General features: G+C 57.9%; 57 protein-coding genes, 1 other RNA gene and 1 pseudogene (2 of these 59 running past the window's edge). 39 read left to right on the top strand and 20 right to left on the bottom strand.

Annotation, left to right across the window (positions count from 1 at the left end):
• On the top strand, positions 1-910 hold the 3' portion of the coding sequence (locus SO058_RS04615) for a sensor histidine kinase (protein ID WP_320841824.1). 746 nt of this gene lie to the left of the window's left edge; the window shows 910 of its 1,656 coding nt (coding positions 747-1,656); the start codon falls outside the window, past its left edge; it ends in the stop codon at positions 908-910.
• Between the two features lie 12 nt (positions 911-922).
• Here SO058_RS04615 and SO058_RS04610 read toward each other — a convergent pair whose 3' ends face one another.
• Complete coding sequence (locus SO058_RS04610; protein ID WP_320841823.1) at positions 923-1,111, bottom strand: hypothetical protein; 189 nt, start codon at positions 1,109-1,111, stop codon at positions 923-925.
• A gap of 95 nt (positions 1,112-1,206) precedes the next feature.
• Between SO058_RS04610 and SO058_RS04605 the strand changes: the two genes are divergently transcribed.
• Complete coding sequence (locus SO058_RS04605) at positions 1,207-1,395, top strand: hypothetical protein (RefSeq protein ID WP_320841822.1); 189 nt, start codon at positions 1,207-1,209, stop codon at positions 1,393-1,395.
• Between the two features lie 445 nt (positions 1,396-1,840).
• Here the strand turns inward: SO058_RS04605 and nspC are convergent, their stop codons facing one another.
• Genes nspC through speD form a run of 5 tightly spaced genes read right to left on the bottom strand, consistent with a single transcriptional unit; the run spans position 1,841 to position 7,334 of the window.
• Entirely contained in the window at positions 1,841-2,971 is a 1,131-nt protein-coding gene (gene nspC, locus SO058_RS04600) for a carboxynorspermidine decarboxylase (protein WP_320841821.1), read from the bottom strand.
• A 1-nt stretch (position 2,972) separates the two neighbouring features.
• Positions 2,973-4,232: a saccharopine dehydrogenase family protein gene (locus SO058_RS04595; RefSeq protein ID WP_320841820.1), complete on the bottom strand. Its 1,260-nt coding sequence runs from the start codon at positions 4,230-4,232 to the stop codon at positions 2,973-2,975.
• Positions 4,233-5,093, bottom strand: coding sequence for a polyamine aminopropyltransferase (speE, locus tag SO058_RS04590; RefSeq protein ID WP_320841819.1), 861 nt, complete (start codon positions 5,091-5,093; stop codon positions 4,233-4,235). It abuts the gene before it with no gap.
• The gene (locus SO058_RS04585) at positions 5,084-6,544 is read right to left on the bottom strand and encodes an aminotransferase class I/II-fold pyridoxal phosphate-dependent enzyme (RefSeq protein WP_320841818.1); all 1,461 of its coding nucleotides are present in this window, start codon (positions 6,542-6,544) and stop codon (positions 5,084-5,086) included. The genes speE and SO058_RS04585 overlap by 10 nt, the downstream gene beginning before the upstream one ends.
• A 16-nt stretch (positions 6,545-6,560) precedes the next feature.
• Positions 6,561-7,334: an adenosylmethionine decarboxylase gene (speD, locus tag SO058_RS04580; RefSeq protein WP_320841817.1), complete on the bottom strand. Its 774-nt coding sequence runs from the start codon at positions 7,332-7,334 to the stop codon at positions 6,561-6,563.
• A 554-nt stretch (positions 7,335-7,888) separates the two neighbouring features.
• Here speD and SO058_RS04575 point away from each other — a divergent pair.
• Together SO058_RS04575 and aroF are read left to right on the top strand one after the other, a co-directional pair.
• The gene (locus SO058_RS04575) at positions 7,889-8,569 is read left to right on the top strand and encodes a peptidoglycan recognition protein family protein (RefSeq protein WP_320841816.1); all 681 of its coding nucleotides are present in this window, start codon (positions 7,889-7,891) and stop codon (positions 8,567-8,569) included.
• Between the two features lie 135 nt (positions 8,570-8,704).
• Positions 8,705-9,721: a 3-deoxy-7-phosphoheptulonate synthase gene (aroF, locus tag SO058_RS04570; protein WP_320841815.1), complete on the top strand. Its 1,017-nt coding sequence runs from the start codon at positions 8,705-8,707 to the stop codon at positions 9,719-9,721.
• A gap of 42 nt (positions 9,722-9,763) precedes the next feature.
• On the opposite strand, the gene SO058_RS04565 is transcribed toward aroF, so the two are convergent.
• The gene (locus SO058_RS04565; RefSeq protein ID WP_320841814.1) at positions 9,764-10,885 is read right to left on the bottom strand and encodes a DUF362 domain-containing protein; all 1,122 of its coding nucleotides are present in this window, start codon (positions 10,883-10,885) and stop codon (positions 9,764-9,766) included.
• A gap of 70 nt (positions 10,886-10,955) precedes the next feature.
• Entirely contained in the window at positions 10,956-11,159 is a 204-nt protein-coding gene (locus SO058_RS04560; protein ID WP_320841813.1) for a helix-turn-helix domain-containing protein, read from the bottom strand.
• Between the two features lie 90 nt (positions 11,160-11,249).
• Here SO058_RS04560 and SO058_RS04555 point away from each other — a divergent pair, with 90 nt between their 5' ends.
• Positions 11,250-11,426 (top strand): hypothetical protein, encoded by a 177-nt coding sequence (locus SO058_RS04555; protein WP_320841812.1) that lies wholly within the window; start codon positions 11,250-11,252, stop codon positions 11,424-11,426.
• Here the strand turns inward: SO058_RS04555 and SO058_RS04550 are convergent.
• Entirely contained in the window at positions 11,407-12,243 is an 837-nt protein-coding gene (locus SO058_RS04550) for a polysaccharide deacetylase family protein (RefSeq protein WP_320841811.1), read from the bottom strand. The two genes, SO058_RS04555 and SO058_RS04550, sit on opposite strands and share 20 nt — an antisense overlap.
• Before the next feature lie 121 nt (positions 12,244-12,364).
• On the opposite strand from SO058_RS04550, the gene SO058_RS04545 reads away from it, so the two are divergent.
• Positions 12,365-14,194, top strand: a complete 1,830-nt coding sequence (locus tag SO058_RS04545; RefSeq protein ID WP_320841810.1) for a copper amine oxidase N-terminal domain-containing protein — start codon at positions 12,365-12,367, stop codon at positions 14,192-14,194.
• Positions 14,195-14,244: 50 nt separating this feature from the next.
• Here SO058_RS04545 and SO058_RS04540 read toward each other — a convergent pair whose 3' ends face one another.
• Positions 14,245-14,577 (bottom strand): hypothetical protein, encoded by a 333-nt coding sequence (locus SO058_RS04540; protein WP_320841809.1) that lies wholly within the window; start codon positions 14,575-14,577, stop codon positions 14,245-14,247.
• Positions 14,578-14,777: 200 nt separating this feature from the next.
• Here SO058_RS04540 and SO058_RS04535 point away from each other — a divergent pair, with 200 nt between their 5' ends.
• From SO058_RS04535 to SO058_RS04505, 7 genes are all read left to right on the top strand, one after another.
• Positions 14,778-17,261 (top strand): transglycosylase domain-containing protein, encoded by a 2,484-nt coding sequence (locus SO058_RS04535; RefSeq protein WP_320841808.1) that lies wholly within the window; start codon positions 14,778-14,780, stop codon positions 17,259-17,261.
• An 82-nt stretch (positions 17,262-17,343) separates the two neighbouring features.
• Positions 17,344-17,611, top strand: an RNA gene (ffs, locus tag SO058_RS04530) — signal recognition particle sRNA large type.
• A 90-nt stretch (positions 17,612-17,701) separates the two neighbouring features.
• On the top strand, positions 17,702-19,339 hold the full coding sequence (gene dnaX, locus SO058_RS04525) for a DNA polymerase III subunit gamma/tau (RefSeq protein ID WP_320841807.1): 1,638 nt from the start codon (positions 17,702-17,704) through the stop codon (positions 19,337-19,339).
• A gap of 14 nt (positions 19,340-19,353) precedes the next feature.
• The gene (locus SO058_RS04520; RefSeq protein WP_320841806.1) at positions 19,354-19,716 is read left to right on the top strand and encodes a YbaB/EbfC family nucleoid-associated protein; all 363 of its coding nucleotides are present in this window, start codon (positions 19,354-19,356) and stop codon (positions 19,714-19,716) included.
• Positions 19,716-20,315 carry a recombination mediator RecR gene (gene recR, locus SO058_RS04515; RefSeq protein ID WP_320841805.1) on the top strand — a complete coding sequence of 200 codons (600 nt, stop codon included), beginning with the start codon at positions 19,716-19,718 and terminating at the stop codon, positions 20,313-20,315. The genes SO058_RS04520 and recR overlap by 1 nt, the downstream gene beginning before the upstream one ends.
• Positions 20,316-20,503: 188 nt before the next feature.
• Positions 20,504-22,099, top strand: coding sequence for a peptide chain release factor 3 (locus SO058_RS04510; RefSeq protein ID WP_320841804.1), 1,596 nt, complete (start codon positions 20,504-20,506; stop codon positions 22,097-22,099).
• The gene (locus tag SO058_RS04505) at positions 22,096-22,860 is read left to right on the top strand and encodes an EFR1 family ferrodoxin (RefSeq protein WP_320841803.1); all 765 of its coding nucleotides are present in this window, start codon (positions 22,096-22,098) and stop codon (positions 22,858-22,860) included. Before SO058_RS04510 ends, SO058_RS04505 begins: the two co-directional genes overlap by 4 nt.
• 40 nt (positions 22,861-22,900) lie before the next feature.
• On the opposite strand, the gene SO058_RS04500 is transcribed toward SO058_RS04505, so the two are convergent.
• Positions 22,901-23,512 (bottom strand): hypothetical protein, encoded by a 612-nt coding sequence (locus SO058_RS04500; protein ID WP_320841802.1) that lies wholly within the window; start codon positions 23,510-23,512, stop codon positions 22,901-22,903.
• Between the two features lie 139 nt (positions 23,513-23,651).
• On the opposite strand from SO058_RS04500, the gene SO058_RS04495 reads away from it, so the two are divergent.
• The 5 genes from SO058_RS04495 (at position 23,652) to SO058_RS04475 (ending at position 27,189) form a co-directional block, all read left to right on the top strand.
• Positions 23,652-24,041 carry a GntR family transcriptional regulator gene (locus SO058_RS04495; RefSeq protein WP_320841801.1) on the top strand — a complete coding sequence of 130 codons (390 nt, stop codon included), beginning with the start codon at positions 23,652-23,654 and terminating at the stop codon, positions 24,039-24,041.
• Positions 24,022-24,732, top strand: coding sequence for an ABC transporter ATP-binding protein (locus tag SO058_RS04490; protein ID WP_320841800.1), 711 nt, complete (start codon positions 24,022-24,024; stop codon positions 24,730-24,732). Before SO058_RS04495 ends, SO058_RS04490 begins: the two co-directional genes overlap by 20 nt.
• Entirely contained in the window at positions 24,726-25,532 is an 807-nt protein-coding gene (locus SO058_RS04485) for a hypothetical protein (RefSeq protein WP_320841799.1), read from the top strand. Before SO058_RS04490 ends, SO058_RS04485 begins: the two co-directional genes overlap by 7 nt.
• Before the next feature lie 115 nt (positions 25,533-25,647).
• Entirely contained in the window at positions 25,648-26,292 is a 645-nt protein-coding gene (locus tag SO058_RS04480; protein WP_320841798.1) for a putative ABC transporter permease, read from the top strand.
• 63 nt (positions 26,293-26,355) lie between these two features.
• Complete coding sequence (locus SO058_RS04475; RefSeq protein ID WP_320841797.1) at positions 26,356-27,189, top strand: zinc ribbon domain-containing protein; 834 nt, start codon at positions 26,356-26,358, stop codon at positions 27,187-27,189.
• A gap of 37 nt (positions 27,190-27,226) precedes the next feature.
• On the opposite strand, the gene SO058_RS04470 is transcribed toward SO058_RS04475, so the two are convergent.
• From SO058_RS04470 to SO058_RS04455, 4 genes are read right to left on the bottom strand one after another with little or no spacing between them, the layout of a single operon-like run.
• Entirely contained in the window at positions 27,227-27,886 is a 660-nt protein-coding gene (locus SO058_RS04470) for a YczE/YyaS/YitT family protein (protein WP_320841796.1), read from the bottom strand.
• A gap of 1 nt (position 27,887) precedes the next feature.
• Positions 27,888-28,925, bottom strand: coding sequence for a threonine aldolase family protein (locus SO058_RS04465; RefSeq protein ID WP_320841795.1), 1,038 nt, complete (start codon positions 28,923-28,925; stop codon positions 27,888-27,890).
• A gap of 13 nt (positions 28,926-28,938) precedes the next feature.
• A complete protein-coding gene (locus SO058_RS04460) occupies positions 28,939-29,709 on the bottom strand; it encodes a GNAT family N-acetyltransferase (RefSeq protein WP_320841794.1) in 771 nt (256 codons plus the stop codon).
• Positions 29,710-29,720: 11 nt separating this feature from the next.
• A complete protein-coding gene (locus SO058_RS04455) occupies positions 29,721-30,413 on the bottom strand; it encodes a helix-turn-helix transcriptional regulator (RefSeq protein WP_320841793.1) in 693 nt (230 codons plus the stop codon).
• Between the two features lie 284 nt (positions 30,414-30,697).
• Between SO058_RS04455 and SO058_RS04450 the strand changes: the two genes are divergently transcribed.
• From SO058_RS04450 to SO058_RS04435, 4 genes are all read left to right on the top strand, one after another.
• Positions 30,698-31,078 carry a RidA family protein gene (locus tag SO058_RS04450; protein ID WP_320841792.1) on the top strand — a complete coding sequence of 127 codons (381 nt, stop codon included), beginning with the start codon at positions 30,698-30,700 and terminating at the stop codon, positions 31,076-31,078.
• A 134-nt stretch (positions 31,079-31,212) separates the two neighbouring features.
• Complete coding sequence (locus SO058_RS04445) at positions 31,213-32,850, top strand: tryptophanase (protein ID WP_320841791.1); 1,638 nt, start codon at positions 31,213-31,215, stop codon at positions 32,848-32,850.
• Positions 32,851-33,013: 163 nt separating this feature from the next.
• Positions 33,014-34,417, top strand: a complete 1,404-nt coding sequence (locus SO058_RS04440) for a sodium-dependent transporter (protein ID WP_320841790.1) — start codon at positions 33,014-33,016, stop codon at positions 34,415-34,417.
• A gap of 107 nt (positions 34,418-34,524) precedes the next feature.
• Positions 34,525-35,004, top strand: coding sequence for a phosphate-starvation-inducible PsiE family protein (locus SO058_RS04435; protein ID WP_320841789.1), 480 nt, complete (start codon positions 34,525-34,527; stop codon positions 35,002-35,004).
• A gap of 74 nt (positions 35,005-35,078) precedes the next feature.
• On the opposite strand, the gene SO058_RS04430 is transcribed toward SO058_RS04435, so the two are convergent.
• On the bottom strand, positions 35,079-35,864 hold the full coding sequence (locus tag SO058_RS04430) for an HAD-IIA family hydrolase (protein WP_320841788.1): 786 nt from the start codon (positions 35,862-35,864) through the stop codon (positions 35,079-35,081).
• 176 nt (positions 35,865-36,040) lie between these two features.
• On the opposite strand from SO058_RS04430, the gene SO058_RS04425 reads away from it, so the two are divergent.
• From SO058_RS04425 to SO058_RS04415, 3 genes are read left to right on the top strand one after another with little or no spacing between them, the layout of a single operon-like run.
• Positions 36,041-36,988 carry an alpha/beta hydrolase gene (locus SO058_RS04425; protein WP_320841787.1) on the top strand — a complete coding sequence of 316 codons (948 nt, stop codon included), beginning with the start codon at positions 36,041-36,043 and terminating at the stop codon, positions 36,986-36,988.
• On the top strand, positions 36,973-38,268 hold the full coding sequence (locus SO058_RS04420) for a hypothetical protein (protein ID WP_320841786.1): 1,296 nt from the start codon (positions 36,973-36,975) through the stop codon (positions 38,266-38,268). Before SO058_RS04425 ends, SO058_RS04420 begins: the two co-directional genes overlap by 16 nt.
• Positions 38,241-38,906 carry a DUF6320 domain-containing protein gene (locus SO058_RS04415; RefSeq protein ID WP_320841785.1) on the top strand — a complete coding sequence of 222 codons (666 nt, stop codon included), beginning with the start codon at positions 38,241-38,243 and terminating at the stop codon, positions 38,904-38,906. Before SO058_RS04420 ends, SO058_RS04415 begins: the two co-directional genes overlap by 28 nt.
• A 43-nt stretch (positions 38,907-38,949) precedes the next feature.
• Here the strand turns inward: SO058_RS04415 and SO058_RS04410 are convergent, their stop codons facing one another.
• The 3 genes from SO058_RS04410 to SO058_RS04400 all read right to left on the bottom strand — a co-directional run bounded on the left by SO058_RS04410 (position 38,950) and on the right by SO058_RS04400 (position 41,195).
• On the bottom strand, positions 38,950-40,014 hold the full coding sequence (locus SO058_RS04410) for a Gfo/Idh/MocA family protein (RefSeq protein WP_320841784.1): 1,065 nt from the start codon (positions 40,012-40,014) through the stop codon (positions 38,950-38,952).
• Positions 40,015-40,101: 87 nt separating this feature from the next.
• Complete coding sequence (locus tag SO058_RS04405; protein ID WP_320841783.1) at positions 40,102-40,287, bottom strand: hypothetical protein; 186 nt, start codon at positions 40,285-40,287, stop codon at positions 40,102-40,104.
• A 68-nt stretch (positions 40,288-40,355) separates the two neighbouring features.
• On the bottom strand, positions 40,356-41,195 hold the full coding sequence (locus SO058_RS04400) for an AraC family transcriptional regulator (RefSeq protein WP_320841782.1): 840 nt from the start codon (positions 41,193-41,195) through the stop codon (positions 40,356-40,358).
• 363 nt (positions 41,196-41,558) lie between these two features.
• Here SO058_RS04400 and SO058_RS04395 point away from each other — a divergent pair, with 363 nt between their 5' ends.
• From SO058_RS04395 to SO058_RS04340, 12 genes are all read left to right on the top strand, one after another.
• Complete coding sequence (locus tag SO058_RS04395; RefSeq protein ID WP_320841781.1) at positions 41,559-42,575, top strand: Gfo/Idh/MocA family protein; 1,017 nt, start codon at positions 41,559-41,561, stop codon at positions 42,573-42,575.
• 13 nt (positions 42,576-42,588) lie between these two features.
• Positions 42,589-43,587, top strand: coding sequence for a 5-dehydro-2-deoxygluconokinase (gene iolC / locus SO058_RS04390; protein ID WP_320841780.1), 999 nt, complete (start codon positions 42,589-42,591; stop codon positions 43,585-43,587).
• A 15-nt stretch (positions 43,588-43,602) separates the two neighbouring features.
• On the top strand, positions 43,603-44,478 hold the full coding sequence (locus SO058_RS04385; RefSeq protein WP_320841779.1) for a class II fructose-bisphosphate aldolase: 876 nt from the start codon (positions 43,603-43,605) through the stop codon (positions 44,476-44,478).
• A gap of 16 nt (positions 44,479-44,494) precedes the next feature.
• Positions 44,495-46,357, top strand: coding sequence for a 3D-(3,5/4)-trihydroxycyclohexane-1,2-dione acylhydrolase (decyclizing) (gene iolD / locus SO058_RS04380; RefSeq protein ID WP_320841778.1), 1,863 nt, complete (start codon positions 44,495-44,497; stop codon positions 46,355-46,357).
• 17 nt (positions 46,358-46,374) lie between these two features.
• The gene (iolE, locus tag SO058_RS04375) at positions 46,375-47,274 is read left to right on the top strand and encodes a myo-inosose-2 dehydratase (protein ID WP_320841777.1); all 900 of its coding nucleotides are present in this window, start codon (positions 46,375-46,377) and stop codon (positions 47,272-47,274) included.
• 30 nt (positions 47,275-47,304) lie between these two features.
• Complete coding sequence (locus SO058_RS04370; protein ID WP_320841776.1) at positions 47,305-48,108, top strand: 5-deoxy-glucuronate isomerase; 804 nt, start codon at positions 47,305-47,307, stop codon at positions 48,106-48,108.
• A 27-nt stretch (positions 48,109-48,135) separates the two neighbouring features.
• Positions 48,136-48,906 carry a 5-deoxy-glucuronate isomerase gene (locus SO058_RS04365; protein ID WP_320841775.1) on the top strand — a complete coding sequence of 257 codons (771 nt, stop codon included), beginning with the start codon at positions 48,136-48,138 and terminating at the stop codon, positions 48,904-48,906.
• Between the two features lie 23 nt (positions 48,907-48,929).
• A complete protein-coding gene (locus SO058_RS04360; protein ID WP_320841774.1) occupies positions 48,930-50,048 on the top strand; it encodes a glycerol dehydrogenase in 1,119 nt (372 codons plus the stop codon).
• Between the two features lie 367 nt (positions 50,049-50,415).
• Positions 50,416-51,432: a sugar ABC transporter substrate-binding protein gene (locus SO058_RS04355; RefSeq protein ID WP_320841773.1), complete on the top strand. Its 1,017-nt coding sequence runs from the start codon at positions 50,416-50,418 to the stop codon at positions 51,430-51,432.
• Positions 51,433-51,547: 115 nt separating this feature from the next.
• Positions 51,548-53,059, top strand: coding sequence for a sugar ABC transporter ATP-binding protein (locus SO058_RS04350; RefSeq protein ID WP_320841772.1), 1,512 nt, complete (start codon positions 51,548-51,550; stop codon positions 53,057-53,059).
• Positions 53,049-54,056: an ABC transporter permease gene (locus SO058_RS04345; RefSeq protein WP_320841771.1), complete on the top strand. Its 1,008-nt coding sequence runs from the start codon at positions 53,049-53,051 to the stop codon at positions 54,054-54,056. The genes SO058_RS04350 and SO058_RS04345 overlap by 11 nt, the downstream gene beginning before the upstream one ends.
• 183 nt (positions 54,057-54,239) lie before the next feature.
• Positions 54,240-55,013: a DeoR/GlpR family DNA-binding transcription regulator gene (locus tag SO058_RS04340; RefSeq protein ID WP_320841770.1), complete on the top strand. Its 774-nt coding sequence runs from the start codon at positions 54,240-54,242 to the stop codon at positions 55,011-55,013.
• Positions 55,014-55,054: 41 nt separating this feature from the next.
• On the opposite strand, the pseudogene SO058_RS04335 reads toward SO058_RS04340, so the two are convergent.
• Positions 55,055-55,168, bottom strand: a pseudogene (locus tag SO058_RS04335) (AbrB/MazE/SpoVT family DNA-binding domain-containing protein); the annotation flags it as partial.
• A 494-nt stretch (positions 55,169-55,662) separates the two neighbouring features.
• On the opposite strand from SO058_RS04335, the gene SO058_RS04330 reads away from it, so the two are divergent.
• Complete coding sequence (locus SO058_RS04330) at positions 55,663-56,163, top strand: TRAP transporter small permease (RefSeq protein ID WP_320841769.1); 501 nt, start codon at positions 55,663-55,665, stop codon at positions 56,161-56,163.
• 3 nt (positions 56,164-56,166) lie between these two features.
• Positions 56,167-56,258 carry the start of a TRAP transporter large permease gene (locus tag SO058_RS04325; protein WP_320841768.1) on the top strand. The gene runs 1,204 nt beyond the window's last position, so the window shows 92 of its 1,296 coding nt (coding positions 1-92); it begins with the start codon at positions 56,167-56,169; the stop codon falls past the right edge of the window.

Below are 56,258 nucleotides of genomic sequence, written 5' to 3'. Positions count from 1 at the left end.
TTGCAACCGTACGGCGCGCGCGCTGTTCGGAGAGGCGGGCGGCAGTTATCTGGCGCTGTGCCGCGAAACGGACTACGTGCGCGTGGCCGAGGCCGCGCTCGCGGGCGAGAGCGCGTCCGGGCGGCTGGAGAAAAATGGGCGCGTTTACGCGCTTACGGCGAGCCCGGTGCGGAGCGAGCGGCAGGCACACGCGGCGGTGCTGTTCTCGGTCGATGTGACCGAGCGGGAGCAGGCCGAAAAACAGCGGCGTGAATTTTCAGCAAACGTGTCGCACGAGCTCAAAACGCCGCTGACTTCTATCATGGGCTACGCCGAGATCATTGAAAACGGCGTGGCAAAGCCGGGCGACGTGTCGCGCTTTGCGGGCAATATCCGCACCGAGGCGGGGCGGCTGCTCGGGCTGATCGAGGATATTTTGCGCCTGTCACGGCTCGATGAAGCGGCGGCGCAGGAGCCGTTTGAGCCGGTCGATCTGCGTGCGGTCTGTGAAAGCGTATGCGCAAGGCTTGGGCAGAAAGCGGAGGGGCAGGCGGTGCGCCTATGCCTGACGGGGGAGGCGGTCTCTGTCCCCGGCGTGCGCGCGGTAATCGGGCAGATGGCGTTCAATCTGGCGGACAACGCGATCGCGTATAACAAACCGGGCGGCAGCGTGACGCTGTGGACGGGCACGCTGGACGGTGCGCCGGCGCTTCGCGTGTCTGATACGGGCATCGGCATTGCGCCGGCCGATCAGGCGCGGGTGTTCGAGCGGTTTTACCGCGTGGACAAGAGCCGTTCCAAGCTGACGGGCGGCACCGGGCTGGGGCTTTCGATCGTAAAGCACGGCGCACAGATGCATGGCGCGGTGGTCGAGCTGAAGAGCCAAGAGGGCGAGGGGACAGAAGTCACGATACGCTTCCCGAAAGCATAAAAAAAGACCGATTCATTTGGAATCGGTCTTTTTTGACTGTGCGGAGCGGTAGCCTGTGCGCCGGTGCTTTAGGCCGACGACGATGCGGCGGGATTCTCCGCAGCCCTCGCATAAGTCGGGCAAAAAGGACAGCTTGACATCCTTTCGGGTGTAGTTGCGCTCTTCGATTTGGTTAAAGCATTCGAGACAAAATTCTGCCATTCTTATCACCTCTGTGATATAAATTGTGATACTAATTGAACCATATAATTAGCATACAATATACATTACTCTTTTTCAAGAGGGGATGTATAGAAATGTCGAATTTTATTCCAAAGCCATATGGAAGTCAGCAAATCTCTATCAGATTGGCAAATAGCCTCTTAGAAGAGGTGGAAACTGCTGCTTCCCAGTATAATCTCAACAGAAATGCGTTTATTAACCGATGCATCGAGTTTGCCCTTGCCCACATGCCAAAGCCGGAGCAAGAAAAAGACCAGCCGTAAGGCTGGCCTTTTTCTTTGAGATACGCGCGCCTGCCCGGCGCGGGGCCAAAAGGAGTAAGACACCTACGGTTTCTTACCCCTCTTGGAACTCCCGATCTTCCCTTCGTGGAATTTCGCTTTCTGCGCCGCGCGTTTTCTTTCCGCAGTACCTTCTTATCCCGGAGAAAAGCGGGGAACGGGGTGCAGATGGCGACTCGACTCTGTCCAAGGGGCCGCCGTGCTGGCCCGAGGCTCTCGCCAGCACGGCGGCCCCTGGAATTGAGCCAAGTCGTTCATACGCCCGTTTCCCCGCAATTTTCCAAGGCTGCAAGGTACTGCGTGAGATTTGGGCGCGGCCAGAGCGTAAAAAACGGGCATAGGGGGGAGCGGTTTCCAAAGTATCGCGGGGGGACGGAGTCCCCCCATTATACTTTGGCGCAGTGCGGCCGCGCAGGCCGCGAATCCCTTACGACAACCGGTTTTTAAAATCCTCATACCCAAACGTGCGGACAATCTCATCCGTCCCATCCGCACGCCGGAGGGCGATGTTTGGCAGCGGCACGCCGTTAAAGGTATTGGTCTTGACCATCGTATACAGCGCCATGTCTTCAAAGGTCACCTGATCGCCCGGGCGAAGCATATTGTCGAACGAATATTCGCCGATCACGTCGCCCGCGAGGCACGACCGTCCGGTGAGCGTGTAGGTGAACGCCTTTTTATGCCCCTCGGCCGCGCGGAATACGGGCGGACGGTAAGGCACTTCGAGCACGTCGGGCATGTGGCAGGGCGCGGCGGTGTCCAAAATCGCGATATGCGCGTGGTTCTTCATCACTTCCAGCACGGTCGACACCAGATAGCCTGCGTTCAGCACCACGGCTTCGCCCGGCTCGAGATAAACCTCCACGCCGTATTTTCCGCGCAGATACTTGACGCATTCGACCAGCACTTCCACATCGTAATCGTCGCGCGTGATGTGGTGGCCGCCGCCGAGGTTGAGCCATTTCATGTCTTTCAGGTATTTGCCGAAGCGGTTTTCAAACGCCGCGACCGTGCGCACCAGATCGTCCGAATTCTGTTCGCAGAGCGTGTGGAAATGCAGCCCCTCGATGCCGTCGAGCAGCTCGGGCTGGAAGTTGGCGATTGTGATGCCGAGGCGCGAAGTCGGCCCGCAGGGGTCGTACATCGCGTGCTCTTTGGGCTGTGTCGAGCATTCGGGGTTGACGCGCAGTCCGCAGCTTTTGCCCGCCGCGCGCGCAAGATTGCCGTAAATCTTCCACTGGTTAAAGGAATTGAACACGATATGGTCGGCATATTGCAAAATCTCGTCGAACTCATCGGGCGCGTAGGCGGGGGAATACACATGCGTCTCGCCCGGGAAGTGCTCGCTCGCAAGCCGCGCCTCAAACAGGCCTGAGGCGGTCGAGCCGTCCAGATATTCCGCCAGAAGCGGATATAGGGAAAACATCGAAAACGCCTTTTGCGCGAGCAAAATCTTCGCGCCCGAGCGGCGCGCCACATCGTGCAGCACGGCGAGGTTCTGCACGATCTTGTTTTCATCGATGAGATAGCAGGGGGTAGGAAGCTCGGTAAATCTCATATCAGTCCACCAAAACCGGGTTTTCGACGACCTGCCATGGCAGACCGTATTTGTTCAGCATGTCCATATACGGATCGGGGTCGAACTCCTCGACCGTATACACGCCGGGCTTCTTCCACTTGCCGGTGAGCAGCATGGCCGCGCCGATCATGGCGGGCACGCCCGTGGTGTAAGAGATGGCCTGCGAGCCGACCTCGCGGTAGCACTCCTCGTGGTCGCAGACGTTGTAAATATAGGCGGTCTTTTCCTTGCCGTCCTTGCGGCCGGTGAAAATACAGCCGATGTTGGTCTTGCCTTTTGTCCTGGGGCCAAGCGTCGCCGGGTCGGGCAGCAGGGCTTTGAGGAACTGGATGGGCACGATCTGCCTGCCCTCAAACTCGATCGGCGTGGTGGACAGCAGGCCGATGTTCTCAAAGCACTTCATGTGCGTCAGGTACGACTGGCCAAACGTCATGAAAAAGCGGATGCGTTTGACGTTCGGAATGTTTTTGGCGAGCGATTCGATTTCCTCGTGATGCAGCAGGTACATATCTTTCTGGCCGACCTGCGCGAAATCGTATTCGCGCTTGATGCTCATTGCCGGGATCTCGACCCAATGCCCGTTTTCCCAATAGGAGCCGGGCGCGGACACCTCGCGCAGGTTGATTTCGGGGTTGAAGTTGGTGGCGAACGGGTAGCCGTGGTCGCCGCCGTTGCAGTCGAGGATGTCGATGGTGTCGATCTCGTCGAACAGGTGCTTCTGGGCGTAGGCGCAGAACGCCTGCGTCACGCCCGGGTCGAAGCCCGAGCCGAGAAGCGCGGTCAGACCGGCCTTTTCAAACTTTTCTTTGTACGCCCACTGCCAAGAATAGTCGAAATAAGCCGAAAAGCCCTCATCCTTGCAGCGTTTTTCATAAATTTTGCGCCATTCCGGTTCGTCCGTGTCCTCGGGCTCGTAGTTGGCGGTGTCCATATAGTTGACGCCGCATTTGAGGCAAGCCTCCATAATGGTCAGATCCTGATAGGGCAGGGCGATGTTCATGACAACGTCGGGCTTGTATTCATCAATGAGCGCGCAGAGCTCGTCCACGTTGTCCGCATCGACCTTAGCGGTCTGGATATGGGTCGGCGTGGTGCCGGAAAGCTTTTCCGCGAGCGCGTCGCATTTCGATTTGGTGCGCGAGGCGATCAGAATGTCCTCAAACACATCGCTGAGCTGGCAGCACTTATGGATGGCGACCGAGGCGACGCCGCCGCAGCCAATGATCAGGGCTTTTCCCATTTAGGTTTCCTCCACTTTCTCTAAAAGTTTCTGCACATAGTTGGGCAGGTAAAACGCGCCCTTATGCAGATTTGTGTTATAATACTTCGTCTCAAGGCCGAGGCTGTTCCACCAGCTTGCGTCCAGATCGTGCACGGGATGTACGCCGCGCGAGGAGAAGCCGAACAGCCAATGGCCGGACGGATAGGTCGGGATGTGCGCCTGGAACAGGCGCGAAAGCTCAAACGAATGCACGATGTTCTTGTGCGCGCGCTGGCAGGCGAGCGCGTCGCCCTTGTAAAACGGGCTTTCGTGCTGATTGACCAGAACGCCGTCCGGTTTGAGGGCTTTATAACAGTTTCCATAAAACTCCATGGTAAACAGTCCCTCGCCCGGGCCGAACGGGTCGGTCGAATCGATGATGATGAGGTCGTATTCATTGTCGCAGCGGCGGATGTATTTTAAACCGTCCTGAAACAAAAGATGCACGCGCGGGTCGGTCAGCGCGCAGGAGACCGAAGGCAGGTATTTCTGGCAGACCCTGACAACGCACTCGTCGATCTCGACCAGATCGATATGCTCGATGTGCCGGTAGCGGGTGAGCTCGCGCACGCAGCCGCCATCGCCCCCGCCGATGACAAGCACTTTTTTGATGCGATCGCCCATGACGGCAAGCGGCACGTGCACCATCATTTCGTGATAAATAAACTCATCGCGCTCGGTCAGCATCATGTAGCCGTCGAGCGTCAGAAAACGGCCGAATTCCTCACACTCGAACACGTCGATGCGCTGGAAGTCGCTTTGCCCGGTGTAAAGCTGGCGGTCGACCGCGATCTGCAGGCCGACGGTCGGGGTGTGCATTTCGGTAAAGGTCAGGTGCATGGACTTACCACTCCTTTAATGACCTGCAGGTTGTTGACGTCGGGGTCTTCGGTGCCTGTGAGCAGGCAGTTTTTCTCTTTTGCATAGCGGATATAGTCGAGAATTTCCTTTGTGATGCGCTCACCGGGCGCGAGAATGGGGATGCCGGGCGGATAACACATGACAAATTCGGCGCAGATGCGGCCGACCGTGTTTTCGAGCGGGAGGGACTGCTTTTCCGCATAAAAAGCCTCCTGCGGGCCGGTGACGACCTGCGGCGAAATGTATTCCTGCCGCATGAGCTCGGCCTTGTCGCGCTTATAGCGGCGGCGGATGTCGGAAAGCGCGGCGACCAGCCGTTCGAGATCGCGCTCGCGGTCGCCCACGGAAACATAGGCGAGCAGGTTGCCAAGGTCGCCGAACTCGGTCTGGATATCGTAAAAATCGCGCAGGATATCATATACCTCGATGCCGGCGAGACCGACGTCCAGCGTGTTGACGGCCAGCTTTGTCACGTCAAAGTCGAAGACGGTGTCCCCGTTTATAAGTTCTCTGGAATAGGCGTAGTAATCGCCGAGCTGGTTGATTTCCTCGCGGGCGTATTCGGTCAGCGCGCTCACCTTGCGGAAAATCTCTTTGCCCCGCAAAGCGAGATTTTTGCGCGAAATGTCGAGGCTGACCATCAAAAGGTAAGACCCGCTTGTCGTCTGCGTCAGGTTAATGAACTGACGCACATGGTCGGGGTTCACCGACTGTCCGCACAAAAGGAAGCTTGACTGCGTCAGCGAGCCGCCCGATTTGTGCATGGAAACGCTTGCAAGGTCGGCCCCTGCGGCCATAGCGGACACGGGCAGGTCTTCCCCAAAATAGAAATGCGTGCCGTGCGCCTCGTCGGCCAGCACCTTCATGCCTTTGGCGTGCGCCAGCCGGACGATTTCGCGGATGTCCGAGCAAATGCCGTAATACGTCGGGTTGTTGACAAGCACGGCTTTGGCGCCCGGGTGCTTTTCGATCGCCTTTTTCACGTCTTTCACCGACATGCCGAGCGATATGCCGAGCCGTTCGTTCATCTGCGGGTTGACATAAACGGGGATCGCACCGGTGAGCACCAAGGCGTTGATAACCGAGCGGTGGACGTTTCGCGGCAGGATGATCTCGTCCCCGCGGCCGACGACGGATAAAATCATCGACTGCACCGACGAGGTTGTGCCGCCGACCATGAGAAACGCGTGCTTTGCGCCGAACGCTTCGGCGGCGAGCTCCTCAGCCTCCCGGATGACGCTTGACGGATGGCACAGATTGTCGAGCGGTTTCATGGAATTCACATCGACCGTCATGCACTGTTCGCCGAGAAAGCGCGTCAGCTCGGGGTTGCCGCGCCCGCGCTTGTGCCCGGGCACATCAAACGGCACGATGCGCATAGACTTAAATTGTTCGAGCGCCTCCATGATGGGCGCGCGGGACTGATCCATCAAAGCAGGATTCCTTTCAATAGATATTCTTTCCCGAGAAAATCTCGATCATCTCGCGCCGCAGGTCGGAATGGATCTTCAGGCGCGTTTTGGGCGGCAGCTCATAGATGTCGGTGTTGAACAGGTAGTTTTGCAGATCGACCTCTTTGAGCAGCATTTTGGTGTGAAACAAATTGGCCTGATAGACGTTGATGTCGATCGCGTCGTACCGCTCGAGCGTATGGGGGTCGATAAAGTCCTGGATGGACGTCATATGGTGATCCATAAACAGCTTTTGCCCCTCGATGTCGCGCGTGAACCCGCGCACGCGGTAGTCCATCGTGATGATATCGGAATCGAACGAGCCGATCAGGTAATCGAGCGTCGAGAGCGGCGTGATTTCGCCGCAGGTCGCCACGTCGATATCGACGCGGAACGTTGCAAGGCAGGTGTCCGGATGGTATTCCGGGTAGGTGTGGACCGTGACATGGCTTTTATCCAGATGCGCGACGATCGTATCCGGCTCTAAAGCGGCCTGCGCCGGGCGCATGTGCTCCTCGGCGATCAGGAACGTGACCGAAGCGCCCTGCGGGTCATAGTCCTGCTTGGAAATGTGCAGCACATGCGCGCCGATCATTTCGGTGACGCGCTCCATGATGCCGGTCAGGCGTTCGGAGTTATACTGCTCGTCGATATAGGCGATGTAATCGCGCTGTTCGCGCTCAGTCTTGGCGTAGCATACGTCGTAAATATTAAAGGATAGCGCTTTGGTCAGGTTATTGAACCCATAGAGTTTGAGCTTGTTCTGCATCGCCCGGGCTCCTTTCAAAATAAAAAATCCCCAAGTAACGGATGCCGCGAAAACGACATCTTACTTGAGGAAAAAGCAATCCTACACGGCCGCCGGCCGCCCACAGCGGGCGGGAAAAGACGGTTTTTTATTGGTAGAGGAAGAGTCTATATAGCAAGAATCTACTTTTACTACTCTTATTGATTGTTTCACAAGTGTGATGTGCGGTCGGGCACACGGCTTTTTAGGCAGCCAACTTATAAAATTTGCGCGTCTGGCGCAATCAATAAGGCAACAAAGTTGCCAGTTCGGCATTTGACCCGGCTGTCCGTATGGCCTTGGCTCCCCGGATGGACGGGGGCGGTCAAAGAATTCTGCTGGTTAAAGGCGCTTGCCTCTCCATGTACCGTTTATTATAGCGCAGGCTTCGGCGGAATGCAAGGATTTGTTACACGTTTTACGGCCGATCGCCGCGGTTTTTCCATGGACACAAAAAGTTTACAGCCGAAAAAATTGAAAAATCTGTCGATTTGATGTAAAATAAAAAATACTATGGGGACAGGGAGCGGACGCAATTGAGAATATTGGGGTTTTACAGCGGCACGCGCGGCAAGGGCAAAAAACCGAATTACCGCCCGGTGATCCTGCTTTTGATCGTCGCGCTGGCGTTTGCCGCGGGCATGCTGGTGCGCGGCTGGATGACGCCGGACATCCGGCAGGACGCGAACATCGATTATATCGGCAGCGTGCCGGTTTATGAGGATTATATCGCCGAGGGCTCCAAAGCGCGCCCGGGCATCCAGCGCGAGATCAAATACTTAGTCATCCACGAGACCGACAACTTCTCCGCCGGGGCGGATGCCAAGGCGCACAATTCCTACATCCATCAGGCGGAGACCGAGGAATCGTGGCACTACACGGTGGACGACAAGCAGATCTACCACCACCTGCCCGACAACGAGGCCGGCTATCACGCGGGCGACGGCATGAAGAAAAACACCGGCAATATGAACGGCATCGGCATTGAGATGTGCGTTAACGAGGACGGCAACTACGAGCAGACGCTTATCAACGCGCAGAAGCTGTGCGCGCGCCTGCTGGTCGAATACGATTTAAAGCCCAAGGCGCTGCGCAAGCACGAGGATTTTTCGGGCAAGGTCTGCCCGGCGAAGCTGATCGCGGACGGCCGCTGGGACGAGTTCTGCGCGGGCGTTGAATCGCAGTACAAGGAGCTAAAAGCGGCTCAAAAGAGTTAGCGATGTACAACTGGATATAGAAACCGTATGTTTCACGGGGTGATTTTGTGGGAAATCACCCCTTTTCTTTTGCCAAAAACCGTGTTATACTCTTAACATCTGTGAATTTTAGCTGATAAAGGAGTAAAAACCGCTATGATCGTAGTTCTCAAGCAGAATCCGGAAAAAATGCGTGTCGAACGCTTGATCCGGCACTTTGAAGATATGGGTCTTAAAATCAACTATTCCGAGGGTGCGAACACCACCATCCTCGGCCTGATGGGCGACACCTCGAGCATCGACGAGCACGACGTGCTGGCCTATGACGTGGTCGAGCGCGTCCAGCGCGTGACTGAACCGTTTAAGGCGGTCAACCGCAAGTTCCATCCGGACGATTCCATCATCGAGGTCGCGGGCCGCAAGATCGGCGCGGGCTATTTTAACGTGATGGCCGGGCCGTGCTCGGTCGAGAGCGAGGCGCAGATCGTCGAGGTGGCGGAGTCGGTCAAGAAGGCGGGCGCGTCGTTCCTGCGCGGCGGGGCGTTCAAGCCGCGCACCTCGCCGTATTCGTTCCAAGGGCTGGAGGCCGAGGGGCTTCGGCTGCTGCTCGAAGCCAAGCGGCAGACCGGCCTGCCTATCGTCACCGAGATCATGAGCGAGAAGCACCTCGACCTGTTCGCGGATGTGGACATCATCCAGCTCGGCGCGCGCAACATGCAGAATTTCATGCTGCTCAAGGAACTGGGGCATTCGGACAAGCCCATCCTTTTAAAGCGCGGCCTTTCCGCTACGATGGATGAGTTCCTCATGGCGGCGGAATACATTTTCGCGGGCGGCAACCACAATGTCATCCTGTGCGAGCGCGGCATCCGCACATTTGAGACCATGATCCGCAACAATCTGGATATCACGGCGATCCCGCTGGTCAAGAAGCTGTCGCATCTGCCCATCATCATCGACCCCAGCCACGCTGCCGGCCGGCGCGATATGGTGCAGCCGCTTTCGCGCGCCGCCATCGCCGCGGGGGCGGACGGCCTCATCATCGAGGCGCACAACAACCCGCGCTGCGCTTTGTGCGACGGCGCGCAGTCGCTCGACCTGCCCATGTTCGACGACATCATGGCGGATATTCGCCGCCGCGCCGAATTTGAGGGGCGCGAGCTGATATCCTGAATGCAAAAAAAGAGAGGCAAACGCCTCTCTTTTTCTTTTGCCTTAAATTTTCACCAGTTCATACTGCCGCGTGCCGAGGCCAAGCTTTTCGCCGTGCGCAAGCGCGGACTGCCAGTTGGTGTCCGGATGAACGGCGTGGAAATGGTCGTGCGCGTCGTCGATATGGTGGCGCTCATGCGCGTCGCACAGCAGGCTTGCCGGGTTTATAGGCGCGGCGTTGACCGCGTCCGCGCACGCTTGGTCGAGCGCGATGGGGTCAAACGAAGCAAACATGCCGATATTGGGCACGATGGGCACGTCGTTTTCGGCGTGGCAGTCGCAGTTGGGTGACACGTCGAGCACGAGCGAGATGTGGAAGCACGGCCTGCCGTCCACCACCGCCTTGGTGTATTCCGCAATTTTGCGGTTCAAAACATCCACCGATTCATCGAACGCGCAGGCGACCGAGTCGGTCGGACAGACGCCGATGCAGCGGCCGCAGCCGACGCATTTGGCATGGTCGATGGCCGCTTTTTTGTCCGTAATGGTGATGGCGCTGTGCGCACAGATTCTTTGGCACATGCCGCAGCCGATGCAGGTGTCCTGTTCGACCTGCGGTTTGCCCGCGTTGTGCTGCTCCATTTTGCCCGCACGCGAGCCGCAGCCCATGCCGATATTCTTGAGCGCGCCGCCGAAGCCGGCCTGCTCGTGCCCCTTAAAATGGGTGAGCGAGATGAACACATCCGCGTCCATGATGGCTTGGCCGATCTTGGCTTCCTTCACGTATTCGCCGCCCTGCACGGGCACATAGGCCTCATCCGTGCCCTTGAGTCCGTCCGCAATGATGACATGGCAGCCGGTGGAAAAGGGAGAAAAGCCGTTTAAGTAAGCGGAATCGAGGTGGTCGAGCGCGTTTTTGCGGCCGCCGACGTAGAGCGTGTTGCAATCGGTGAGGAACGGCTTGCCGCCGCGCTCTTTTATGAAATCCGCTACCGTTTTCGCCCAGTTGGGGCGCAGGAACGCGAGGTTGCCGGGCTCGCCGAAGTGGATTTTAATGGCGGCAAACTTTTTATCGAAGTCAATTTTGTCCATGCCCGCGGCTTTGAGCAGGCGGGTGAGTTTTTGCTGCAAATTCTCGGTATACGTGGTGCGGAAATCCGCGAAATAGACTTTGGAACGCTCCATGTAGATCATCCTTTCCTATGCTATATAGTATAACAACAAAAACGCATCGAAACAACTGTTTCGATGCGTTTTATTTGGTGTCGGTGCGACCGAGAAGATAATCGACGCTGGTTTGGTAGAAATCGGCCAGTTTGCACAAAACATCGGGCGGAACCATGCGCTCACCGCTCTCATAATACGCATAAACGCGTTGAGAAACGCCGACTACTGCGCCAATTTGCTTTTGTGTAAAGTCGTTATCTTCGCGCAAAGCGCGAATACGAGGATAAATCATTTTTATCACCATGTCCTCAGTATATCTAGAACGAAATATTCTATTGCGTTTTTGAATATATTGTTCTAAAATATCCGGGAGGTGATAAAAATGTCGGAACAACAATTTGATTTTAAAAGTGCATATAACAACTTATATCGGCAGGTCACGGATGTGATTGCCCGTGCCGAGCTGGAGGGAGGGCAAGCGGACGCGCTGTTCCTTATCTCGCTGCTGGACGACGCCTTGCAGGATTCTTTCGCCTTGCTTACCCCGCAAGATCGTTGAGCGACCCGAACGTATAGCCCATGTCCTCCCATTTGGTGAGCAGCTCATCCAAAATGCGGGCGTTGGTCTCGCTGGTCGAGTGCAAGAGCACGATCGCGCCGTTGTGGATGCGCGGCAGCAGCTTTGCATACGCCTGCTCGTCGCTCGGCTGGTTGTCGGTATACCAATCCACGTACGCGAGCGACCAGAACACCGTCGTATACCCCAGCTCCTGCGCCTGTTTCAAATTTTCCTCGGAAAACTTGCCCTGCGGCGGACGGTAAAACTTCGGCAGCTCCTGCCCGGTAAGCTCCTTGAATTTGTCCGCTAGGCCGTTCAGTTCCTGCTCGAAAGCCGCTTGGTCCGCAATTTTGGACATATCCGGGTGGTGCATCGTGTGGTTGCCGACCGTATGCCCCTCCTCCACCATGCGCTTGACTAAATCGGGCGCGGTGTCAATATAATTGCCCACAAGGAAAAAGCATGCGGGCGCGTTATGTTTTTTGAGCGCGTCGAGGATGGCGGGCGTGTTGCCGTTTTCAAAGCCCGCGTCAAAGGTGATGTAGATTTTGGGCTTGCTCGTGTCGCCCACATAATACGCGTTCCACTGCTTGAGCGTATCGGCGGACACGTTGCCCACAGGGGGCTGCCCCTCAGTCTGGAACGATAAGCCCCAATCGCTCACCGCGGTTGGGATGGCCTCCTCCGCGTCTGCCACAGCCTGCGCGGTGTCGTCCCCGCCGCCGGGCAGACGCGTGAGCAGCACGGCGAGCAGCACGCACACGCCGGCAGCCGCCGCAATGCGGTAAATTGTGTCTCGGGTGATGGTGATAAACATAATGAACGCCCCCTCGGTAACAAGCTATGTGAAAAGACCGGTTGATATGCGTGATTTCGCGTGACAACCGCATTTCGCAATGGTATGATGAAATTACCAAAATAAAAGGAGGGGAATCGGGATGAAACGATTGCTTTCTCTGCTGCTTGCGGCGGCGATGCTGTGCGGGGCGCTGCCCGCCGCGCTTGCGGCGGACTTGGAACCGCCGCTGTATGAGCAGATGGATTATGAATCATCCGACGCGATGATGGACGAGATGTTTGATTACGGCCGTGTCGATTATGATTGGGTGGTTGAGCATTACCGCCAGCGTTATGCGGAGATTCAGGCGGATCCGGCAGTGGCGCTGGATTACTATGGTTATTCCAGCCTTGAAGAGTTGGACGCGATGGTCGATTACGGCTATTGGGAAAGCCGCGAGGGCTTTTACCGTCAAATGGCGGTGTGGATGGTGCAGGAGGATCAGTGGAGCTTTGTCCCGCCCCTTTCGGTCACGTATAACGGCGAAAAGATCGCGTTCCCGGACGCGCAGCCCGTGCAGACCGGAGGGCGCACCATGGTGCCGCTTCGCGCGGCCGCGGAGGCCATGGGCGCACAGGTCGGCTACCAGAGCGGCAGCGTGACCGTGGAAACGCAGGACGCGCATCTCCGCTTTACGCTCGGGGAAAAGGAGCTGTATTGGTCGGGCGCGGAAGAGGAGAAACCCGAGGGGTTTGTTCAAACCGAGGACGGCGAAGCCTATTGCCGCCTGATGGATGTTACCCCCTATGAAAAGGACGGCCGCACCTATATTTCGGCGCGCTATCTGGCGGAAGCTTTTGGTTTGACCGTCAAATGGGACGAATATAACCAGATCGTCGACCTATACGACCGCGCGGGACTGGTCGCCGATATTGACGGACGGTTTACCATTTTAAACCGCTGGTACGCCGCACAGCCCAAACACGACCCCGCGGAAACACTGCGCACCGTGGTGAATATCTCGATGCTGTATACCGAGCTGAACTCGATCGACGGCAACGTGAGCTATCCCATGAAGGGCAAATTGAGCGTGACCACCGAGGATGGCGGCTTTGAGGCCGATATCCAGCTTGATTTGTATGCGCTCGTGCGCAAGACGTTTGACCAATTGGGTATGCTTATGGGCGATACGGCGGAGATCGCCGCAGCCATCGAGCGGCTGAAGCCTGATTTGGAAAACGCTTCGTGCGATCTGATTTATAATGTCTCGGAAGACGTGCTGTATTTTCGCTGCCCGCTGCTGCTGCGCGTAATGCGCGAGGTGGACGCGGAATCGCTCACCGAGAGCGACCCGAACATATGGGTCAAGGTGCCCAATGCGTTCGGCGGCGAAGCGCCTGATTTGGAGGGACAGTTCCGGATGCAGAGCCTGGGCGCCGCGGGCACTGTGGGCGCGACGCTCGTAGCAGACGCAGAGCACGGCTACGGTATGTACGGTTGGCGCACCAATATCTGGAAAGAGGCCAACCGGGCGGCGGACTACAATGAAAAACGGCTGGGCGACAGCCTCTTTACCCAGTCGGGCGACCGCTATACGATGCGGTTTGATGTGCGCGCCAACGCCGAGGGCAGCGACGAGGAGCAACTGCTTGCGGATGCCGGCGTGGCCTACCGGAAAGGGGAGCTGATGCTAAACGTTTCAAGCGGCGCGTTTGAGGGCTCCTATGAGCAGCGCGAACAGGGCTATTCGCTCTTCAGCTCGCGCGATACGCTGAAAAGCTACACGTTTTCGGGCAATGCCGACAAAATGAAGATCACCGCTGTCGAGCACCTGAAAAACACCAGCATCACCGAATGGACAATCGGGCTTGAAAAACGAAAAGGCGAGGCGTCGCCCGCGACAGAGCCGCCGAAAAACAGCAAGATCGTCGATTACGATAAGCTTTTCGGCATCGAGGAAGAGCCGGTGGACGACTGTACCGGCCCTTGATGGGAAAAATAGAAAAGGGGGAACGGAATTTCCGTTCCCCCTTTTGCCGTTTATGACCCATAATCCTCAAGCAGCTTTGCAAGCGCTTCCGCATCGGGCAGCGAAACGCCCTGCCGGAGCGCATCGCGGTCTGCTTCGGGCAGTGTGCGGGTATCGATTGTCGTGCGGATGACCGGCTCGCCCGCGCGGTAGACGATCAGGCGGTCGTTCTCGCTGACCGCGGTATACGGCACGGCGGCTGTTTCCACCATGACGGGCGCGGGAGTAAACCACGTGCGTACCGCAAACACTAGGAACAGCAAAGCGACCAGACAGGCCGCCGCCGCAACGCGCTGGCGCCGCTTTGCGCGCTGCATGGCAAGCAGATAGAAGCCCTGTATCATAGAAAAACATCCTTTGTTGTGCGTTTTATGTGAGTATTCCCGCACTTTTTGGATTTATTCACCAGAAAACAGAAAAATTGTTTGGAATTTCGTATACCCTGTGTTATAATATCACCGTATGCTGGGAACAAATCGGGCGTGAATTGCGTCCGACTTCGAAAAGGCCCGTGGTTTTGCCGCTGGGCAAGGAGGAAACCGAATTGGCAACTGGCAAGAGAAAATCGCATGGCATCGGACGCGGCATCGCGCGCGTTTTGCTGACGCTTTTGCTGATCGGCGTGCTTTGCGCGTGCTTCTGCGGCATCGCGTTCGCCTATTATGTACATGCCTATATTAATCCGTCCATTGAAGACGACATTGCCTCGATGAGCACAGGCATGGGTCTGGATCTCAACTCATTCATCTACGCGGTGGACGAAAACGGACAGGAAACGCTTTATGAAACGATCAAGGGCCTCGAGGATCGCATTTGGGTGGATGGGGACAGTATCCCCAAAAACCTGAAAAACGCCATCGTTGCGATTGAGGATGAACGATTCTACCAGCATAAAGGCGTAGACTGGAAGCGAACATTCGGCGCGGCGCTCGAATGGGTCGGCAGCGGCGGCAGCTACGGCGGCTCGACCATCACGCAGCAGCTTATCAAAAACATGACCAACGACGATGATTATTCGGTCAAGCGCAAGGTGACGGAAATTTTCCGCGCGCTGGCGCTGGAAAACAAGATCGATGATAAAGAACACATTCTGGAAATGTATCTGAACACGATCTACCTTGGCCGCAACAAATACGGCGTCAAGACCGCTTCGGCAACTTATTTCGGCAAGGACGTGTCCGAACTGGATCTTGCGGAATGCGCGGTTTTGGCGGGCATCACGAACAACCCGTCGCTTTATGACCCTTACACCTATCCGGAAAAGATCAAAAAGCGCCAGGAGACCATTTTGGGCAAGATGCTCGAACTGGGCATGATCTCCCAGGCCGACCACGACGCGGCGGTCGCGGAAGAGCTCAATTACCGCTCGGTCGAGTTGTATAACAACGACCTGACCGACCCGTACTCCTATTTCACCGACGCGGTTATCAAGGACGTCATTCAGGACCTCATGGATCAAAAGGGCTATTCCGAGCTGGTGGCGGAGAACATGGTAAACTCCGGCGGCCTCAAGATTTATGCGACGATCGACACCCGCATCCAGCAGATCATGGATGAGGAGTATAAAAACAACGAAAACTTCCCCGACATGGAGCGCGACGGCCTGCTGCCGCAGAGCGCCATGGTCATCACCGATAAACAGGGCAACATCAAGGGCATTGTCGGCGGACGCGGCGAAAAGGAAGGCAAGCGCACGTTCTCCCGCGCGACCGACGCGCGCCGCCAGCCAGGTTCTTCGATCAAGCCGATCTCGACCTATGGTCCCGCGATGGACGCGGGCATCATTGTGCCGACCTCAACGGCCTATGACAAACCGCTCAAGGAAGTGAACGGCAAGCCGTGGCCGCGAAACGACTCAGGCAAATATACCGGCGGCGCGATGGTGATTAAAAACGCGCTGGCGCATTCGATCAATACGATCGCGGTGCAGGTTATGAACATGCTGACGCCGCAGGCCTCCTATGATTTCATGACACAGCGCCTCGGCATCAAGCTCGTCGGCAACCGCACTAATGCGGACGGCTCGGTTTCGAGCGATATCGATCTCGCGCCTCTCGCGCTCGGCGGCCTGACCGACGGCGTGACGGTTCGCGAGATGGCGGGCGCGTTCTCCTCGTTCATCAACGACGGTGTGTTTGCTCAGACGCGCACCTATACCAAGGTGCTCGATTCTGAGGGCAATGTGGTGCTGGAAAACAATCCGCGCGACGACCTCGGCTTCCGTAACGTGCGCACGGCCTACTACATGCTCGAATGCATGCAGGGCACGACCTCGTTCGGTACCGCCACGGGCGCGACGATTTCCGGCGTGCAGACGGCAGGCAAGACCGGTACGACCAGCGCAAACTATGACCGCTGGTTCTGCGGCCTGACGCCGAAGTATTCCGGCGCGGTATGGTTCGGCTTTGACCAGCAGTATACACTGACCGGTCTGTGGGGCAACCCGGCGGCCAACATGTGGACCAAGATCATGCGCCGTGTGCACGAGGGCGATTCCAATTTGGTGTTTGATTCACATCCGCAAGATTTTGAGACCGCGAGCTACTGTATGGACAGCGGCCTTGCGCCGTCGGGCGCGTGCCGCGCGGCGGGACGCGTAGCGACCGGGCGCTTCTACAAGGGCCAGGCGCCGACTGAGATTTGTAAGCACAAGGGCTATAAGACCTACGACCTTGGCCAAAAGAACGGCATTGACGTGCCGAACGAAGAGGAAGAAGCCAAGAAGAAGGAAGAGGAAGAGCGCAAGAAGAAGGAAGAAGAGGAAAAGAAGAAGCAGGAAGAGAAGGATAAGGCCAACGATCCCTCGGTCGACCCCGAAACCGGACTGCCTGTCACGCCGCCGAACCAGGGCGGTAATCAAGGCGGCACCCCGGGCGGCGAGTCCGGCGGCAGCCAAGGCGGCAATTCGGGCGGAGAAACCGGCGGAGATCCGGGCGGGGAGTCCGGAGGGAATACTGGCGGAGAATCCGGAGGCAATGGAGGCGGCGGAGATACTGCGCCGCCATCACCGGATGATCCCGAGGCATAAATTCCGGTATTCCAGCACAAAATTCTCCCATCCGGCATTTCTCTGGATGGGAGAGTATATACCCAGTCAGCGCCGCACAAGGCCGCACACATCGGGGCGGCAGCGGTGCCTTGTAACCCGCAATCCGCTATAGCGGGGATGATACGGGCGAGGAGGGACGGCGTTTCGATGCGGCGTCTGCCCACAGAGCGATGACAGACCGGTACTGCGCAACGGAGGACTGCGAACCATGTCAGGCGGGGAACCGAGCAGCATTAAGCAGAAACCATCGTGTGCCGCAGAGCTGCCGATCTGGAGCTCGACGCGCGGAAAGGCAATCGGAGCGGCGCTTTCGAATCGCCCGTGTGCGGTCTTGTGGAGCGCTGACAGGGTATGAAAAAAACGCTTGGAGGCGGGCATGCGCCCGCCTCTTTTGGAATTTTTATGAAGGGGTGGAGGCAGTGTATCAGGCGTTATACCGGAAATGGCGGCCGCTGCAATTTGCCGATGTGATCGGCCAGCAGCATATCACGGATACGCTGCGCGCGCAGCTCAAATCGGGAAGGCTCAGCCACGCGTATCTGTTTACCGGCACGCGCGGCACGGGCAAGACCACCTGCGCCAAAATACTCGCACGCGCGGTCAACTGCGAGCGCCCGGTGGACGGCGACCCCTGCAATGAATGCCCGTCATGCCGCGGCATTCTGGACGGCTCGGTGCTCGACGTGACCGAGATCGACGCGGCCTCGAACAACGGCGTGGACAATATCCGTGACCTGCGCGACGAGACACGCTACACGCCCGCGCAGGTGAAAAAGCGCGTGTTCATCATCGACGAGGTGCACATGCTGTCCACGGGCGCGTTCAACGCGCTGCTGAAAACGCTGGAGGAGCCGCCCGAGCACGTGCTGTTCATTCTGGCGACGACCGAGATCCATAAAGTGCCCGCGACCATCCTGTCGCGCTGCCAGCGGTTTGATTTCCGCCGCATCGGCGCCGAGGATATCGCCCGGCGGCTGCTCGATATCGCGGCCAAAGAGAATATCACGCTTTCCGAGGGCGCGGCACGGCTGATTGCGCGCCTGGCGGACGGGGCAATGCGCGACGCGCTCTCCATGCTTGACCGCGCGGCGGCTTCGGGCGCGGTTGATGAGGAAACGGTGACGGCCGCGCTCGGCATCATGGGGCAGGACGACGCGGTGCGGCTTGCCGGATATTTCAAAGAAAACGATTTGTCGGCGGCCATCGCGCTGCTGGACGAATATTACCGTGCGGGGCGCGACCTTGCCGCGGTGTACGATCAGCTTTTGGGGCTGATCCGCGACGCGCTGCTGGTCAAGACTAGTAAAACCGATGTGAGCGCGCTCATTTCGCCCGCCTATACGGTGAAAACGCTGCAAAAACTGTGCGACGGCCTTGCGGCCGCGACGCTGATCGCGTGGAGTCGTGTCATCGGGCAGGCGCTCGATCGGATGCGGAATGCCTCCAACCGCCGTGTGGAGGCGGAGTTGTGCGCGGTACGGCTGTGCACGCTGTCGGAGGACAGCTATGATACGCTTGGCGGCCGCGTGGAAGCGCTGGAGGAAAAGCTGAAGCATGGCGTGCCGGCCGCGCCGGCAGCCCCCATACAAGCCGTGCCGGCCGGGGTGGCAAAGCCGGCGGATAATGAGGACCGTCCGCCCCTGCCGGGCGATGGCGACGCGCCGGATTGGGCGGCGGCGGAACCGGATGCCACAGCGGAAAAACGAGAAAAATCGCCGGATGTTTCATATGATGATTGGCCGCAGTGGCCGAGGCTGCTGGAAGCGCTGACCGGCAAGATCAATACGGGTGCGCACACCAACCTGAAGCTGTCCGCCAAAGGTGTGCTGGAGGACGGCGCGGTCGTCATCCTGTGCGAGGACGGCATCACGACCATGCTCGCCAAGGCGGAGCCGACCATGAAAGTCATCCGCGAGCAGGCGGCAGCGCTGATGGGCGCGCCGGTCAAGGTCAAGGTGCGCGAGACGGACGCCATGCCGGAGAAAAAAGGCCCGAGCGCAGCGGACGAACTGATGGATCGCGCGAAAGCATTTGATATTGAGATACATGAGCTTTGAGGAGGACATAAACGATGGCAAAGGGAAAGTTTAACGGATTTGGCGGCGGCATGAACATGCAGGCCATGATGAAGCAGGCACAGAAGATGCAGGAAAACATGCTGAAAGCGCAGGAGGAGATCGCGCAGATGGAGACCGAGGCTTCGGCCGGCGGCGGCGCAGTGACCGTGACCGTGACCGGAACGTCGACGGTCAAAAGTGTTGCGATCAAGCCCGAGGTCGTCGATCCGGACGATGTGGAAATGCTGCAGGATCTGGTGCTGGCAGCGGTCAATGAGGCGCTCAAGGCGGCGCAGGAGAAATCCCAGAGCCAGATGACGTCGGTCACAGGCGGCATGGGCGGTCTGGGCGGCGGCCTCGGCGGCGGATTGTTCTGATGGACTACTTCGCACCGCCGGTTGAACGGCTGATCGAAGAATTTGCCCGGCTGCCGGGGATCGGCCAGAAGACCGCGCAGCGGCTTGCGTTCCATGTGCTGACACTGCCGCGTGAGGACGCCGACCGCTTTGCCGACGCTATTCGGGACGCCAAGGCCAAGACATTCACCTGCAAACGCTGCCAGAACCTGACGGACAGCGAGCTGTGCCCGATCTGCGCGAACGCCGCGCGGGATCAGAAGACGGTCTGCGTCGTGGCCGACCCGCGCGACGTGATCGCGTTTGAGCGCACCAAGGAGTATAAGGGGCTGTATCACGTGCTGCACGGCACGCTGTCGCCCTTAAACCACATCGGGCCGGACGATATTCGCATCCGCGAGCTCATCCAGCGCGTGGCGGACGAGGACATCGAAGAGGTCATTTTGGCGACCAACCCGGATACCGAGGGCGAGGCGACCGCTATGTATATTTCACGGATATTGTCGCCCTTTGAACTCAAAATCACGCGCTTGGCGTATGGCATCCCGGTCGGCGGGCATCTGGAATTTGTCGACGAGGTGACGCTCACGCGTGCGCTTGAAGGCCGGCAGGAATTGTGACAAAAAACAGAAACAGCCGGACTTCCGTCCGGCTGCTCCCGCAATAAAAGGTAGGATAGAGAGTAGAAAGCAAGAACATGTGGGGGGATCCTTTTAACGCTTTCCACAGCCTTTACTATACCGTGGATTTGTGTCGTTCCTGTGTAGGTTTTAAGAAAATTTACCCATAGACCGGAGGAAATAAGTTCGTGTCAGACCTAAAACGAGAAATCGAGAACCGGCGCACCTTTGCGATCATTTCGCACCCGGACGCCGGCAAAACGACCATCACCGAGAAGTTTTTGCTCTATGGCGGCGCCATTCAGGAGGCCGGCATGGTCAAGGGCAAGAAAAACAGCCGCCACGCGGTGTCCGACTGGATGGAGATCGAAAAGCAGCGCGGTATTTCGGTCACTTCGTCCGTTTTGCAGTTCCAGTACGAGGGCAAGTGTATCAATATCCTGGATACCCCGGGGCATCAGGACTTTTCGGAGGACACCTACCGCACGCTCATGGCGGCGGACAGCGCGGTCATGGTTATCGACGCGTCCAAGGGCGTCGAGGCGCAGACGCGAAAGCTTTTCAAGGTCTGCGCGATGCGCGGCGTGCCGATCTTCACGTTCATCAATAAGATGGACCGGGAATCGCGCGACCCGTACGAGTTGTTAGAGGAGATCGAAAACGAGCTGGGCATCGGCACTTACGCGGTCAACTGGCCGATCGGTTCGGGTAAGCGGTTCCGCGGCGTGTACGACCGGATGGATGACCAGGTCATCGCGTTTGAGGGGGCGGATTTCCGCCACGAGGTCAAGGCGCAGCGCCTGTCCATCGACGATCCGCTCTTGGAGGGCACGCTGCCCGCCGAGCAGTATCAGACGCTGATCGACGATGTGGAGCTGCTTTCAGGAGCCGGCGATGAGTTCGATCTGTCCGCCGTGCACGAGGGCAGGCTTTCGCCCGTCTTTTTCGGCTCGGCGCTGACCAATTTCGGCGTGGAGCCGTTCCTGAAAAAGTTTTTGCAGATGACACCGCCGCCGACCGCGCGCACGGCCGATATCGGAGTGATCGACCCGTTTGATCCGCAGTTTTCCGCGTTCGTATTTAAAATCCAGGCCAATATGAACAAGGCGCACCGCGACCGCGTCGCGTTCCTGCGCATCTGCTCGGGCAAATTCGAGCGCGGGCAGGACGTGCTGCACATGCAGTCGGGCAAGAAAATGAACCTCGCCGCGCCGCAGCAGATGATGGCGCAGGACCGCTCGATTGTCGACGAGGCTTATGCCGGCGATATCATCGGCGTGTTCGACCCGGGCGTGTTTGCAATCGGCGACACAGTGTGCGATCCCAAACGCAAATGCCTGTTTTCGGGCATCCCAACCTTTGCGCCTGAGCTGTTTGCCAGCGTTCGCCAAAAGGATACGCTCAAGCGCAAGCAGTTTGTTAAGGGCGTGGAGCAAATCGCGCAGGAAGGCGCGATCCAGATCTTCCGCGAGCCGGGCACGGGCATGGAGGCGGTCATCGTCGGCGTGGTCGGCGTTTTGCAGTTCGAGGTGCTCGAATACCGGCTGAAAAACGAATATAACGTCGAGATCATCCGCGAAATGCTGCCGTACGAGCATGTGCGCTGGGTCGAAAATGACGAAGAGGAATTTGACGTGAAAAAGCTCCAGCTCACGAGCGATACGAAGATCGTCGAGGATCTCAGGGGCAACAGCCTGCTGCTGTTTACGATGCCGTGGAACATCACCTATGCGCAGGATCACAATGAGGGTCTGCGCCTTGCGGAATTTTCGGAGAATGTATGACGGGGATTTATTTTAGCGGCACGGGCAACACGCGCTGGTGCATGCGTCAGCTTTTGGAAGGGCTGGGCGAGGACGAGGGCGCGCTTTGCCCGCTGGAGGCCGCCGCCACGGCCGGCCGGCTGCGGGAAGCGGAGGAGATTGTCTTCGGCTATCCGGTGTATTACAGCAACTTGCCGAAGATCGTGCGCGATTTTATCGAACAGAACGCCGCGCTGTGGCAGGGCAAAAAGGTTTTTGTGCTTGCAACCATGGGTATGTTCAGCGGCGACGGCGCGGGGCTTGCCGCGCGGCTGCTGAAAAAGCACGGCGCGGAGATCACCGGCGGCCTGCACGTGCAGATGCCGGACTGCATCGCCGATGTGAAAGCGCTGAAAAAGCCGCTTGAGCAAAACCGCCGTATCGTGGAAGACGCGAAGGGCAAACTGCGCGGCGCGGCGGAGCAGATGAAAAACGGCAAACCACCGCGGGCAGGCCTGAGCTTTGGCAGTCATCTGGCGGGGCTGTTCGGGCAGCGGCTGTATTTCAGCCAAAAAACCGCGGCCTATACAGATAAGCTTAAGATTGACAGTCGAAAATGCGTCGGCTGCGGTCTGTGTGCCGGGCTGTGTCCGATGCAAAACCTGACCATTGAGCAGGGCAAGGCGGCGGCGCATGGAAGCTGCACGATGTGCTACCGCTGTGTCTGCCGGTGTCCGCAGCAGGCGATCACGCTGCTGGGCAAGGAGATTGTTGAGCAAAGCGTGATCGAAAAATACATATAAGAAGTAAAAAAGCCTGTCTGCATAGCAGACAGGCTTTTTCTTATTGCGGAATATCGAGTGGATGCTCTTCTCGGTCGCGCACAGCGCGGTTATATTGCAGGAACAGCACGAGCGCGGCGGCTTGAAACGCCAATTGGATGATAACGCTGGCTACCGCAAGCATCAGGTTTTCTTTTTCGGCTGCCATTGCGCCGTATTCAACCATGGCGGCGACAGCAGCGCCGAGCAGCGGCGCATAAAAACACCAGCGGACACGGCGCGCCGGATAAGCGTAACCACAGGGGATGATGCGCTCATCCAGTCCCCAGAACAGGTTATAATCGCTCACCAGGCCAAAGATACCGCCGGTCATCATGGCCATCGAAGCAAAGAAAAGCGGCGTATCGCTGCTGTCCGCAAGATACATGGCAAGCCCGGCAATTGCCAGCACCTGCAAGATCAGCGAGGCGACCTGAAACAGAAACGCGCGTGCAAAGCGGGGCGATTCGCCGGAGAGCTTATGCAGATGGTATAGAATAAAACCATAGGCGACCAGGTTGACAATTGTGCCGACCAGCGCCGCGATTTGCGACTCGGGCAGCACGGTGAACACGGTCAGCGCGGAGACCAGCGTGGCCAGCCAGATCACGCGCAGATGCGGATAAATCTTCAATGTAATTCCCCTCCATTAGTATTCAGTATACCATAGGAAAAGAAAAAATTAAATTTTTTTTGTAAACCCCTTGACAAATCTGTGTAATAGTATTATTGTATTAACATCATAGTACAGAAGTACAGAGAGGAGTGAGTCCATGCAGTGGCAGATACGGGGCGACCGCCCGATCTATCAGCAGCTCATGGAGCGGCTGACCGAAGAGATCGTCAGCGGACAATTGCAGCCGGGGGACAAGGTGCCGCCGGTGCGCGAGCTGGCTGCGGAGGCCGGCGTCAACCCGAACACAATGCAGCGCGCGCTTGCCGATCTGGAGCGCGAGGGGCTGCTTCACACCAACCGCACAAGCGGGCGATATGTCACGGAGGACAGTCAGATGATCGATAGCGTGCGTGAGAAAATTGCGGCCGACCGCATCGCGGAATTTCTGGCCGGAATGAGCCTGCTCGGCTATAACGAGCAGCAAATCGAAGCGCTGCTGCGCAAGCACAGCGCGGGGGAGGGGAAGAATGATGCAGAAAACAAATGATTTGGTCGTCTGCGAGGCGCTGAGCAAGAGCTACGGCAGCGTGCGCGCGCTCGACAATCTCAATCTGAATCTGGAACGCGGCCGGTTCATCGGCCTTTTAGGGCCGAACGGCTCGGGCAAGACGACGGCGATCAAGCTGTTAAACGGCCTGATCCAGCCGACGAGCGGCAGCGTCACGATCGACGGCGAAAAACCGGGCAAGCACACCCACGAGGTGGTGAGCTATCTGCCCGACCGTCCGTACCTGAACGACTGGATGAAAGCCTGCGACCTTCTGGACTTCTTTGCGGATTTCTACAAGGATTTTGATAAGGTCAAGGCGAACGATATGCTCAAGGCGCTGCAGATCAGTCCGTTTGACCGGCTGAAGACCATGAGTAAGGGCACGAAAGAAAAGGTGCAGCTGATTTTAGTGATGAGCCGCAAGGCGCAGCTTTATTTGCTCGACGAGCCGATCGGCGGCGTCGACCCGGCGGCGCGCGACTACATCCTCAACACAATTTTGTCCAACTACAGCGAGGAAGCGACCGTGCTGCTGTCCACGCACCTGATCGCCGACATCGAGCGCGTGCTCGACGAAGTGATCTTCCTTAAGAACGGTGTGCTGACGCTGCATGAAAGCGTCGATACCATTCGCGAAGAGCACGGAAAGTCAGTCGATATGCTGTTCAGGGAGGTGTTCGCATGCTGAAGCTTTTAAAATATGAATGGAAAGCGTGCGCGCGCGCCTGCCTGCCTGTTTACGGCGGTGTCTTGGTCGTTGCGCTGATCAACCGCCTGATGGAAGTGCTGCATCTGCAAAACATGCTGCACGGCATCCCGCAGCTTTTGGCCGCGTTCGCCTATTTCGGCGTGATGGTCGCGGTTTTCGTGGTCACGGCGGTCATCCTGCTGCAGCGGTTCTATAAGAGCCTGCTGGGCGACGAGGGCTACCTGATGTTCACCCTGCCGGTCACGCCCGCGCAGCATATCTGGTCCAAAACCATCATCGCCTTTGTCATGTGCGTTTTGAGCGGCATCACCGCGATGCTCAGCGTGGTGATTCTGGCGGCATCCAGCTCTTTCCCGGTGGACTTTGCGAGCTTCATCGCGGATTTCTTCCGTGTGCTTACACGCACCGAGTTTGGCGTGGCAAACGGCCTGCTGTATATCTTCGAGGCAATTGTCATGCTGGTCATCATGAGCTTGGGCAGCATTCTGTTTATGTATGCTTGCATCGCGCTCGGCCATCTCGCAAAAAAGCACCGCGTCGCGATGGCGGTCGTCTGGTATTTTGTGCTGTCGACCGTGCTGCAGTTCCTGTTCGCTATGGTCATCATGGCGGGTGACAGCGGCATTTACAATGCAATGTTCGGCTGGGTCACCTATCTGGCGGAAGCGGCGCAGATCCACGTCGTACTGCTGCTGATGTGCGTCGCCTCGGCGATTCCCGGCGCAGCGTTTTTCTTTGGAACGCGCTATATCCTGCAAAACAAGCTCAATTTAGAATAAAGCGGCTTGGGGGATGCGCAAAAACGCATCCCCCTTTCGTAAATCTTAAGATTTCTTTAGGGGAAATCGAAAGAGCTGTAAGGTACAATGAAAGCATCGAAAGGAGGAAAACATTATGGTAGCAGTTTATCGGGAAATAGCGGCTAGACGGATACGCTCAGCCGGCGAGAAATACTCGGTCCAGACGCTGACCCTGCTGTTTTTCGCCTTTTCCATGGCGGGATGGCTGTGGGAAGTCATGCTTCATGTCGTGTTTGACGGCGAATTGGTCAACCGCGGCACGCTGCTTGGGCCGTGGCTGCCGATCTACGGCGCGGGCGGTGTCGCAGTGGTCATTCTGCTACGGCGGCTGGCCGACCGGCCGCAAATGTTGTTTGCCGCATCGGCGCTGCTGTGCGGCGCGATCGAATACGGGACAAGCGTTTATCTGGAGGCGGTTTACGGCTTGCGCTGGTGGGATTACAGCACCTATACTTTCAACATTGGCGGACGCATCTGCTTGGAAACCATGCTGCTGTTCGGCGTGGGCTGCTGCGTAGCGGTCTATGCGGCTGCACCTGCGCTCGCCGCGCGGATCGGCAGACTGCCGAAAGCGGGGCGGAATGTACTGTGCGCCGCGCTGGTTGTGCTGTTTGCGTTCGATTTCGCCTGGTCGACCATACATCCCAATATTGGTCCGGGCGTGACCGAGCATGCAGGCATCCAACAGGTGCGCCTATTCGACCATGCGCAGCTCACCGCGCTTGCCCGGACGTTTTAAATAGCTTGCGCGCTCTCGGATTCTCTGTTATGATAACAGCAGGGAAAGGGGGGCGCGTTTTTTATGAAATGTCAGAACTGCGGCGTCAACTATGAGGACAGCGAACGCGAATGCCCGATGTGCGGCACGCGGGCGGGCGCGCGCGGCCGGTTGTCGGTACCCCGGTACACTGATGGGACGCATACATCCCACACAAAAGATACCTGCACGCACCAGACCTATGCGCAAAAATATACGGACAAAAGCAAAAGGGCTTCCTCGTCCGCGGGGAGCAAGGGGCAGGCGAAGAAAGCGGCAGGCGCGGTGCTGACGATCGTGATCGCGCTTTCGGCGCTTCTGCCGGCGGCGTTTGAATACATCAGTAACCGCGCCTATGACGTCAGCCACTGGGCGCAGGATCTTCCGCAGGGCGGCGCTTCCGCGCAGGCTACGCCCGCGCCGGAGGATGATGGTTCGAGCGACTTGATATGGGCCAACTCGGTGTTTGGCGGGGGCGGCGTCATCAGTCTGCCGGACGGCGGCGAATTTACGCTGTCCATCGATGAGGATGACACCTATGTGCTCACCCGGGATGACGAATGGCACTATACCGAGCGCGGCGAGGCATGGTGCTGGTGGAATGATCCGGAGGATGGGCTTTATCCGCAATCAGACAGCTTCCCGCCAGAGGAATACGATAGCTTTACGGTTTGCCTTGCGATCAGCGGTATCGAGCAGTACGGTGTGATCCCAGAGCCGGAGGCGATAGACGCCCACGCGGAAATGGGCGAAATGTGGCTGCTGGCGCACTGTTCCAAAATAAACGGCCATATCGTGCTGGAAAACTGGTATGGGGACGGAGCCTTCCTCTTTGGGGAAGAGGCCTATCTGCCATACAGCGGCGTGCAGGCGGGATGAGAAAAAAAGAGCGGGGCTTTTGCCCCGCTCTTTTTCTTTAAGGTTTTTTACCGCCCTGCCGCAGGATACGGAGCGTTTCGGCAACGCTCTCCTGGTGCACCTCGGCCGCGTGAAAGCCGAGCAGATGGAAATTGATGTTGAACAGGGAACCCAAGCCGAGCGCGGCGACCACAGTGCCCACGCCGACCTGTCCGCCGAGCAGCCAGCCGGTCAGGATGACAAAGACCTCGACTGTCGCGCGGCACAGGCCGACCGAACGGCCGGTCTTTCGCGCAAGTGCGACCATCAGCGCGTCCCGCGGACCCGCGCCGAGCGCCGATTTCATGTACATCCAAGTGCCGAGCGCCAGAAGCTCCAGCCCGGCGGCCAGCATGAGCAGGCCGGAAGCGAGCCCGGTCATCTGCGGGATCCAGCCGAGGAACAGCAGCGCGTCAATGAACACCGCGCACAGGACGATGTTGATGATCGTGCCAAAACCAAAGCTTTCCCCGCACAGCACCGCGATCAGGATGGCGCCCGCGCCGACAATGACCGACGCAGTGCCGTAAGTGATATGGATGGTCTGCGCCATGCCCTGCTGCAAAACGCTCCAAGGCTCGAGGCCGATATTGGCCTGCAGCATCATCACGATGCCGACCGCGCTGACCAGCATGCCGGCGGCAAGCCAGAGCATGCGCCGGAAATATTGCGCGTACATGCTATCCCTCCATAGCAAACCCCTGCACGGCGGCGGCCGCCGCTTCACAGTCGCTTTTTGAAATATCGTGATGAGTGACCATGCGGTATTCGCCGCCTAGCAGCCCGGTCACCTTGATGCCGCGCTCCAGCATATAGGACGGGTAGCGCGCAGCCTTGTCCGCGTCCCAATCGGCGGTGAAAAAGACCATATCGGTTTGGATGCGGCTGTGGAAAACGTGCACGCCCTCGATTTTGTCCAGCAGTGCGCCGAGATATTTTGCATTTTCGTGATCCTCCCAAAGGCGGGCGGTCATATCGGTCAGCGCGAGCTTGCCCGCTGCCGCGAGAAAACCGACCTGCCGCAGACCGCCGCCTAGCACCTTACGGGCTCTTTTGGCGCGGTATATCACGTCTTTGGGTCCGGCGAGGATCGAACCCACCGGGGCGCACAGCCCCTTGGACAGGCAGCACATCACCGTATCGCCGTACTGTGTCAGCTCTTTGACGTCCTGCACGCCGAGCGCGGCGGCGGCGTTAAAAAGCCGCGCGCCGTCCAAATGGACGGGAATGCCCTTTTCATGCGCGACCTCGTAGACCGCTTTCATGTTGGCGAGCGGCACGGCCGCGCCTGTCGAATGCGCGTTTTCCATCACGACCAAACTGGCGGGAGCGGTCTGCAAATCGGAATCGTCCGTCAGGCACGCGCGGACGGAATCGGGATCCATCGCCCCGTCCGACGATTTGGGAAATCGCACGGAAACGCCCGCAAGCTGGGCGTAGGAACCGGCCTCATGGTCGGCGATATGCGAGGTCGGCGCGAGCACGACGCAGTCGCCGCGCCGGGTCCATGCCAGCAGCGCGCACGCATTGCCCTGCGTGCCCGATGTGACGAACAGCGCCGCCTCCTTGCCGAGCAGCCCTGCGGCATACGCCTCGAGCTCCTTGACGGTCGGGTCGTCGTCAAACACGTCGTCGCCCACCGCGGCGTGCGCCATCGCGTCCCGCATAGCCTGCGTGGGCTGCGTGACGGTATCGCTTCTAAGATCGATATAACGCATGGAAACCATCCCCCTATAAATATAACTCGCCCCAGCGCCCGCAGGGCGCGAAGCCGATCTGGCGGTACAGCTCGGCTACCGCGTCGTATCCCGCGATCAGACGGGGCGTTTTGCCTTTTTCCCGGATGCGCCGCGTGAGGAAGCGGCTGATGCGCGCGCCCAGCCCGCGGTGGCGGTATTCCGGCAGGACGGCAACCGCCGCGATCACGCCGCACTCGTCGTCCTCGGACGCGATGCAGCCTGTGCCGACCGGCGTGCCGTCCAGCATGAGCTGATAGACTTCGGTCAGTCCGCGGTCGAGCCGCTGCGACAGGTCGGCGGCCCAGCTTTCAAAGTGCAGGTGCGTTCGGTAATACGCATGGCTTTGCTGTAAAATGGAAAAAACGGCCGGAAGCTCGCCTGGCTGGATGTCTGGAAAATCCTCATCGAACGCAGGGCCACGGTATACCATGTAATACGAGCTTTCTGTCGTACCGCCGAGCATGGCCTGCAATGCTTGACACTGCTGCCAGTTGGTATCCACCTCGGTGACGTTTTCGCGCCGCACAAGATCCGCAATGGGCGCGGGGTCGGCGCGGTCGTCCGAGGAGATGACCAGAACGCCGCCGGACAGATATAGGGAAGCGGCGGGCTCATGACCTTTCATGCACACGAAAAAACGTGCGCGCGGATCGCCCAAGCCATAGGCGCGAAGCGCGGTGAGCGCCTTGGAGCCAAATACGTGCTCGCGCGTGCAGCCGGCAGTGAACGCCGGGATTTCGGCGGCAGTCAGTGGGATCAGCATAGCGGCCTCCTTTATGGTTCGTCGCGCTTGACCTGCGACAGGTAGCGGTATACACTGGCCTGCGAGCAATGCAGCGCCTCGGCTACGTCTTTGACCGCGCCCTTGAGCAGGAAGATGCCGCCCGTTTCGAGTTGGGTGATGATCTGGATGCGTTCGTCCGGCGTCAGACGGTCGGCGGTCACACCGAGCGCGGCTAAAGCGCGCGCGACTGCGTCGCCTGCTACCGCGTCGATCGAGTTGTGGAAGCTCTCGGTCGAGGGAGCGGGCACTTGCTCGGTGAAAGGCCCGCGTATGGAGCGCTTAACCGCCGTGTCCACAAATGTATCCGGGTGGCACAGCTTGAGGATCTCCTCGCCGACCGCCTGATAGCGGCTGTCGTCAAAATTGATGCACAGCATTCCAATCAGCTTGCCGTTCTGCTTGATGAACAGTGTGGACGAGCGCAGGGTCTTGCCGGATGCGGATACGCCGCAGTAATGCAGGCGGTAGTCGTTTTTCTCATAGCTTTTATCCATCAGGATCTGAAGCGCCACATTGGTCAGCGGCGCGCCGACTTCGCGGCCGCTTACATGGTTGTTCGCAATAGCGATAATCGATCGGTTTTTATCGGTAAGATCGTGCAGTGCAACTTCGTAATCCGGACCCAGGGCGTGTCCGAGGAACTCGGTCAGCTTCACATAGTGCTGTAACAACGGATTAGCCATGCCCTCACCTCAATTCTTCTTATGCTGCGAAAATCTGCGGCCCGGCAGGCCGCCGGACTCATAAATATATTATATCGTACCGTTCGCAGCTTTGTCAAAACAAGGGTGGGATAATTTATCACAATTAAAAGAAAAAATTCTCAACAAAGTCGCTAAAGCCTATGGATAATTTCCATAAAACGAAAAAACAAAACTGCACAATCATACAAAATGCACAAAATCGAATTGACAAAAGATTTGAGACGTGATAAATTTATTGCACAGAGAAAAGGAGGCGGAATTGGATGAAACAAATCGTCAGCACGGACCGCGCGCCTGCGGCGATCGGCCCATATGCACAGGCCGTCGCGACAGGGGGCCTGCTGTTCACTTCGGGTCAGCTCCCGATCGACCCGGCTACCGGCGCGTTCCCAGAGGGGATCGCGGCGCAGACCCGGCAGTCGCTCCTAAATGTCAAGGCGATTCTGGCTGAGGCCAACGTGGGCATGGACCGTGTGATCAAGACCACCGTATTTCTGAACGACATGAACGATTTTGCCGCGATGAACGAGGTTTACGCCACGTTCTTTGGCGAAGGCGGTTTCCCGGCGAGAAGCGCGGTCGAGGTCGCGCGCCTGCCGAAAGATGCGCTCGTCGAAATCGAGGTTATCGCAATGCTCGGCTGAAACCAGCCTCAGTTACTCTAATTCAGGTAAGGTGCTGTCCGCCAGTCGCAGAAACCGGGAAACCGGAGAACGACGACCGGGGTATCCTCTAACAATGATGGCGCAAAGCGCCCAAAAATGGAGGTTATAGTATTATGAAAGAGTATCCGCTGAATGTTCCCACCCCGCGCCACTGCGCATTTGCCGTGCGCGATATCCCGGCCGTCACGGTCGAACAGCGCGAGCGCGCCCTGAAATCCACCCATTATAATGAGTTTGCATTCCCTTCCGGCATGCTGACCGTTGATATGCTGTCCGACTCGGGCACCACCGCGATGACCAACCAGCAGTGGGCGAGCCTGTTCCTGGGCGACGAGGCCTATGGCCGCAACACCGGTTACTACGTCCTGCTCGACACGTTCCGCGATATCTTCGAGCGCGGCGGCGAGAAGAACTGGAAAAAGATCATCGACCTTGTCCGCACCGACTGCCGCGACGTGGAAAAGATGATGGACGAAGTCTACCTCTGCGAATACGAGGGCGGCCTGTTTAACGGCGGCGCGGCGCAGATGGAGCGCCCGAACGCCTTTATCATCCAGCAGGGCCGCGCGGCGGAGTCCGTTCTGATGGAGATCGTCAAAAAGATCCTCGCCCAGCGCGAGCCGGGTAAGGTGTTCACCATTCCGTCCAACGGCCACTTTGACACCACTGAGGGTAACATCAAGCAGATGGGCTCGGTGCCGCGTAATCTGTACAACAAGCAGCTGCTGTGGGAAGTTCCCGAAGGCGGCCGCTATGAGAAGAACCCCTTCAAGGGCAACATGGATATTGAAAAGCTCGAGCAGCTGATCGAGGCGGTCGGCGTTGAGAACGTGCCGCTGATCTTCACCTGCATCACCAACAATCCGGTCTGCGGTCAGGCGGTCTCGATGGCCAACATCCGCGAGATCAGCCGTGTATCCCAGAAGTACGACATCCCGCTGGTGTTCGACGTTGCGCGTTGGGCTGAAAATGCTTACTTCATCAAGATGAATGAAGAGGGCTACGCCGATAAGTCTATCGCCGAAATCGCCACCGAAATGTTCTCCTACTGCGACGCGTTCACCATGTCCGCCAAGAAGGACGGACACTCCAACATGGGCGGCATGCTCGCGTTCCGCGACAAGGGCCGCTTCTGGAAAAAGTTCTCCGACTTTAATGAAGACGGCTCGATTAAGACAGACGTAGGCGTTCTGCTCAAGGTCAAGCAGATTTCCTGCTACGGCAACGATTCCTACGGCGGCATGTCCGGCCGTGATATCATGGCGCTGGCGGTCGGCCTATATGAGAGCTGCGATTTCAACTACCTGCACGAGCGTGTGCAGCAGTGCAACTATCTGGCCGAGGGCTTCTACAATGCGGGCGTCAAGGGCGTCGTGCTCCCTGCAGGCGGGCACGCTGTATACATCAACATGGACGAATTCTTCGATAACAAGCGCGGCCACGAGACCTTTGCCGGCCAGGGCTTCAGCATCGAGCTGATCCGCCGTTACGGCATCCGCACCTCCGAGCTGGGCGATTATTCGATGGAGTACGACCTGAAAACACCCGAGCAGCAGGCCGAGGTGTGCAACGTCGTCCGCTTCGCGATCGACCGCAGCCGTTTGACGCAGGAGCATCTCGATTACGTCATCGCGGCGGTCAAGGCGTTGTATGAGGACCGGGAGAATATCCCCAACATGCGGATCGTCTGGGGCCATAATCTGCCGATGCGCCACTTCCACGCGTTCCTTGAGCCGTATCCGAACAAGTAAGAATCTACATCTGACAACCGGTAAAACCAGTGCGTAACCTGCGCCGCGTGGAAAGAGCGCAGGAGATGAATCAGGCAAAAACGCCCGCGGAAAACGAAATAGTTTCCGCGGGCGTTTTTAAAAGGGGTATTATCAGCAGAGAGAAAAAGGGGTGTGACTACAAATGAGTAACGAGACCACTACCCGCGATGGCTTTAGAAGCAAGTGGGGCTTCATCCTGGCTTGTATCGGCTCGGCGGTCGGCATGGGCAACATCTGGCGCTTCCCGATCATGGTACAGAAATACGGCGGGCTGACTTTCCTGCTTCCGTATTTCATCTTTGTGGTACTGATTGCCTCCTCGGGCGTTATGGAGGAATTCGCACTCGGCCGCCGCGCAAGCGCGGGACCGGTCGGCGCGTTCGGCATGTGCACCGAAGAACGCACCGGTAAAAAGAAATCCGGCGAAATTATTGGCGCATTGCCGATTATTGGCGCGTTGATGCTGGCCATCGGCTATACGGTCGTTCTGGGCTGGATTTTCAAGTATACGTTTATGAGCATTTCTGGCGGACTGTTCGGTCTGGGCACCGACATGAACGCCATTGGCGGCGCATTCGGCGCGACTGCACCGGAAGCTGAGCATTTGGGCGAAGCGATCGGCATGATGGCTTCAAACGGCTTCTTCGGCATCGGCAACGGCGTGTGGCAACTCATAGGTCTAGTCGCTTCACTAGTTATTATGGCGCTGGGTGTTGCGGGCGGCATTGAGAAAGCCAACAAGATCATGATGCCTATATTGTTTTTCCTGTTCCTGGGCCTTGGCATTTACATCGCAACGCTTCCCGGCTCCTCCGAGGGCTATAAGTACATCTTTACCCTGAGTCCCAAAGGCCTGCTCAATCCCGAGGTCTGGGTGTTCGCGTTCGGCCAGGCGTTCTTCTCGCTGTCGGTTGCGGGCAACGGCTCGGTCATTTACGGCTCATACTTAGGCAAAAAAGAGGATATCCCGAACTCCGCGCGAAATGTTGCGATCTTTGACACCTTGGCGGCTCTGCTGGCAGCTTTCGTCATCATCCCGGCCATGGCGTCGGTTCTGGGCGCGGGCATCAGCGAAGTAAAGGGCGGCCCCGGCCTGATGTTTGTCTATCTGGTCAATGTGTTTAACGCGATGCCGGGCGGGCGCATTATCGGCATGATATTCTTTATCTGTGTGCTGTTCGCGGGGGTGTCCTCCATCGTGAACTTGTATGAAGCGCCTGTGGCGTTCCTGCAGGAGAAGCTGAAGTTTAACCGCGTGGCTGCGGTCGGCGGGATCGGCATTATCGGTGCGATTGTATCCCTCTGCATCCAGCCGTGGACCTCGCAGTGGATGGATGTCGTTTCAATTTATATCTGCCCGTTGGGCGCTATGCTTGCCGGCATCATGTTCTTCTGGGTGCTTAAGAAGGAGTCCGCACTGGGCGCGGTCAACGAGGGCGCAAAGAAACCGATCGGAAGCTGGTTCTATCCGCTTGGAAAGTTTATTTACGTGCCGCTCGCGCTGATTGCTCTAATTGCCGGCGCGATTTACGGCGGCATCGGCTAAACCTTAACAATCCCAATCCCCCTTTCCCACAAATCGCCCGCAGCCTCTTGAGACTGCGGGCGATGCATGTTATAATAAAAAAAACCGCAAGAAAAAGGAGACAACACATGAATTCTGATCTGCGCGACAAGCTTTCCTCTGCCGCGACAGCCATCGAAATTGCACTCGGCGTGATCATCCTATTTGCCTGCTTGGTATCAGGTATCGGCATGGTCTGCACGACGGACTTCGGCTCTTTATTTTCTGAGCCGGACTATTTGCAACATCGGCTGAGCGACGCATGCTTTATCATCATTGGCATTGAGCTGATCAAGATGATCACCAGCTACACGATCGACTCAGTGGTCGACGTGATGCTGCTGGCGGTCGCGCGTCAGATGATCGTTGAACACACCGCGCCGTTGGAAAATCTTTTGGCCGTATTGGCGGTGGGCATGCTGTTTGTCATCCGGAAATACCTCTATATTTCTCAGATTGACCGCCGCAAGCCGCGTAGCAAGCGGGAAATGGATGAGATCCTGCGCGCTCAGGTGTTTGAAGACAGAGAAGCGGCTTCAAAACCGGACCGTGAACATGCAATGCGGTAAACGACATAAACCAGCAATAAAAAACGAAGCCGTTTAACGCGGCTTCGTTTTTATTTGTTATGGATTTGCCATCGTCAGCCGGGGATCTCACCCACGCCGTTTAGAATATGGTGCGGGCGGTAGGCATAGTTCTGCACCTCCTCGCGCGCCGTGCAGCCGGAGAGCACGAGCACGGTGTCCAATCCGGACTCGATGCCCGCGACGATGTCGGTGTCCATGCGGTCGCCGATCATGGCGGCCTCGTGCGAGTGCACGCCCAGCATGCGAAGGCCGGTGCGCATCATCAGGGGATTGGGCTTGCCGACGTAATAGGCGGGCCTTCCGGTCGCGAGCTCAATGGGCGAGACAAGCGCCCGGCAGGCCGGGATTATGCCGGTCTCGCTGGGGCCGGTGAGGTCGGAGTTGGTAGCGATCAGGCGTGCGCCGCGCTGCACAAAGCCAACTGCTTTGAGGATAGTCTCGTAATTATAGGCGTTGGTCTCGCCGCAGATGACATAGTCGGGGTCGACATCGTTCATCAAAATGCCAACGTCGTATAACGCACCCACCAGACCGGGCGCACCGATCACATAGGCTGTGCAGCCGGGCGCCTGGCTGGCGACGAATTTCGCGGTCGCGAGCGCCGAGGTGTAGAAATGTTCTTCGCCCACGTCCAATCCCATGCGGCCGAGCTTCTGCTGCAGTTCGCGCGGCGAGCGCTCGGAGGAGTTGGTCAAAAACAAAAAGCGCTTTTCCTCGCGCTGCAGCCAGGATACAAACTCGGTCACGCCCGGCAGCAGCCGGTTGCCGTGATAGATCACGCCGTCCATGTCGCAGATGAAGCCTTGTTTGGCGCGCAGTTCTTCAAGATGTTCGCTCATACGTTCTCCTTTATTCGGTAAATGCCGTCTAACCCTATTATGGGAAAAAAACGGCGCTTCGTCAAGTGCCAGAGGCGGGGGGAAATGTAAAATTCGTGTAAAACGCTTTGGCTTTGCGTTCGCGCGCGATCGGTGGTATACTAAGACCACTGAAAGATAGAAATGGGGAGCCTTTTATGGCCATCAACAAGACCATGCGCGCCGCGCTGCGTGCGCTGAGCTATCCGGCGAACACGCTGGAGATCGGCAAGACCTACCGAGTCGAGCGCGCGATCGGCGGGCTCAAAGCGCCGCTGTCACCCATTTACCAGCTCTGGGATCAAAAAATCGAGCGGGACGGGCACGAGGTGCGCGTGCGCATTTATACGCCGAAAAAGCAGACCGACCAGCGCCTTTTGTTGTTTTTCCACGGCGGCGGCTGGGTGCTCGAAAGCGTGGACACCTATAACAGTGTGTGCAAAAACCTCGCGAAAAAAACAGGCTGCCGGGTCGCGTCAGTCGAATACGGGCTTGCACCCGAGCATGTGTTCCCCGAAGGGCTGGAGGATTGCTATGCCGCCGCGCGGGCGGTCTATCAAAACCCCGAGCAATTCGGCGTACAGTCGAGCGAGATCACGCTGATCGGCGACTCCGCCGGCGGCAACCTGGCGGCGGCTGTGTCGCTCATGGCGCGCGACCGGGGGGAGTTTCACGTGGCGCAGCAGATCCTGATCTATCCCGCCACCTATAACGACCACACCGAGACCACGCCGTTCGATTCCGTGCGTGAAAATGGGGACAATTTTCTGCTCACCGCCAAGCGGGTGCGCGAATATATGGAGCTGTACGCGGGCGGCAATGAGGAGAACCGTAAAAACCCATATTTTGCGCCGCTGCTTGCGGAGGATCTGACAAACCAGCCGCGCACGCTGATCGTCACCGCGGAGTTCGATCCGCTGCGCGATGAGGGCGAGGCCTACGGCTATGCGCTGCGCCGTGCGGGCAACGAGGTCGCGCTGTACCGCATGCCGGACGCGCTGCACGGATATTTTTCGCTTTCCATGCGGTTTTCGCAGGTGCGCCACACCTATGATATGATCGACCATTTCTTAAACGGAGAGGCTGCTTCATGCCGAAAGAACTAAAAAAACCAATGACCTGGGCGCGGCTCGACAATGCCGCCAAGATTTTCCCGCCGACCGCACACGGAGCGAATACCGGGGTGTTCCGGCTGTCGTGCGAACTCACCGGACAGGTAGATCCTGAACTGCTCCAGCGTGCGCTGGAGGATACGCTGCCGCGGTTTCCGCACATGTCGATGGTGCTGCGGCGCGGTGTGTTCTGGTATTATTTAGAGCAGACGACGCTGCGCCCGCGCGTTTCACCCGAATCGCGCCCGCCCTGCGCGCCGCTGTATGAGGGCAGCCGGTCGCTGCTGTTCGAGGTCAGCTATTGGCGGCATAAAATCAATATCGATGTGTTTCATGTGCTGGCGGACGGTGCGGGCGCAATTGCGTTTTTTGAGGCGCTGGTGACCGCGTACCTTGCGCTTCGCCATCCGGAGCTGGCGGCCGGAGAACCGCGCCGCGCCGCGGTGTCCGAACGCCGCGCGGACAGCTTTCAAAAATATTATAAGCCGCACGGGGGTGCCAAGGTTGGGGGCGCGGGACGGGCGTACCGCCTGCGGGGGGCGCGCCGGCCGGACGGCGGGCTGACCATCTTGGAGGGCGTGTGCGACGTGCGCCAGGCGCTTGACGCCGCGCACCGGTACGGCGCGACGTTGACCGTCTATCTGGCCGCCGTGCTGTTTGCGGCCATCCATGAGGAAATGTATGTGCGGCATGAGAAACGACCGGTCGTGCTGACCGTGCCGGTCGACCTGCGGGGCTTTTTCCCCTCGGATACAACGCGCAATTTTTTCAGCACGATCCGTGTGGCCTATCATTTCAAAAACCAACCCGGCACGTTTGAGGATATCCTGCAATCGACCGCGGCGGCGTTCAAAGCCGAGCTGACGCCCGAACGTCTCGCCGCGCGGATGAACCAGATGGCCGCGCTCGAGCACAACCCGTTTTTGCGGCCGATCCCGCTGCTGCTCAAAAACCCGGTTCTGCGCCTGTCGGGAGACATCGCGGACATGGGCGAGACCGCTGCGCTCTCGAATGTCGGCAAGTTCCGGCTGCCCGAGGCGCTGTGGCCTTATGTGCGCGGATTCGGCGTGTTTATGTCGACCGGCGCGCTGCAGCTGTGCACCTGCACGTTTGGAAACAGCCTGCATTTTGGCTTTACGTCGGCCTTTGAATCGACCGAGATCCAGCGCCGCTTTTTCGCGCATCTGACGGACGCGGGCGTGGATCTTGAGATCCGCAGCAATGAATACCACGAGGAGGAACCCGTATGCAGCACTGCCCCTACTGCCACGTGACCGTCGCCGGGCACAAACGCTGCTGCCCGCTGTGCGGCGGCGAACTGGCCGGCGAGCCCGCGCCGGATACCGAGGTGTTTCCCGCGCTTCAGAAAACGCGCCTTACGAGCGGCCTGATCCTGCGCGTACTGGCGCTGATCGCGATTTTGGTCAGCGCGGTGTGCGTGCTGGTCAATCTGGCGGTGTCGACGCGGGTCTGGTGGTCGCTGTTCGTTGTGGTCGGCGCGGCGTGCGTGTGGGTCGCGTCGGCGATCGGCGTGGCGTACCGCCGCGATGTGATGCAGAATATTGCGTGGCAGGCGTTTTTGATCCCCGCGCTGTCGGTCGCTTGGGATTGGTGGACGGGCTGGCGCGGCTGGTCGCTCGATTTTGTGCTGCCATGTGTGTGCGTCGCGGCGCTGCTGACCATGCTGGTGCTCGCGCCCGCCCTGAAGCTGCCGGTGCGCGCGTTTGCGGGCGGATTCGTCGCTGCGTGCGTGCTGGGGCTCGTGCCCGCCGTGCTGGTGGCCTGCGGAAAGATCGGCGTTGTCTTGCCATCGCTCATCTGTTCGGGGCTGTCAGTCGCGCTGCTCGCGGTGCTGCTGTTGTTCCAGTGGCAGACCATCAAGGGCGAGTTTCAGCGGCGGTTCCACTTGTAAAAGAAAAGCACACTCCTCTTGAGAGAGTGTGCTTTTTTAGCGCTTATTTTTTGAAGTCCAGCGTGCCGATATCGTGCAGCGGCAGCTTGACAGGGCGGTTTTCCCTGCTCGAAAGATAGATCGCAAGGACGAGTTCGAGCGCACGCCGGCCCGCGTGACCGTCGACCAGCGGCGCGCGCCCGGTCTCGATCGCGTCTTTCATATCGGCGTAAAGCGGGACGTGGCCGAAGCCGTACACGCTGTCGATCTCCTCGCTGCACTGCGCGCGCACCGCTTTTTCCTCCGCGTCGTCCTGATCGGCGAACCGCCAGATATCCAGCCGGTTTACCGCCTCTCCGGCCGCTTTGACCGTGCCGGTTTCGCCAAATAAGTAAAGCGCGGCTTCCAGGTTTTCCGGATACACGTTGACCGTGCCCTCGATCAGGCCGAGCGCGCCGTTGCGGAAGCGCACCATGGCTAGCCCGACGTCCTCTGTTTCGATATTGGGGTGCGCCAGATTGGCGGTTAGGCCGACGACCTCGTCGACCTCGTCGCCCAGCATCCAGCGCAGCAGGTCGATGGTGTGGATGCACTGGTTGAGCAGGCAGCCGCCGTCTGCCTCCCAGGTGCCGCGCCAGGCCGCCGAATCGTAATATGCGGTATCGCGGTGCCAGCGCACATGCGCCGTGCCGTGATAAAGGCGGCCGAACGAACCGTCCTCCACTGCGCGGCGGATGCGCTGCACCGCCTTGTTAAAGCGGTTTTGCTGGCAGACGCAGAGCTGGAGATGTTTCTTTTCAGCCAGCGCGATCATACGGTCGGCGTCGGCAAGGCTCAGCGCCATCGGCTTTTCCACGATGACATGGCAGCCCGCCTCGAGACAGTCGAGCGTCATTTGCGCGTGCATGCCGCTGCCTGTGGCTACCGTGACAAGATCGGGCGGATTTTCCGCGAGCATTTGACGGTAATCGGTATAATGGACGGCGCCGGACAGGCCGAATTTCTCAGAAACGCGCGCGATGCTGTCCCTGCTGATGTCGCACAGCGCGGAAACACGCATGCCGTTTTGCAGAGCGGCGTCCAAATGGTTGTCCGCGATGCGGCCGCAGCCGATGATTGCAAAATCCATATGATCCTCCATAGGTGTTTTTTCCATTATACGCGCAATGCCTGCGCAAAGCAAGAAGCCCCTCTCTGTATAGGAGAGGGGCTTCTTTCAGTCCGGCATCAGGTCGTTTACGAGCTGCTGCATCTGGCCGCGCGATTGCGCGTGGCGCGAGCGTTCGAGCACCGCGTCGCGCTCGGCGGGGGACAGGCGCGCGAAGCACGCCATCGCTTCCGGGTTCTGCGCAAGCGCCATTCCAAACCCGAGGGGCAGTTCGCCCTTCGTTTCGTCCTGCATGTTCCATCACCTCGCCTTTAGCATGCACGGATCGTGGCTGTGGTATGCAAAACGAGGCTTTTTGCCGCTTACGGCGCTTTTTCGCTGCGGTATTTGCGGTATTCGCTCGGGCTCATGCCGACGTATTTGACAAACAGCTTGCTGAAATGGCTGGTATCGGCAAAGCCGGTCTGGGCGGCGATATCGGTGATGCTGGCGCGCGTGCCCATCAGCAGTGACTGCGCTTCGCCGATGCGCCGCCGGATGACATATTGCATGAGCGGGTATTCAAAATGCTTTTTGAACAGGTGGGACAGGTGGTAGGGGCTGATGTAAAACAGCGTGCTGAGCTGCGCCAGAGAGAGGTCGTCGGCATAGTGTTCGTCGATATAGCCCTTGATCTGACGTACGAGCGGCTCGTCGCGCTGGGGCAGGCGGCGCGGCCATAGCGCAATCATCTGCGTCACCTGTTCGAGCAGGCAGATGGTCAGGTGGCCGGTCAGCAGCCGGTCGGACTCGCTGTAACGCGCGGCCTTCACATGGCTGCGGATCAACGCGGTGAGTGCGCAAAGCTCCCGGAACTGTGCCGGGTGGTGGAATAGCGAGGGGGAGTGGGGCGCGATCAGACAGTTTGGCGGCAGGCCGGGCATTTGCAGCTCGGTCAGCCCGATGCACGAGGTGACATAGGGCTCGCCGTCCGCAGGGATCTGGTCGTGGATGCTGCCGGCGTTACAGATAATGACGTCGCCGCTTTCGATCAAATAGCGCTCGTCCTCGACGCAATACACGCCGTGGCCGTTTTGAATAAGCAGGATCTCCAGGATGCGATTGTGCTTGTGCATGCAGTGGATATGATGTGCGGCTGTCGTGTCGTCCACATACAGCAACTGGGGAGGCGCGATGCCGTCGCGCCAGCTTAAGGACGTCATAATAACACCCCCTGCTAGTTTAGTAATAAGTATATGCTGAATTTTGCCTTTGTCAAGAAGAAAACACATAAAAAGACAGTAAAAATCAATAAAACGCAATTACTGTTTTCAATTGCTAGAAAGGAAGCGAAATATATAGGGTGCCGTCAACATGCTTGAGAAAAGCATCGCAATAAAATACAAATCGCCGCATATAGCGGCTGAAATTTAGGGAAAACAGCACAGGATTTTCCTTTCGGATTGGCCGGCCGGCCGATATAATTTGAAGTATAGAAAACGAGAAAGCAAAGAACGGCAAACAAGCAACAAAACATGGCAATCTGAAATGACAGGATCAGAACCGCAGAAGAAAGGTGATGACAGATGAAAAAGGTGAAAGTCGGTATCGTGGGGTTGGGCAGGCTGGGCATGCGCCACGCCTCGAACCTGATGTTCCGTATCCCGAACGCCGAGCTGGTGGCGGCGTGCAGCGTCAAGCAGGACGAGGTGGACTATGTTTGTGAAAACTGGGGCGTGCCTGCGGGCTACACCGATTTCGACGAATTTTTACTGGATAAGGAGATGGAGGCGGTCGTGATCGTATCGCCCTCTGGCCAGCACTGCGAGCAGATCGGCAAGGCGATGGCGCGCGGGCTACACGTGTTTTCTGAAAAGCCCCTCGGGGTCGACGTTGCGCAGTGCAAGGAAGCCGAGCGGGCGGTCGAAGCGCATCCGGAGCTTGTGTTCCAGCTCGGTTTTATGCGCCGGTTCGACCCGTCTTACGCGGCGGCCAAGCAGATGATCCGTGAGGGAAAGATCGGAAAGCCGTTCTTGGTCAAATGCACCAGCCTCGATCCGGATTCGCGCATCGATAGCTTCCTGCCGTTTGCGCCGACCAGCGGCGGCATCTTCCGCGATCTGACCGTGCATGACATCGACCTCGCGCGCTGGCTGCTCGAAAGCGACGTGACGCGCATCACCGCCGCGGGCGGCTGCTATAAGTACGATGAGCTCGCGGCGTGCGACGACGTGGACAACGCGGTCGCGCTGATGGAGTTCCGGAACGGCGCGGTGGCGCTGTTCGATTCGGGGCGCATCGCGCCGCACGGCTCGCATGTGGAAACCGAGATACAAGGAACGGAAGGCATGCTGCGCATCGCGGTGGTGCCCGAGAAAAACCGCGTGCTGATCTACGATCACAACGGCGCGGTGCAGCAATGCGCCGAGGATTTCCTCGAGCGCTGGGCCGAGGCGTTCCAGCTCGAAATGCAGGAGTTTGTCGACTGCGTCAGCGAGGGCAGGCGGCCCGAGGTCACGGTATACGACGGCACCAAGTGCACCGAGGTCACCTATGCCGCGACCGAGGCGCTGCACACGCACAAAACGGTTGAGCTGGAGTGAAAAGGAGCGGAAAATGAAATTGGAATTTGCACAAAACCGGCCACTGGACGTGATTGCGCTCGGCCGCGTCGGCGTGGACATGTATGCCAATGATTTAAACTGCCCGATGGAGGAGATCAAGAGCTTTTCCAAGTATATCGGCGGGTCACCGGCCAATATCGCGATGGGCACGGCCAAACTTGGCCTAAAAACCGGATTCATTGGGAAAATTGCGCCGGACGGCTTCGGGCGCTACATCATTTCACATTTTCAGCAGCAGGGCATCGACACGCGCGGCATCGTCTACGATAAGACGGGCGCAAATACCCAGATTGCGGTGTCCGAGATATTAAGCCCGGAAAAATGCAACGTCATCTTCTACCGCGACAACGCGGCCGATCTCAACCTTTCACCGAGCGACGTAAACGAGGACTATATCGCCTCGGCCAAGATTTTGATGATTTCGGGAACCGCGCTGGCTGGCAGTCCGTCGCGCGAGGCGGTGTTCGTGGCGATCGAGTACGCGCTCAAGCACAATGTCCGCATTATGATGGACATCGACTACCGCCCGTTCACCTGGAAGAGCAAGGAGGAAATGGCGGTCTACTATAACCTCGCCTGCGAGAAATGCGACGTGATACTGGGCACGCGCGAGGAGTTTGACGTGATCGAGGGTATTGTCGATCCGGGGAACAAGGACGACCAGAAAAGCGCCGACCGCCTATTCGGGAAGAGCGCAAAGGTGATCGTGGTCAAGCACGGCAAGGAGGGCTCTTACGGCTTTTCGGCCGATGGCGGCCGTTTTGAGGGCGTTATTTATCCGGCCAAGGTGGTCAATACGTTTGGCGCAGGCGATTCCTACGCGGCTTCGTTCATCAGCGGTTTGCTTGATGGCTGCCGTGTCGATGAGTGCATGAAGCGCGGCGCGGCCGCGTCCTCGATCGTCATTTCGAGGAACGACTGCTCGGACGCTATGCCGACCCGCGCGGAGCGCGACGAATATATGGCCTCTCATGAGGCGGTACGCGGATAAAAGGAGGAAAACACCATGCTTACATTACCTAAAAATAAATTTCAACCCTTTTTTACCGACTTGATGGGTAAGGCCGTGCATGAGAAGCACGTATTTGCCGGATTTAACGTTTTTTCGCTCGACGACGCATATGAGATCGTCCGCGCGGCGGAAAAGATCGGCGCGCCCGTCATGCTGATGGTCAACAAACTGGCGGTCGGCCTATACCCAATCGAGGTCTGGGCGGACACGCTCAATATGCTGGTCCGGCACGCGTCGGTGCCGGTGTGCGCGCACCTTGATCATACGACCGACATTAATGTGATTGAGCGGGCATGCAAAGCGGGTTTCGACTCAGTCATGTTCGACGGCTCGCAGCTCCCGCTTGAGGAAAACATTGCGCAGACACGGCGCGTGGTCGAGCTGGCACACGGGCTGGGCGTCGCGGTCGAGGCCGAGATCGGCGCGGTCGGCTATTCGGACGGCGCAGGCGGCAAGGATTATAAGTCCGCCATGACCGATCCTAAGGAGGCTGGGCGCTTTGCCAGAGAGACCCATGTGGACTGGCTGGCGGTTTCAGTCGGCAACGTGCATCGTATGGAAACGCAGGATGCGGTAATCGATTTCGACCTGCTATCCCAGATTGAAAAGGAGACCGATGTGCCGCTTGTGCTGCATGGCTCTACCGGCATCAAGGACGCGGACATGAAAAAGCTGCTGCCGACGCACGTGTGCAAGGTTAACATCGGCACGGCGCTGCGCATGGCGTTCGGCAACACGCTGCGCGCCGAGTTTGAAAAGAACCCCAAGGCGTTCGACCGCACCGAGCTGTTTGCAAAGCCGCTCCAGATGGTGCGCGAGGAGGCCGAAAAGAAGATGGTGATGCTGGGCTGCAAGGGCTTGATCGGGTGAAAGGACGGGATGATTCATGAAAACCATTCGGCTGACCGTCGGCCAAGCGCTGGTGCGCTTTCTCGACCAGCAGTATATTGAGCGTGACGGAAAGGAAAACAAGTTTGTCACCGGCGTAATCGGAATTTTCGGGCACGGCAACGTGCTTGGCCTGGGCGAAGCGCTCGCAAACTACGACAACCCGGATTTCGCGTTCATCGGCGGCAAAAACGAGCAGGATATGTCGCATATCGCGACCGGCTACGCCAAACAGAATAACCGCATGAAGATTTTTGCGTGTACCTCGTCCATCGGTCCGGGCGCGGCCAATATGGTGACCGCGGCGGCGACCGCGACGGTCAACCGTATCCCCGCGCTCTATCTGCCGAGCGATGTGTACGCTACCCGCCAGCCCGATCCGGTCTTGCAGCAGGTGGAGACCGCGGGCAACTATACGGTGACGACCAACGACGCGTTCAAGGCGGTCTGCAAATACTGGGACCGCGTCGACCGCCCCGAGCAGCTCATGACCGCGTGCATTAACGCGTTTCGCGTGCTGACCGACCCGGCCGAGACCGGCGCGTGCTGCATCGCGCTGCCGCAGGACGTGCAGGGCGAGGCCTATGATTTCCCGGAATACTTCTTCCAGAAGCGGGTCTGGACGGTCGCGCGCCGCCCGGTGGCCGACGAGGTGCTTGAAAAGCTGGTGCCGCTAATCTCATCCAAGCGCCGGCCTGTCGTCATTTGTGGCGGCGGCGTGGGCTATTCGGACGCGGCGGACGCGCTCATGCACTTTTGCGAGGAGTTCCGCGTACCGATGGCCGAGACCGCGGCGGGTAAAGGGCTGGTGCCGTGGGATAAGTCCTACAACATGGGCGGCGGCGGTACGACCGGCAATGCCGCGGCCAATCGCATGATCCAGAACGCCGATCTGGTGCTGTCCATCGGCGCGCGCCTGAACGATTTTATCACCTGCTCCAAGGGCGGGTTCCGCGAGGACGCGGCGCTTGTGTCGATCAATCTAAATCGATTTGACTCGTTCAAGATGGACGGCCTTTCGGTCGAAGCGGACGCGAAAAAGGCGCTCGAGCAGATTACGGCGGCGCTGCGGCAGCTTAACTGGTGCTCGGGTTATGTGGACGAATACAAAAAGGAAAAGCAAAGTTGGCTGGAGGAGACCGCGGCGCAAGAGTCGCTTCGCGATCCGAAGGGCCTGCGCGAAACCGAGGTGCTCGCCGCACTCAACCGCGAGATCGAGGACGACGCGGTCGTAGTCGCGGCATCGGGCAGCCTGCCAGGCGAACTGCAAAAGGCGTGGAAAGTCAAGGGGCCGCATACGTATCATCTGGAATATGGCTATTCGTGCATGGGCTATGAAATTTCGGGCGCGCTGGGCGCGAAGATTGCCGAGCCCGACCGTCCGGTGTATGCCCTTTTGGGCGACGGCGTGTTCTTCATGGCGCATTCAGATATCCATACCAGCCTGCAGGAGCACAAAAAGATTACTATTATTGTGCTCGACAATATGGGACACCAGTGCATCCACGAGCTTCAGACCTCGAACGGCATCGATTCGTTCGGCACGGACTTCCGCTATCGCAATGAAAGCCCCAAGGGCTGGGTTGAGGACAAGGTGCCGGTCGATTTCGCCATGATCGCGCGCGGCTACGGCGCAAAGGGCTATACCGCCCGGACGATGGACGAATTTTTGGATGCGCTCGAAAAAGCAAAGCGCGAGGACGTGACCACGCTGATCGACGTCAAGGTCGAGCCGTTCACATGGTTGCCGCGCTATGAAAGCTGGTGGCGCGTAGGGCTGGCCGAGGTGTCGGACAAGGAAAGCGTGCGCGAGGCACGGCGCGATATTGACGAGCATTTGAAGCTTGTGCGCCAGTATTGAAAAAAGGAGATACAACTATGCTGGACCCGAAAAAAGTACACATCGGCTGTTCGCCGATCTCATGGATGAGCGACGACGAGCCCGAGCTTGCGGGCGACATTACCTGGCAGCAGACCGCGAGCGAGATCGCCCTCGGCGGCTATGAGGGGCTGGAGCTCGGCAGCGCCTATCCGGCCGATCCAAAACTCCTAAAGTATGAGCTTGACCTGCGCGGCCTCAAGCTTGCCAACGCCTGGTTCTCGATGCGCTTCACCCAGCGCCCGATGCAGGAGACCGTAGATCGGTTCAAACAGCATTTGAATTTCATGGCCGCGATGGGCGCGCCGGTTATCGGCGCGGGCGAATGCGGCGTGACCATTCACCTGTCTGGCGACGTGCCGCTCTATCCCGCACCTCCAAAGCTGTCGGACGCGCAGTTTGCCGCGCTTGCCGAGGGTTTGAACGAATGTGGCAAACTTGCAAACGAAAAAGGTATCAAGTTCGGCATCCATCCACACATGGGAACAGGTGTGCAGACTGCCGAAGATATTGCGCGCGTGATGGACAGCACCGATCCCGCGCTCGTCCACCTGATTCTGGATGCAGGCCATACGGCTGCCGCGGGCGAAGACCCGTGCGCGCTGCTGGAGAAATATATCAGCCGCATCCCGCTGGTGCACGTCAAGGACGGCCGGAAAGCGGTTATGCAGCGCGTCAAGGACGAAAACATGAGCTTCCTCAAGGGCGTGACCGCCGGCATGTTCACCACGCCGGGCGACGGTGACGCGGTCGACTGGGACACGTTCATCGGCATCCTTGACAAGCATAATTTTGAGGGCTGGATCGTCGTCGAGGCCGAGCAGGACCCGAGCAAGGCGCATCCGCTCACCTATACGATGAACGCGCGCAAATTCCTGCACGAAAAGCTAGGCTTTTAATTTTAGAACTGCGGAAAGAAGGTTTCAGCTATGAAAGTACCCGGCACACGCCCGTATCACAAGGGCTATAACAGCATCGTCGAGATGGATAATCCGGACAAATACCCGGAAATGCTAATGGATTTCGGCATCCTGATGATGAATCAAGGTTTAACCTATGAAAACAGCGATGACAAGGAGCGCGCCTATCTGCTGATCGGCGGCACGGTCGATTTTGAGTGGGAGGGCAACTGCGTGCGCGCCGCGCGCGGCATGTGGCGCGACGAGCAGCCGTGGTGCCTGAGCGTGCCAGCGGGCGTGCCCATCAAGATCACCGGACGGTCGGATACTGTGCAGATCGCCTGCCACGCGACCGACAACGACCGCACATTCCCCTCCAAGCTCTATACCCCGCTCGACGTGGTGACCAAGGTGCGCGGCAAGAATGTCAACGACGACACCGCGCAGCGCGTCTGGCGCACGATCATCGACCGTTCAATCAATCCGGATTCTAACTTCGTGCTGGGCGAGGATGTGCACGCGCCGGGCCGCTGGTCAGGCTATCCCAACCACTACCACCCACAGCCCGAGATTTATTATTTCAAGTTCTATCCGACAAACGGCTTTGGCCTGCAGCGGCTGGGCGATGATGCGATTTACCTCGAAGAGGATGAAACCGTCACTATCTATCCGAACGAAGTGCATCCATGCGTCGGCGCGCCGGGCTATAACCTATATTACATCTGGTGCATCCGTGACGACCGCGACAACCCCTATATTCCGCTGTTCGAGATGCAGCATACTTGGCTGCCCGGCATCTGGGTGCCCGAAAATGAAAAATACCTGCTGCCGTAACGTCTTATTGGAGCGGAGGAGCCCGCTATGAAAAAATACAACATCACCCCGTTTCGGCCGGGCTACAACACGGTTGCCGGACCGTCCTTGGGCGACGATGAGCTGCAAATGGAATTTGGCTTTCTCGCGCTCGCGGGCAAAACGGTTTACGAAAACGCGCAGCCGTTCGAGCGAGCGTTCCTACTAATCTGCGGCGACGTGACGTTTTGCTGGGAGGGTCGCAGGGAGCGCGTCTCGCGTGGCCTGTGGCGTGACTGTGGGCCATACTGCCTGCACGTGCCGGCGGGCGTTCGGGTGCGCATCGAGGGGCACGCTGACCACAGCGAGCTGTCCGTGCACCAGACCGAAAACGAAAACGCGCTGCCCTGCCGGATGCTGACGCCTGCGGACGCAAAGGACGTGCGACGCGGCGCGGACACGCTCGAGGGCAGCACCGAGCGCATCGTGCGCGATATCATCAGCCAGGACACCTGCCCGGACTCCAATCTGGTGCTGGGCGAGGTCATCCTGAAGCCCGGGCGGTGGGGCGGCTATCCCAACCACTACCACCCGCAGCCCGAGGTGTTTTTCTTCAAATATTATCCGGAAAACGGCTTCGGGATCGCCAACGTCGGCGATCAGGCCTATCTGACCACGAACAACACGGCGGTCAAGATCACCGAAAACTGCGACCACCCCTGCGTCTGCGCGCCGGGCTACTGGCAGTACAGCATCTGGTGCATCCGCAACCTGCCGGGCAACCCCTACATCAAGCCCACGTTCAACGAGCGCTTCAAGGCGCTGAACGCGGGCTGGTAACCGGACCGTCTGGAGGCAAAAACATGGCAAACGTCAGCATCTTTCCCGGTAAATACGTGCAGGGCAGAAGGGCGCTCGAGGAGATCGGCATTCACCTCGCGGCATTTGGCACGCGATATCTTGCGGTCGTCAACCCGACGATCGGACAGGCGTGCATGGACGAGGTTGTGGGCGCGCTGCGCCGCGGGCTGGACGACGGGCAGCTCGTGCTGGTCGAGGGCGGTGTCGAATGCTGCATGAGCGAGATTCGACGCGTGGAACGCCTGATCGGAGAAAACCACTGTGACGCGGTGCTCGGCATCGGCGGCGGCAAGACGCTCGACACGGCCAAGGCCGCGGCCTATTACGCCGACGTGCCGGTCGCGGTCGTGCCGACGGCGGCGTCCTCAGACGCGCCGTGCTCGGCGCTTGCAGTCATCTACAATGAAAAAGGCCAACTCGAAAGCCGCCTCAAGCTTCGCCGGAACCCCGACCTGGTGGTAATGGACACGGGCATCATCAGCCGCGCGCCCGCGCGCCTGCTCGCGGCGGGCATCGGGGACGCGCTCGCGACCTATATCGAATCGCGCCGCTGTGTGCTGGCAAACGGGGACACGGTCGCGGGCGGCAAGGTGTCGCTCACCGCGGCCAGCATGGCGCGGCTGTGCTACGATATCCTGCTGCGCGACGGCCGCAAGGCGGTGCAGGCAGTGCAAAATGGCCTGTGCACGCTTGCGGTCGAAAATATCATCGAGGCGAACACGCTGTTGTCGGGCGTGGGCTTTGAAAGCGGCGGCAAGAGCGCCGCACACGCCATTCACGACGGCCTGACCTGGCACCCGTCCTGCCACTGTATGCACGGGGAAAAGGTGGCGTTTGGTACGCTGGCCGAACTGGCGCTCGAAAACGCAGACGACAGCGAGCTGGAGAACGTGTTGTCGCTCTGCGACGATATCGGCCTGCCGATCACGCTGGCCGATATGGGCGTGCGCGAGATCGTGCCCACGGAGCTCCGCGCGGTGGCGGAAAAGGCCACAGAATACGGCGAAAGCATCTATAACACCAACATCGCGGTCGATGCGGACATTGTGTACGACGCTATTCTGGCCGCCGATGCGATGGGGCGCGCGTTCCGCGAAAAGCGCGGCACGGCCGTGGGCTGATTGTCACGGGTGGCACATAGCCCTGATAGATAACCTCTCTCTTTCTCTTCTCTCTTCCCGCGCCGTGCAAAATGGCGCACGGAAAAGCGTCCGGTTTTATCCCGGACGCTTTTCTGTTTCCGGGTGCGCGCGGGAAAATGCACAAGAAAAGACAAACAGGGGAGAAAGGGCAGGCAAAAGGCAGTGGAACAGCGCAAGATTTTCCTTTCGGAATGTGCAATCTTTGGATATAATCACAATATAAAACAGAAAGACTCAAAGAAGTTATAGCAAAACGACAAAGAACAGCAATAACACGGCAGACTAAGAGGAGAGTGACCACTTTTCTTTTAGATAAAACCGCAAAGACAGAAAGGAGCAAAAGAGGATGAAAAAGGCATTGGCATTGTTTTTGGCACTGATGATGATGGGGCTGGGCGCAGGCTGCTCAAATGGGGAACCGGACGCGCCGGCAGAGCCCGATCCGGGCGCGGCCGCCGATCCGGGCACGAACGAGCCCGCTCCCAAGGATGACTACAAGCTTTGCGTGATTCTGAAAACACTGGCCACGGAGTATTGGGGCTACATCGGCGCGGGCGCCGAGGCGGCCGGTCAGGAGCTCGGTATCGATGTGGAGGTCATTGGCGCGGCGAGCGAGACCTCTTATGACGAGCAGATCAGCATGATTGAAACCAAGATCAGTTCGGGCGAGTACGACGGCTTTGTCATCGCGCCGCTACAGGCAGACATGGTTTCGACCATGATTGCGGACGTGGACGTGCCGGTCGTGTCGGTCGATACCAAGATCGATTCGCCCAAGTGCCTGTCCTTTGTCGGCACCGGCAACGAGCCGGCCGGCGAGGTCGGCGGCAAGGCGGCGGCCGAAGCGTGCAAGGAAGCCGGGCTGCCGATGACCGCGGTGTGCATCATGGGCGTGCAGGGCGACACGACGACCGAAACCCGTCTGGCCGGCTACAAGAAGGGCTTTGAAGACGCGGGCGGCGAGATCGTAGCCGTGCAGTATTGTGATTCCGACCCCAACAAGGCCGCGGCCATTATGGAGTCGGTCATGCAGAACTACCCGGACGGCGTGGGGGCGGTGCTGGTCAGCGGCGACGACTACGCGATCGCGGCCAACCGTGTCACCAAGGGCAACGCAGCGTTTGAGAAGACCGTGTTTGTCGGTTTTGACGGCATCCAGTCCGCGTGTGAGGCTATTCTGGACGGCCGCGAGACGCTGTCCGTTGCACAGGACCCGTACGGCATGGGCTTTACCTCAGTCGAAGCGTTGCTACGCGCGGTTAAGGGCGAAAAGCTGGATGAGTTCATCGACACCGGCGCTTCGATCGTCAGTCCGGAAAATGCCGCTGAACGTCTTGCGCTGCTGAAGAGCTATACCAAGTAAAAAATCCGGATATGGGGTATGCTGCGCAACCCATGAACCAGCCTGCCCTGCATGACCTTAACGTTGTGCGGGGCAGTGTCATGAACAGCTTTTCTGGAGCGTGAAGGAGACCGAAATGAGTGAGTATGTAGTTGAAATCAAGAATATGACCAAGCGATTTCCCGGCGTCGTTGCTTTGCGCGATATGTCGCTCCAGATAAAGCCCGGCGAGATACACGGCCTGATCGGGGAAAACGGCGCGGGCAAGTCGACGCTCATCAAAGCGCTCACCGGCGTGCATCGTGCAGACGAAGGGCAGATCTTCGTGGATGGGAAGGAGTGCAAATTCAGCAATCCCAACCAATCCAAGGCGGCGGGCATCGCCTGCGTGTATCAGGAGCTGAACATCGTCAAGCTGCTGAGCGTGACGGACAATATTTTCATCAACAACCATGTGAAAAGCAAGGGCTGTTTCTTGGATTACCGCTCCATGAAGCAGAAAGCCCGCGAGATCATGCATTTTCTCGGGCAGGATTTGGATGTCAACAAGCCCGCAGGCACGTTTGGCATGGGCGTGCAGCAAATGATAGAAATCGCGAAAGCGGTACTAATCGACGCCAAGCTCATTGTGATGGATGAACCGACCTCCTCGCTCGGGGAAAAGGAGGTTGACCAGCTCATGAAGACCTGCCGCGACCTGAAAAACCGCGGCATAGCCATTCTATTCGTGTCGCACAAGCTGGAGGAGCTGTTTTTGCTTTGCGACCGCGTGACCGTCATGCGCGACGGCGAACATATTGCGACCGACGATATCGGCAACTGGACCAACGATACGCTCATCACTGCCATGGTCGGCCGCTCGCTTGACAACATGTATCCCAAGGTGGTGTGTGAAAAGGGCGCGTGCGCGCTGAAAGCCGAGCACTTGACCGAATACGGCGTTATCCGCGACGTATCGTTTGAGGCGTACCGCGGACAGATATTGGGATTCGCGGGGCTGGTTGGCGCGGGGCGCACCGAGACCATGCGTGCAATTTTCGGCGCCGATCCCTTGGACGAAGGGCAGATCTGGATCGACGGCAAGCCGGTGCATCTCAAGAGTCCGCGGCAGGCGATCCGGTCGGGCATTGCATTTCTCACCGAGGACCGCAAGGGACAGGGGCTTGTTCTCGCGCAACCGGTGCGCACCAACCTGATCTTGGCAAATATGCGAGGTTTTTGCAGCAAAGGCTGCTTTTTGGATGAAAAACGGATTCGTCAGAGCGGCGAAAAGAACGTTTCAGCGCTGCGGATCAAAACACCGTCCATCAATGAGATCGTCGGGCAGCTCTCCGGCGGCAACCAGCAAAAAGTAGTTATCGGCAAATGGATTAACACTGACGCCGAGGTCTACATATTTGACGAGCCTACGCGCGGTATCGACGTCGGCGCGAAGGTCGAGGTCTATCACGTAATGAATGACCTGGTCAAACAGGGGAAATGCGTGATTATGGTATCGTCCGAGATGCCGGAAATCCTCGGTATGAGCGACCGGGTGGTGGTCATGCGCGAGGGGCACGTAATGGCCACGGTCGACCGTGGCAGCAGGCACTTTAACCAAGAATCGCTGATGAAAGCCGCATGGGGAGGAAGCTTAGATGACGAATGAGAATAAAATTACTGTCAAGGACGTGGTGTCCAAGCTTGGCACGCTGATCGCACTGTTTATCCTGTGCGTAATCCTCGCCTTTGCGACGCCGAATTTCCTGAAGCAAAGCAATCTGATGGCCGTGCTCAAGCAAACGACAAGCAACGCGCTGATCTGCGTTGGTATGCTGATGTGCCTGATCACCGCCGGCATTGACCTTTCGGTCGGTGCAAATGCCATTACGGTTGGCTGTGTGATGGGCATGATGCTTAAACATGGCATTACAAATCCGGTGCTGCTGCTGGCCGCCGGGCTGGGCTTCGGCACGTTGATCGGCTGGATTAACGGCACGTTGCTGACCCGTCTGCACCTGCCGCACCCGTTTGTTTCCACACTCGGTATGAAAAATGTGCTGTGCGGCTTCGCACTTTTGATCGTCGATTCCAAAATGGTCTCGGGATTTCCAGATGGGGTCACATGGCTGGGGTCGGCGACGCTGCCTAAAAGCGTTCCGGTCATTGGAGGCTTTCCGATCTGCTTCCTGGTCGTTATCCTGATCTATGTCGTGATGCATATTTTCCTGACGCACACGTCGCTTGGCCGCGCCATCTACTGTGTCGGCGGCAACCCGGACGCGGCGCGCATGTCCGGCATTAATTCAGCCAATGTTCTGACTTTCTGCTACACACTCTCCGGATTTATGTGCGCGGTGGCCGGTATCGTGCTGGTCGGCCGAACAGGCGTGGCCAACGGCGCGAACGCGCTCCAGCCCTATGATACGGACGCGATCGCGTCCTGTATTATCGGCGGCGCGTCCTTTATGGGCGGCAAGGGGACGATGGTCGGCACAATGATCGGTGCGCTCACCATTGCCATCCTGCGCAACGGCCTGACGCTGCTCAACGCTCAATCGGATATCCAGTATATCGTCATCGGGTTTGTTATCATCTTTGCGGTCCTAATTGACGTGGTCCGCGCCCAGATGGAAGCACGGGCACGCCGGCTGGCGGCCAAGTGAACGGATAGGCTCAAACGTTTTCAGTGGCAAGCGGGAGTGGAAATAGAAATTATATGTGCATTTGGAAAGAATCTCTTGTATTTATCTGACAAGTTCAGTAAGATGTTGATAGGGAAAGAAAATGTGCCGGCAAACAACTGAAATGCACAAAAAACGACAAAATTCGACAAAGGCGGCGAGGCTATGACACTTCCGGCAGAACGTAGACAGCAGATTGCGAATATCGTCAAAGAGCGAAAGGGTGTGACCTGCGTTGAACTTTGCAGACACTTCGGCGTATCACCCGGCACGGTTCGCAAGGACTTGGAAACGCTCGAGGAACAGGGATGCCTGCAACGGACCTATGGCGGCGCTGTCCTCAGCGAACCTACCCAGGAAAAGACGGTAAGGTTTGCTGAACGGGAGGTAATTAACGCCGAGATTAAGGAGCGGATCGGTGCGTGCGCTGCGGAGATGGTGTGCGATGGGGAGACAGTGTTCATCGACGCGAGCACGACCTCGCTGTTCGTCGCCAAGCATCTCAGAGGTCGGCGCGGGCTTACTGTTATTACGAACGCCGAGCGCGTTGTATCGACGCTGTGCGACGAGGTAGGAATCCGAGTGATTTGTACGGGAGGCGAGTTGCGTAAAAGCAACTTATCCTATGTGGGCGAGACGGCGGAGGCGCTGATCCGCGATGGGTTTTATGCGGATAAAATGTTTTTCTCCTGCTGTGGTATATCCAAAAATTTTGGAATTTTTGACGCAGTGGAGTCCGAAGCCAATATCAAAAAAGCGATGTTCACTTCGGCTAAAGAAGTGATTCTTCTATGCGACAGTTCGAAGTTTGAAAAGTTAGGATTTCCCAAGCTGGCTGATTTTGATTTGGTACAAGCAGTCGTAACTGAACTGCCAGTAGATAGCACATGGGCCGGTCTATTTGACGAACGCGGGATCCGTGTGCTGACAGCTCAGTAAGACTGAATTGAAAAGACGTACAGCCTTTCAAGCTGTGCGACCACGATGATTTCTAGTGAGTCTATCACTTCAATGTCGAGTGTGCGGCGCGGCTCAATCGGTAAGACAATGTAGCCTAGTTCGTTTATCTTTCTGACAATACCTGTCGACTTCATTTGAGCCTATCTGCGAGACAAAAACCAATAAGACTAAAGCCCCGGACAATCGTCCGGGGCTTTCCTATTACCCACCCCTCGCGTGCGCGAGGGGATTGCACGTGCCTAATGCCTGTCAAATTTCGTGAGGCAGATCTGTGGTGACTATTAAATTTTCGATGTGGATGAAACGTCAGATGCAACAAACGTTTCAAACAAAACATATCTCAATGCAACGAAAAAAACACGCGCTTGGCCAATTACAGAACGTTTCTTGTCAATAGTGGACAAAAAATGAAAACCTCTCTTGTTAACAAAGAAAATTCTCGACATTGCACACAAGTAGGCATATTGTTTGCGCAGGTAGCAGGAAAAGACCGAAAATCGAATAAAACCCAGGTCAAATTGACTGGATGCATCGCATGTGTCGAGCGGAAAGGAGGGGCAGAGCGGCGGCTTGTAAAAGCCCAAGTACTCAGCGCTGCCGAACGGTTTTTTAGAAGGAGGGAACAATATTGAGAATCGTCAAATGGTTAGACGAGCATCTGGAAGAAGCGCTGTTAATTATACTTCTGATTATTTTAACCTGTTCCTCGGGGATTCAGGTGATTATGCGCTATGTTTTCAACAATTCATTGGTTTGGAGCGAAGAAATTTCAAAATACGCTTTTATTTGGTCCGGCTTTTTAAGCATTGGCTATTGTATTCGCAAAGGCTTATCTATTAAAATCGACGCGCTGATACAATTGCTTCCACAGTTTTTGCAAAAGTTGTTTTTCGGAATTGGAATGGCGGTTCTTCTAGCGCTGTTCATTATTCTAACCAAAGCGTCCTTGCTGATTGTGACGCAGGCTATCGCGAGCGGGCAGACCAGCCCCGCCCTTCACATTCCCATGGGCTATATTTATTGCGGTCCCGTGATTGGTTTTCTCTTGGCGATTTTCCGTATTGTTGAAATATTTGTAAAATGGCTGTTCGGAAGAACGCCAGAACTTCATACAAAGGAGGAGGTGTAATTCATGTCGACTGGGTTGTTTTTTGCAATCTTTGCTGTTTTTCTTGCAGCAGGAATACCGGTTATCGGCGCTTTTGGCGGGCTAGCGATCCTGCC

Source organism: Agathobaculum sp. (assembly GCF_034098985.1).
In the GTDB taxonomy this organism is placed as follows: domain Bacteria; phylum Bacillota; class Clostridia; order Oscillospirales; family Butyricicoccaceae; genus Agathobaculum.
Note: the sequence above shows the minus strand (reverse complement) of the source record. Positions and strands in the feature narration are given on the sequence as shown.

What these genes read in the sequence shown, in the direction of transcription:
- SO058_RS04340 (WP_320841770.1), top strand. Translation starts at nt 54,240, where the DNA reads ATGACACTTCCGGCAGAACGTAGACAGCAGATTGCGAATATCGTCAAA.
- SO058_RS04405 (WP_320841783.1), bottom strand. Translation starts at nt 40,287, where the DNA reads ATGCAGGACGAAACGAAGGGCGAACTGCCCCTCGGGTTTGGAATGGCG.
- SO058_RS04465 (WP_320841795.1), bottom strand. Translation starts at nt 28,925, where the DNA reads ATGCGTTATATCGATCTTAGAAGCGATACCGTCACGCAGCCCACGCAG.
- SO058_RS04395 (WP_320841781.1), top strand. Translation starts at nt 41,559, where the DNA reads ATGAAAAAGGTGAAAGTCGGTATCGTGGGGTTGGGCAGGCTGGGCATG.
- SO058_RS04605 (WP_320841822.1), top strand. Translation starts at nt 1,207, where the DNA reads ATGTCGAATTTTATTCCAAAGCCATATGGAAGTCAGCAAATCTCTATC.
- SO058_RS04555 (WP_320841812.1), top strand. Translation starts at nt 11,250, where the DNA reads ATGTCGGAACAACAATTTGATTTTAAAAGTGCATATAACAACTTATAT.
- iolE (WP_320841777.1), top strand. Translation starts at nt 46,375, where the DNA reads ATGCTGGACCCGAAAAAAGTACACATCGGCTGTTCGCCGATCTCATGG.
- SO058_RS04505 (WP_320841803.1), top strand. Translation starts at nt 22,096, where the DNA reads ATGACGGGGATTTATTTTAGCGGCACGGGCAACACGCGCTGGTGCATG.
- SO058_RS04490 (WP_320841800.1), top strand. Translation starts at nt 24,022, where the DNA reads ATGATGCAGAAAACAAATGATTTGGTCGTCTGCGAGGCGCTGAGCAAG.
- SO058_RS04435 (WP_320841789.1), top strand. Translation starts at nt 34,525, where the DNA reads ATGAATTCTGATCTGCGCGACAAGCTTTCCTCTGCCGCGACAGCCATC.
- SO058_RS04345 (WP_320841771.1), top strand. Translation starts at nt 53,049, where the DNA reads ATGACGAATGAGAATAAAATTACTGTCAAGGACGTGGTGTCCAAGCTT.
- SO058_RS04460 (WP_320841794.1), bottom strand. Translation starts at nt 29,709, where the DNA reads ATGCTGATCCCACTGACTGCCGCCGAAATCCCGGCGTTCACTGCCGGC.
- SO058_RS04430 (WP_320841788.1), bottom strand. Translation starts at nt 35,864, where the DNA reads ATGAGCGAACATCTTGAAGAACTGCGCGCCAAACAAGGCTTCATCTGC.
- SO058_RS04350 (WP_320841772.1), top strand. Translation starts at nt 51,548, where the DNA reads ATGAGTGAGTATGTAGTTGAAATCAAGAATATGACCAAGCGATTTCCC.
- SO058_RS04425 (WP_320841787.1), top strand. Translation starts at nt 36,041, where the DNA reads ATGGCCATCAACAAGACCATGCGCGCCGCGCTGCGTGCGCTGAGCTAT.
- SO058_RS04410 (WP_320841784.1), bottom strand. Translation starts at nt 40,014, where the DNA reads ATGGATTTTGCAATCATCGGCTGCGGCCGCATCGCGGACAACCATTTG.
- SO058_RS04565 (WP_320841814.1), bottom strand. Translation starts at nt 10,885, where the DNA reads ATGGAGCGTTCCAAAGTCTATTTCGCGGATTTCCGCACCACGTATACC.
- SO058_RS04560 (WP_320841813.1), bottom strand. Translation starts at nt 11,159, where the DNA reads ATGATTTATCCTCGTATTCGCGCTTTGCGCGAAGATAACGACTTTACA.
- nspC (WP_320841821.1), bottom strand. Translation starts at nt 2,971, where the DNA reads ATGAGATTTACCGAGCTTCCTACCCCCTGCTATCTCATCGATGAAAAC.
- iolD (WP_320841778.1), top strand. Translation starts at nt 44,495, where the DNA reads ATGAAAACCATTCGGCTGACCGTCGGCCAAGCGCTGGTGCGCTTTCTC.
- SO058_RS04420 (WP_320841786.1), top strand. Translation starts at nt 36,973, where the DNA reads ATGCCGAAAGAACTAAAAAAACCAATGACCTGGGCGCGGCTCGACAAT.
- SO058_RS04355 (WP_320841773.1), top strand. Translation starts at nt 50,416, where the DNA reads ATGAAAAAGGCATTGGCATTGTTTTTGGCACTGATGATGATGGGGCTG.
- SO058_RS04370 (WP_320841776.1), top strand. Translation starts at nt 47,305, where the DNA reads ATGAAAGTACCCGGCACACGCCCGTATCACAAGGGCTATAACAGCATC.
- SO058_RS04595 (WP_320841820.1), bottom strand. Translation starts at nt 4,232, where the DNA reads ATGGGAAAAGCCCTGATCATTGGCTGCGGCGGCGTCGCCTCGGTCGCC.
- iolC (WP_320841780.1), top strand. Translation starts at nt 42,589, where the DNA reads ATGAAATTGGAATTTGCACAAAACCGGCCACTGGACGTGATTGCGCTC.
- SO058_RS04415 (WP_320841785.1), top strand. Translation starts at nt 38,241, where the DNA reads ATGCAGCACTGCCCCTACTGCCACGTGACCGTCGCCGGGCACAAACGC.
- speD (WP_320841817.1), bottom strand. Translation starts at nt 7,334, where the DNA reads ATGCAGAACAAGCTCAAACTCTATGGGTTCAATAACCTGACCAAAGCG.
- SO058_RS04360 (WP_320841774.1), top strand. Translation starts at nt 48,930, where the DNA reads ATGGCAAACGTCAGCATCTTTCCCGGTAAATACGTGCAGGGCAGAAGG.
- SO058_RS04475 (WP_320841797.1), top strand. Translation starts at nt 26,356, where the DNA reads ATGAAATGTCAGAACTGCGGCGTCAACTATGAGGACAGCGAACGCGAA.
- speE (WP_320841819.1), bottom strand. Translation starts at nt 5,093, where the DNA reads ATGCACCTGACCTTTACCGAAATGCACACCCCGACCGTCGGCCTGCAG.
- SO058_RS04470 (WP_320841796.1), bottom strand. Translation starts at nt 27,886, where the DNA reads ATGTACGCGCAATATTTCCGGCGCATGCTCTGGCTTGCCGCCGGCATG.
- SO058_RS04585 (WP_320841818.1), bottom strand. Translation starts at nt 6,544, where the DNA reads ATGGATCAGTCCCGCGCGCCCATCATGGAGGCGCTCGAACAATTTAAG.
- SO058_RS04445 (WP_320841791.1), top strand. Translation starts at nt 31,213, where the DNA reads ATGAAAGAGTATCCGCTGAATGTTCCCACCCCGCGCCACTGCGCATTT.
- SO058_RS04365 (WP_320841775.1), top strand. Translation starts at nt 48,136, where the DNA reads ATGAAAAAATACAACATCACCCCGTTTCGGCCGGGCTACAACACGGTT.
- SO058_RS04480 (WP_320841798.1), top strand. Translation starts at nt 25,648, where the DNA reads ATGGTAGCAGTTTATCGGGAAATAGCGGCTAGACGGATACGCTCAGCC.
- SO058_RS04400 (WP_320841782.1), bottom strand. Translation starts at nt 41,195, where the DNA reads ATGACGTCCTTAAGCTGGCGCGACGGCATCGCGCCTCCCCAGTTGCTG.
- recR (WP_320841805.1), top strand. Translation starts at nt 19,716, where the DNA reads ATGGACTACTTCGCACCGCCGGTTGAACGGCTGATCGAAGAATTTGCC.
- SO058_RS04455 (WP_320841793.1), bottom strand. Translation starts at nt 30,413, where the DNA reads ATGGCTAATCCGTTGTTACAGCACTATGTGAAGCTGACCGAGTTCCTC.
- SO058_RS04520 (WP_320841806.1), top strand. Translation starts at nt 19,354, where the DNA reads ATGGCAAAGGGAAAGTTTAACGGATTTGGCGGCGGCATGAACATGCAG.
- SO058_RS04385 (WP_320841779.1), top strand. Translation starts at nt 43,603, where the DNA reads ATGCTTACATTACCTAAAAATAAATTTCAACCCTTTTTTACCGACTTG.
- SO058_RS04545 (WP_320841810.1), top strand. Translation starts at nt 12,365, where the DNA reads ATGAAACGATTGCTTTCTCTGCTGCTTGCGGCGGCGATGCTGTGCGGG.
- SO058_RS04550 (WP_320841811.1), bottom strand. Translation starts at nt 12,243, where the DNA reads ATGTTTATCACCATCACCCGAGACACAATTTACCGCATTGCGGCGGCT.
- SO058_RS04440 (WP_320841790.1), top strand. Translation starts at nt 33,014, where the DNA reads ATGAGTAACGAGACCACTACCCGCGATGGCTTTAGAAGCAAGTGGGGC.
- SO058_RS04450 (WP_320841792.1), top strand. Translation starts at nt 30,698, where the DNA reads ATGAAACAAATCGTCAGCACGGACCGCGCGCCTGCGGCGATCGGCCCA.
- SO058_RS04485 (WP_320841799.1), top strand. Translation starts at nt 24,726, where the DNA reads ATGCTGAAGCTTTTAAAATATGAATGGAAAGCGTGCGCGCGCGCCTGC.
- SO058_RS04540 (WP_320841809.1), bottom strand. Translation starts at nt 14,577, where the DNA reads ATGATACAGGGCTTCTATCTGCTTGCCATGCAGCGCGCAAAGCGGCGC.
- SO058_RS04610 (WP_320841823.1), bottom strand. Translation starts at nt 1,111, where the DNA reads ATGGCAGAATTTTGTCTCGAATGCTTTAACCAAATCGAAGAGCGCAAC.
- SO058_RS04495 (WP_320841801.1), top strand. Translation starts at nt 23,652, where the DNA reads ATGCAGTGGCAGATACGGGGCGACCGCCCGATCTATCAGCAGCTCATG.
- aroF (WP_320841815.1), top strand. Translation starts at nt 8,705, where the DNA reads ATGATCGTAGTTCTCAAGCAGAATCCGGAAAAAATGCGTGTCGAACGC.